The sequence below is a fragment of the Bradyrhizobium cedriense genome (assembly GCF_054602315.1).
In genome coordinates this window covers 1-56,230 of the sequence record NZ_JBTSWB010000012.1, presented here as the reverse complement: position 1 = coordinate 56,230, position 56,230 = coordinate 1, and the positions used below count along the sequence as shown (strand labels likewise).

Genomic DNA, 56,230 nt, shown 5'->3' with positions numbered 1-56,230 from the left:
TGAGGATGGAGAGAACCCCATGACCACCGAAACCAATACTGCCTTCGAGGGCTTCAAGGACGCTTTCAAGAACATCCAGAACCTGGAAGTTCCCGAGGCTGCTCGCGAATTCGTCAAGAAGACCGCCAACACTGCCAAGGACCGCGCTGCCGAGGTGTTCGCCGGCTCCGAGCGGGTGACCGCCGCCGTCGAGAACGCTGTGACCGAGACTGTCACCGAGGCCGGCAAGATCAGCCGCAACATCCAGCAGGCGATCTACGAGGACGCCGAGGCGTTCTTCTCGGGCATCGACAAGCTCGCGTCGGCGAAGTCGATCAGCGAGGCCGTCGAGATCCAGTCGAGCCTGCTCCGCGCCCGCGGCGAAGTGTTCGTCTCGCGTGCCAAGGCGACCGCCGACTATTTCGGCAAGCTCTCCGCCGACGGCGCGAAGTCCGCTCAGGACAATTTCGCCAAGGTCTACAGCAAGACCGCCTGATACGGCGCCTGAGTAGAAACTGAATTTGAGGCCCGCTTCGGCGGGCCTTTTGTTTTTGGCTTTATGTCGCCGTCATTGCGAGCGAAGCGAAGCAATCCGGATTGCTTCCACGGAAAGATTCTGGATTGCTTCGCTTCGCTCGCAATGACGAGTAGTGTGATGCAGCGATGACTCCACCCACCACCTTCTCCTTCGATACCCCCGGCGATGCCGCACGCGCGGCCGAGCTGCGCCGCGTGAAAGCGCTGGCGACGCTGGTGCTGGCCGCGACGCTGCTGCTCTTCATCGTCGCGAAATGGCTTCTCCCGGTGCATCCCGTGTTCGGCTTCGTCGCAGCCTTCGCGGAAGCCGCCACCATCGGTGGTCTCGCCGATTGGTATGCGGTAGTCGCGCTGTTCAAGCGGCCGCTCGGGCTGCCGATCCCGCACACGGCGATCATCCAGAGCAACCAGGCCCGCATCGCCGACAAGCTCGGCGAATTCATCCAGGTGCATTTCCTCGAAGCCGGTCCCGTCGAGGCCAAGCTGAAGGAAATCGATTTCGGCTCCTTCGTCGCGGACTGGCTCCGCGACCGCAAGCGCAGCGACGATCTCGCCCGCTTCGCGCTGCGTCTATTGCCCGAGGCGTTCTCGGCAACTGAGAGCTCCGGCCTGATGACCTTCATCATCCGCCGCATATCCACACAGCTCCAGGCGATCGACCTCGCGCCGCTCGTGGCCGGTACGCTCCGCGGCTTCGTCGCGGAGGGGCGGCACCAGATCCTGTTCGACGATCTCTTGCGCGTGATGCACGAGACGCTGAACCAGAAGGAAACGATGGCGATGATCCGCGAGAAGGTGCGTGCGGAGCTGCCGACCCTGCTCAGGCTCTATCGCGCCGACAAGTTTCTGGTGAACAAGATCGTTGCCTCCGCCACCGCGTTCTTCAACGAGGTGAGCAGCGATCCCAAGCATCCGTTCCGCGGCGAGTTCGATCGCATGGTGCTGAGCTTCGTCGATCGGCTCGGCACCGACCAAGCCTATATCGATCGGATCGCCGGTCTGAAGCGCGATCTGCTCGCGCGTCCAGAGCTTGCCGATCTGGCCCGCACCCTCTGGGCCAACACGCGCTCCTTCATCGAGCGCAGTGCGAGCGGTGAGACGCAGGTGCTCCAGCATCATCTCGCCGGCATGTTCGTCGCGGCCGGCGAGGCGCTGGCGGGGGATGCCGAGCTGCGCGGCGAGATCAACAAGGGCCTGGTGGCGGTGCTGCGCAGCTTCGTCGCCGACCAGAAGAGCGGCGTCTCGACCTTCATCTCCGACCAGGTCAAGGCGTGGAATATGACGCAGCTGATTTCGCTTATCGAGATCAACATCGGCCGGGACCTGCAATACATCCGCTTCAACGGTTCGCTGATCGGCGGTCTCGCCGGTCTCGCGCTCTATTCCGCAGAATTCCTGCTTCGATTGCTGTGATATTTGCGTCACGGCCGTTAGCATTAACGTGCTGGCCTATTGTCGCCCCGCGCCTCTCCGGCTTGAATGTCGGGAACCGGCCGCCTAGCTGATTCATGTTGCGATGCGGAACGTTCAAGAAGCCGGTGCATTGGAATTCATGCCCATTTGTCGGCCCCGCGGCCGGCGGCCTTTCCAGGAATTCTTCCCAAGGGGAAACATTCATGACCGCAACTGCCCAGACGCTGCGCCCGCCGTCCCGCACATTGATGTTTTTGGAGGGGCGCGCGATCCACGAGTTCGGCGCATTCCTCGGTGCACTGCCGCTTCTGAGCCTTACACCGCGCGGCGATGGGCATCCGGTGCTGGTGCTGCCGGGGCTGGTAGCCTCTGATGCGTCCACCCGTGCGCTGCGTACGTTTCTGACCAGCAAGGGCTATGCGGTGAGCGGCTGGCGCCAGGGGCGCAATTATGGCCTGCGCGAGGGCGTGCAGGACGCGATGGTCGATCTGGTCCAGGAGCTCAGCGACAAGCACGCGCGCAAGATCAGCCTGGTCGGCTGGAGCCTCGGCGGTCTCTATGCCCGACAGCTTGCCAAGATGATGCCGGAGCGCGTGCGCCAGGTGATCACGCTCGGCAGTCCCTTTGCCGGCGATCCGCGTTCGACCAACGCCTGGCGCGTCTATGAATGGGCCAGCGGCCGCAAGGCCGACGAGGTCGATCCGCATTTCGGCGGAGAGCTTGCCGCGCCGCCGCCGGTGCCGACCACCGCCATCTTCAGCCGCACCGACGGTGTCTGCGCCTGGGAGGGCTGCATGGAGAGAGCGGGCGCGCAGACCGAGAGCATCGAGGTGGAGAGCAGCCATTGCGGAATGGGCCATCATCCCGCCGTGGTCTATGCGGTGGCTGACCGGCTCGCGCAGAAGGAGGGGCAGTGGTGCCCATTCGATCGCAGCGGCTGGCGCAGCCTGGCGTATCCCGATCCTCATCGGTAGCTCCCACTTCGTCCAGCACGCAGGGAGAAGGGAAGAGGCGAGCCGCTCCCGTCCATTGTCGCAGCCACGCCAAACGCGCTATGCCTCGCGCATGGCGCATCCGCTCTCCCGCATCATCGACCAGCTCAAGCGCGAGCCGTCGCGCACCGGCTCCATCGTCATCACCGTGTTCGGCGACGCCATCGTGCCGCGCGGCGGCTCGGTGTGGCTGGGGACGCTGCTGGAATTCTTCGAAAGTCTGGATATCGATAGCGGCGTGGTCCGCACCGCGATGTCGCGGCTTGCTGCCGACGGCTGGCTGACGCGCGAAAAGGTAGGGCGAAACAGTTTCTATCGTCTGGCCGACAAGGGCAGGCAGACCTTTGAAGCCGCCACGCGCCACATCTACGATCCGCCGCCGTCGGACTGGACCGGTCGTTTCGAGCTGCTCCTGATCGGCAATGGCGAGGATCGCGACGCCTCGCGTGAGGCGCTGCGCAATGCCGGCTTCGGCAGTCCTCTGCCGGGCGTCTGGGTCGCGCCGTCGGGCGTGCCGGTCCCAGACGAGGCTGCGGGCGCCATCCGTCTCGAAGTCTCGGCGGAGGACGACAGCGGGCGTCGTCTGCTCAGCGCGAGCTGGCCGCTCGATCGCACCGCGGATGCGTACGTGAAATTCATGAAGACGTTCGAGCCGCTGCGCGCCGCGATTGCCCGCGGCACGGATTTGTCCGAGGCCGATGCCTTCACCGCGCGGATCCTGCTGATCCACTACTATCGCCGCGTCGTGCTGCGCGATCCGCTGCTGCCCGAGAGCCTGCTGCCGGCGGATTGGCCGGGAAAGGCGGCCCGCGCGCTCTGCGGCGAAATCTATCGTGCGCTCCTCGCTCCATCGGAACAATGGCTCGATGGCCATGGTACCAACGAGAAGGGGGCGTTGCCGGCGGCCCGGAAGCTCCTGGAACGAAGGTTCGATACTTGATCTTTATGTTACAGAAATATCTTGCATGAGGTGATTTCTGTTATATATTGGCTCCCAATAAATCGGGAGGATGCGCATGTATACCCAGGCGCTGAACACGGTCGAGACCGACGATCGCGGTCTCGAGGACGCGGCCAAGGCTGCTCAGTTCCAGGCCCGCATCGACGCCGAAGAGCGCATCGAGCCGAACGACTGGATGCCGGCGGCCTATCGCAAGACGCTCACCCGCCAGATCTCCCAGCACGCCCATTCTGAAATCGTCGGCATGCTGCCCGAGGGCAACTGGATTACCCGCGCACCGACACTGCGCCGAAAGGCCGCGCTGCTTGCCAAGGTGCAGGACGAGTGCGGCCACGGCCTCTATCTCTACGCGGCCGCAGAGACGCTCGGCGCCTCGCGCGAAGAGCTGGTCGACGCGATGCTAGCGGGCAAAGCCAAATATTCCTCCATATTCAACTATCCGACACTGACCTGGGCCGACATCGGCACGATCGGCTGGCTGGTCGACGGCGCCGCGATCATGAACCAGATCCCGCTGTGCCGCTGCTCCTACGGCCCCTATGCCCGCGCGATGATCCGCGTCTGCAAGGAGGAGTCGTTCCACCAGCGCCAGGGCTACGAAATCATGGTGACGCTGTGCCGGGGCTCGGACGAGCAGAAGGCGATGGCGCAGGACGCGCTGAACCGCTGGTGGTGGCCGGTGCTCATGATGTTCGGCCCGCCGGATGTTGCTAGCCAGCACAGCGACAGCTCGACGAGGTGGAAGATCAAACGCTTCTCCAATGACGAGCTGCGCCAGAAATTCGTCGATGCCACCGTGCCGCAGGCGCAATATCTCGGCCTCACCATTCCCGATCCCGGCATGACGCAGGATGCCGACGGACACTGGCGCTACAGCGAGATCGACTGGACCGAGTTTCAGCAGGTGCTCGCCGGCAACGGACCGTGCAACCGCGACCGCATGGCCGCGCGCCGCAAGGCGCATGAGGACGGTGCCTGGGTGCGCCAGGCGGCGGCCGCCTATGCCGCAAAGCGCGCGCGGCATCACTCCGCGCAAGCTGCCGAATAGGGAGATCACGATGGCCACGCCGAACACTCCGCTGTGGGAGGTCTTCATTCGCAGCCGCAACGGGCTCGCGCACAAGCATGTGGGATCGCTGCATGCCAGCGATGCGACCATGGCCCTGCAAGCCGCCCGCGACATCTACACCCGCCGCGGAGAGGGCCTGTCGATCTGGGTCGTGCCATCGAGCGCGATCACCGCGAGCGACCCCGCCGAGAAGGGCATGATGTTCGATCCGGCGGAGTCGAAGATCTACCGGCATCCGACGTTCTACGAGGTGCCGGAAGAAGTGGGGCACATGTGATGGCCGTCGCCAACGTCCAAGTCTCCGAAACACCGCTGGTGCTCTATACGCTGCGCCGCGCCGACGATGCGTTGATCCTCGGTCACAGGTTGTCGGAATGGTGCGGGCACGCCCCGATGCTGGAAGAGGACATGGCGCTCTCCAACGTCGCGCTCGATCTGATCGGCCAGGCGCGGGAATTGTACAGCTACGCCGCGAAGGTCGAAGGCAGGGACAACGACGAGGACAAGCTCGCGTATCTCCGCGACGTCAGGCAATATCGCAATCTGCTGCTGGTCGAGCAGCCGAATGGCGACTTTGCCCAGACGCTGGTGAGGCAGTTCTTCTATTCCGCCTTCGCCGACCTTTACTGGCGTGCCATGATGAGCTCGCGCGATACGACGCTTGCCGCCATTGCCGCCAAGTCGGAGAAGGAGAGCGCATATCACCTGCGCCACGCCTCGGAATGGATCATCAGGCTCGGGGACGGCACGGACGAAAGCCATCGACGGGCGCAAGCCGCGATCGATCATCTCTGGGCCTTCACCGGCGAGATGTTCTCGGTCGACGACGGCGAGCGCGCTCTGATCCAGGCCGGCATCGCCATTGATCCTGCGAGCTTGCGCGGTCGTTGGTTGACGACGCTGTCCGACGTCGCTGGCGAAGCGACACTTGAGCTGCCCCAAAGCGACTGGATGCAGCAGGGTGGTCGGTCCGGCCGGCACAGCGAGCATCTCGGCCACCTCCTGTCCGACCTGCAGTCGATGCAACGCACCTTCCCGGGGTTGACATGGTGAGCGTGCTGGAGCGCGACAGCGAGCTGCGCCGGCGGGCCTGGGACGCTGCGGCAAGCGTGGTCGATCCCGAAATCCCGGTGCTGACCATCGCCGATCTCGGCGTGTTGCGCGAGGTTGCAGTCGACGGCGATCATGTCGAGGTCGCGATCACGCCGACCTATTCGGGCTGTCCGGCCATGAACATGATCGCGCTCGAAATCGAGATCGCGCTGGAGCGCGCCGGCTTTCACCATCCCAGGGTGCGCACCGTGCTGTCACCGGCCTGGACGACGGACTGGATGAGCGAGGAGGGCCGCCGCAAGCTGCGCGTCTACGGCATTGCGCCGCCGCAGGCCTCAAGCTCGCGCCGCACGTTGTTCGGCGAACAGGCCGTCGAGTGTCCGCAATGCGGCTCGGACAAGACCGAGCTGTTGTCCGAATTCGGCTCCACGTCCTGCAAGGCGCTTTGGCGCTGCAAGGCCTGCCGCGAACCTTTCGATTATTTCAAGTGTCATTGACCATGTCCGTAGCCGCACCGCGCTTCCATCGCCTGGCCGTCAACGACCTCCGCCGCGAGGCATCCGACGCCGTCTCGATGACTTTCAGCATCCCCGGCGAACTCGCCGGCGATTACGCCTTCACGCCCGGCCAGTATCTCACGCTCCGCGCTACGCTTGACGGCGAGGAGGTACGCCGCTCCTATTCGATCTGCTCAGGCCCCGACGACGGCGAAATCCGCATCGCCGTGAAGAAGGTCGATGGCGGCGCGTTCTCGAGCTGGGCGGCGGACGAGCTGAAATGCGGCGATGAGCTCGACGTGATGACGCCGACCGGCCGCTTCGGCGTGGTTCCCCCGGCAGATAGCCCGCGCATCCATGTCGGCTTTGCCGCCGGCTCCGGCATTACGCCGATCCTGTCGATCGTAAAGGGCGTGCTTGCCCGCGAGTCGGACAGCCGCTTCTTCCTGTTCTACGGCAACCGCACCACCGACAACATCATGTTCCTCGAAGCGCTCGAGGAGCTCAAGGATCGCTTCATCGATCGCCTCTCGCTCTTCCACGTCATCTCCGGCGAGGAACAGGACATTCCGATCCTGCATGGCCGGCTCGATGGCGACAAGGTGAGGGTGCTGCTGCGCTCGCTGGTGCCGGCGGGGAGCGTCGATCACGTCTTCATCTGCGGCCCTCTTGGCATGAGCGAAGAGATCGAGGCGACCTGCCGCGATCTCGGCATCGCGGACGAACGCATCCACGTCGAGCGCTTCGTCTCCGAGTTCGGCGGTAAGCCGCGGCCCAGGAAAGCCGTTGCGCCCGACGCGCCGCCCAAGGCGATTGCGTCGCTGATCATCGACGGCAAGCGTCGCGACGTGCCGGTCGCCGAGGATGAGGCCATCCTCGATGCTGCACTACGTGCCGGGGTCGACCTGCCCTTCGCCTGCAAGGGCGGGATGTGCTCGACTTGCCGCGCCAAGCTGGTCGAGGGTGAGGCGCCGATGGACATCAACTATTCGCTGGAACCGTGGGAGTTGAAGGCCGGCTTCGTCCTGACCTGTCAGGCCAAGCCATCGTCGGAGCGTGTCGTGGTCGATTATGACCATGTCTGACCGGGCAGATCAGACCCGATGAATGCAAATGCGTCGCATTATTTGACAGCTTGAGCCAACCAGCAGAACATCATGTGCAATTATCTGGCCGGGAGAAGCTCGTGAACGTCAAAGCTGCCCTGTCGCCTGAGGATATTGCCCGCGCCTGCGCTGACGCCATGTGGGCGGAGGACGATGCGTCCAAGGGTCTCGGGATGGAGATCGTCGAGATCGGTCCCGGCTTCGCAACGCTTGCGATGACGGTGCGGCCGGACATGGTGAACGGCCAGCGCATCGCCCATGGCGGCTTCATCTTCACCCTCGCCGACTCCGCCTTCGCGTTCGCCTGCAACTCGCACAATGAACGCGTGGTCGCGGCGCAGGGGCAGATCACCTTCATCAAGCCGGGCAAGCTCGGCGACCGCCTCATTGCGAATGCGCGGGAGATCACCCGCGGCGGCCGCTCCGGCATCTACGATGTGCGTGTGACCGTGGGCGACATCGTCATCGCGGAATTCCGCGGGCATTCGCGCGTCATTCCCGGCACGTGGCTGCCAGCGCAAGATCAATAAGAGACAAACAAAGCAAAAGAACCGATCGATGTGGGGAAACGAGGATGGCTCTGACGAGGCTCAAGGAAGGTGCCAGTAGCTATAGCGCCGAAATGGACGCGCATGAGCGCGCCTCCCGCGACGAGATCATGGCGCTGCAGAAGCAGCGGCTGGCCTGGTCGCTGAAGCACGCTTACGAGAACGTCGCGCACTATCGCACGGCCTTCGACAAGGCCGGCGTGCATCCGTCCGACTTTCGCGAGCTGTCCGATCTCGCAAAGTTTCCGTTCACGGCGAAGACTGACCTGCGCGACAACTATCCCTTCAACATGTTCGCCGTGCCGCGCGAAAAGCTGGTGCGCGTGCATGCCTCGTCGGGCACCACGGGCAAGCCGATCGTCGTTGGTTACACCCAGCGCGATATCGATACATGGTCGGAGGTGATGGCGCGGTCGATCCGCGCCGCCGGCGGGCGCACCGGCATGATCATCCATAACGCCTATGGCTACGGGCTCTTCACCGGCGGGTTGGGAGTGCATTACGGCGCCGAGAAGCTCGGCTGCACCGTGGTGCCGATCTCCGGCGGCATGACCGAACGGCAGGTGCAGCTCATCAACGACTTCCGTCCTGACATCATCACGGTGACGCCGAGCTACATGCTGGCGATCCTCGACGAGTTCAAGCGCCAGAAGCTCGACCCGCGCCAGAGCTCGCTCAAGGTCGGCATCTTCGGAGCCGAGCCCTGGACCAATGCGATGCGCGGCGAGATCGAGGAAACGTTCGACATGGACGCGACCGACATCTACGGTCTCTCCGAGGTGATCGGCCCGGGCGTCGCGCAGGAATGCATCGAGACCAAGGACGGCCTGCACATCTGGGAGGACCATTTCTACCCCGAGGTGGTCGACCCCGAGACCGGCGCGGTGCTGCCGGACGGCGAGAAAGGCGAGCTCGTCTTTACCTCACTCACCAAGGAAGCCTTTCCGGTGATCCGCTATCGCACCCGCGATTTGACGCGGCTTTTGCCCGGCACGGCGCGGCCCGGCATGCGGCGGATGGAGAAGGTGACCGGCCGCTCGGACGACATGATCATCCTGCGCGGCGTCAACCTGTTTCCGACCCAGATCGAGGAGGTGTTGCTCGCGACCGACTGGTGCGGCGGGCACTTCATCCTCGAACTCACCCGCGAAGGCCGCATGGACGAGCTGACCATCATCGCGGAGGCGCGGCCCGAGAGCTGGGACGGCCGGGGTCTGGTCGACCATGCCGACCGGATCTCGACCCACATCAAGAACACGATCGGAATCAGCTCCAGGGTGCAAGTGGTTGCGCCCGCCACGCTGGAACGTTCGCTCGGCAAGGCCAAGCGGCTCTACGACAAGCGGCCCAAGGATTGACTTGACCGCGCCCAGAGGCGACAAGGCCCGCGAGAAATCGCGGGTCTTTTTCATGTCGTCAACCGATGCCAAAACCGTCGAAGCGCGGTGTGTACGCCTTACCTCGAAAGCTGAAAACGCCGCCGCGCTTGCGCCAGTCGTGGAGCGCCAGATGCTCACGCGCGGTCCGAAAGATGTGCTGATCGAGGTGAGAGCCGCGGCCGTCAATCCATCGGACGTCAAGGCTGCGACCGGGCTGATGCCGTATGCCGTGTTTCCCCGGACCCCCGGCCGCGACTACGCGGGCGTGGTGATCGATGGGCCAGCGGGCACGGTCGGACGCGAAGTGTTCGGCTCCTCCGGCGATCTCGGTATCCGTCGTGACGGCACCCATGCCTCCCATCTCATGGTCGAGGCTGATGCCGTCGTGGAGAAACCGAAGACGGTGTCCTGGGAGGAGGCCGCCGGCATCGGCGTGCCCTTCGTGACCGCGATGGAAGGCTTTCGCCGCTCCGGCCTGCCGAAGAGCGGCGAGACCGTGCTGGTGTTCGGCGTCAACGGCAAGGTCGGACAGGCTGCGGTCCAGATCGCGACCTGGCAGGGCGCGCACGTCGTCGGCGTGGTGCGCAGGACTGAAGCCTATGAGGGGCATAGCAGCGCGCCGGTCGAGGTGATCGACGCATCCGCTACCGATGTTGCCACGCGTGTACGCGAATTGACCGGCGGGAAGGGCGCGGACATCGTCTTCAACACGGTCGGCGATCCCTACTTCCAGGCTGCGCACAGATCGCTTGCGCTGCGCGGCCGCCAGATCCTGATCGCCACGATCGACCGCATCGTGCAGTTCAACATCCTCGAATTCTATCGCGGCCAGCACACCTATGTCGGCATCGACACGCTCGGCCTGTCGTCGGCCGCTACAGGCGCGGTGCTGCGCGACCTTGGTCCGGGCTTTGCGAGCGGACATCTGAAGCCGTTTCCGATCAAGGCGAGCGCCGTCTATCCGCTCGAGCGCGCCAAGGAGGCCTATGTGGCCGTCGCTGGTTCGTCCCGCGACCGAGTCGTCCTGAAGCCGTAACACACGGTCATTTGCGAGCCGCCGGGTCCGCGCGCGGACCGATGACGGGCACTGCGAAGCAATCCCGAAATGCATCCACGGACTGGATTGCTTCGCTGCGCTTGCAATCGGAGAACGTCGAGAGATCTGAGAACAATCGATGGAATCTGCACAACTCGTCATCCTCGCCGGTCTCGTCATCGGGCTCGTCTACGGCACTGTCGGCTTGCTCAGCGGTTTCTGCCTGATGAGCAGCATGCGGGGCTTTCTGGTGGAGGGGGACGGGCGGCTGGTGCGCAGCTATGCGCTGGCGATGGCCGTTGCGATCGCTGTGAGCCAGTTCCTTGCCGGTAGCGGTATGGTCGATCTCGGCAGGTCGATCTACCTGCAGCAGGCATTCTCGGTGCCTGTGCTGTTCCTCGGTGGCCTGCTGTTCGGCTACGGCATGGTGCTGTCGAACGGCTGCGGCTCGCGGGCGCTGGTATTGCTCGGCCGCGGCAATCTCCGTTCCTCCGTCGTCGTGATCGTGCTCGCCATTGCCGCGCAGATGACGCTGAAGGGCCTGATTGCGCCGGCACGTATCGCACTGGTTCAGGCGTCGCAAACGACCCTCAGCGCAAATTCGCTGCCGTCCTTGCTGGTGATGCTCGGTCTCACGGAATCGCTTTCGCGCGCGTTTGCCGCCGCCACGACGGTCGTCGCGCTGGTCCTGTTCGCTTTCGTGCACCCGGCGTTTCGTCGTTCGCCGGGGCAGATCGCGGCAGGTGTCATTGTGGGCGTGCTCGTTGCCGCCGGCTGGTTCGTCACCGGCTATCTCGGCGCCGACGACTTCAATCCCGTCCCGGTGACCTCGCTCACTTTCGTCGCGCCGATCGCGGACGCCTTGCAATACGCCATGCTGTCGACCGGGCTGACACTCAACTTCGGCATCGCGACGGTGGCCGGCGTCTTTGCCGGCAGCCTTGCGGCGGCGATCGCGACAGGCCGCTTCAAGCTTGAAGGCTATTCCTCGCCGCGCCACATGCTGCGCTCGGGCAGCGGCGCGGCGCTGATGGGCGTCGGCGGCGTGATGGCGTTCGGCTGCTCGATCGGGCAGGGGCTGACTGGCGTATCGACGCTTGCGTTGGGCTCGTTCGTGGCGCTCGCCGGCATCCTGCTCGGCACCACGGCGGGCTTGCGTGGTGCGCTGCGGGTGCATCCTCTCGAGACGACAAGAGAGGCGGGCTCGCCGGCGGCTTGAAGCTACTCCACCGCCTTCGTCACGATGCGGATCTCCGACGTCAGCGTCCGGTGCACCGGGCACTTGTCGGCGATCTCCATCAGCTTCTTGCGCTGCTCGGCATCGAGGACGCCGTCCATCGTGATGTCGCGCTCGATCTGGTCGAGCATGCCCTCGCGCGTCTCGCATTCTTCGCAGTCTTTTGCGTAGATCTTGGAATGCCTCAGCGTGACGGTCACGCGCTCGAGCGGCAATGACTTGCGATCGGCATAGAGGCGCATGGTCATGGAGGTGCAGGCGCCGAGGCCGGCGAGCAGGAAGTCATACGGGCCAGGGCCGGCATCTGCGCCGCCTGCCGCAACGGGTTCGTCTGCCACCAGATGGTGCGGGCCGACGGTGATGATCTGGTCGAACTTGCTCTTGCGGGTCTCCTGCACCACGACCTTTCGCGGCTCCTCGAGTAGATCCATCGCCTTTGCGGGCTTTGCTGCGTCAACGTAACGGCTCGCCCAGGCCGCGATCACGTCGGCCGCGTAAAGCGCGTCGGTGGGCTTCGTCAGCAGATGATCGGCATGATCGAGCGAGACGAAGCTCTTGGGATGCTTCGCCGCAACGAAAATCTTCGTCGCATTGTCGATGCCGACGGTGTCATCGACCGGCGAATGCATCACCAGCAGTGCCTTGTGCAGGCCGGCGACGTCCTTCATCAGCTCGTGCTCGGCGACGTCGTCGAGGAATTCACGCCTGATCCGGAACGGACGTCCCGCGAGCGAGACTTCGACTTCACCCTGGGTGCGGATCTTGTCGACATGCTCCTTGAACAGGCCGGTGACGTGGGCGGGATCGGACGGCGCCGCGATGGCCACGACCGCCTTGGCTTCGGGGATCTGTCCTGCTGCCGCCAGGATCGCGGCACCGCCGAGGCTGTGGCCGATCAGAATCGACGGCGCCTTGCGGGCTTTGCGCAGATGATCGGCCGCCAGGACGAGATCGGCGACGTTGGAGGAAAACGTCGAATTGGCGAAGTCGCCTTCACTGGAGCCGAGCCCGGTGAAATCGAAGCGCAGCACCGCGATCCCTCTGGCCGCCAGTGCCACTGAAATCCGCTTCGCCGCCAGCGTATCCTTGCCGCATGTGAAGCAGTGCGCGAACAGCGCATAGGCAGCAGGCTCTGCGTCCGGCAGCTCCAGCGCGGCCGAGAGCTGATGGCCGCCTTCTCCGGTGAATTGAAAGCGTTCCGTCGGCATGGCTTTCCCCGTCCTTGCTTGAACCTAATCGCCCGAATAGCGCTGTTCGGCCCAGGGATCGCCGCGGTTATGATAGCCGCGGACTTCCCAGAAGCCCGGCGCGTCCTCGGTCAGGAATTCGATGGCTTGGAGCCATTTGGCGCTCTTCCAGAAATACAGATGCGGCACGACCAGCCGCACCGGGCCCCCATGCTCCTCGCTCAGCGGCTTGCCCGACCAGCTATGGGCGAGCAGAGCGTCCTCGGCGGCAAAGTCTTCCAGCGCGAGATTCGTGGTGTAGCCGTCATAGGAATGCAGCACGACGAAGCGCGCATCTTCGCGCGGCCGGCAGGCCGCGAGCAGCTCACGCGTCGCAAGCCCTTCCCACTCGTTGTCATGGCGCGACCAGGTCGTCACGCAATGGATGTCGGAGGTGAACCGCTCCTGCTTCTGTGCGGTGAATTCGTCGAAGGTCCAGAACACGGGGGTCTCGACTGCACCATAGACGTCGAGCCGCCAGCGCTCCTGCGACACCGGCGGAACGACCCCGAGATCGAGCACAGGCCAATCCTTGGTGAGGTGCTGGCCGGGCGGCAGGCGCTGATCTTGCGGACGCGTTATCTTGCCGGTGAGAAACCGGCCCTCACGCGCCCACTTCTCCTTGGTGCGTGTCAGCTTGCTGTCGGATGGCTCGTTGTCGTCAGCCATGGCCGTCCGGCGTCTCCGTACTCGTGTCGAAAGGCCTACATCGCCTTTCCCAGCAAAAATGGCAACTGCCGGGGACCTCTCACTGTGCCCTGCGACCAGGTCACTGTGCCCGCCGGATCGAGGCGGAAGTCCGGGATCCGCTTCAACCATTCCTCCAGCGCAACCTGCATTTCCATTCGCGCAAGGTTGGAACCGACGCAGCGATGGATACCGAGGCCGAAGGCGGCGTGGCGGTTCTCGCGCCTGTCGATCACGACTTTGTCAGCATCCGGAAACATCCCGGGGTCGCGGTTGGCGGCTGGGAAGGACAGCAGCACCATGTTGCCCGGCTTGACAGGACAGCCCGAAACCGTTGTCTCCTTGACCACCTCGCGCGCCATCGTTACCGGCGAATAGGCGCGCAGCAGCTCCTCCACGGCGGTCGGGATCAGCCCGGGCTCGGCGATCAGCCGCGCGCGGTCGGTCGGATTATTGGCAAGATGCCAGAGGGAGGAGCCGATCGCGCTCCAGGTGGTGTCGATGCCGGCGATCAGCAGCAGGCGCAGTGAGCCCAGCACGTGGGAGTCCTCCAGCGGATTGCCGTCCTTGTTCCTGGCATTCATCAGATAGGAGATCAGGTCATCGGTGGGCTTGTTCTTGCGCGCTTCGATGTGGCCGCTGAAATAGGCGGTCATCTCCTGCACGGCCTGGAGCAGCTTGCTCTCGTCCTTGATGCCGAGCTCGAGGATCATGTGGATCCAGTTGATGAAGCGATCGCTGTCGCTCTCGGGGATTCCGAGCATGTGCGCGATCGCCCGAACCGGGATGTATTTGCTGTAGCGTGCGGCAGCATCGACCTTGCCGTCGGCGATGAACTCGTCGATCAGCTCGTTGCAGATGGCGCGGACCCGCGGCTCGAGCTTCTTCATCGCATCCGGCGTGAAGGGCGGCAGCAGCAATTGCTTGGCCGGCTTGTGCTCGGGCGGATCGGAGGTGATCGGCGGCGCCGCGTTCCTAGCGACCTCGGGGCGCACATCGCGAACGATGATGCGGCGTGAGGAGAAGTGCTCGGTGTCGTTGGCGATCTCGCGCACGGCTTCATAGGTCGTCGGCAGGTAGCAGCCGAGGAACCGTTTCGTGTGCACCACGGGACTTGCGGCGCGCAGCTCGTCCCAGATCGGGAAGGGGTCCTCCGTCCATTGCGGATCGGTGTGGTCGAAATCATGGACCCAGTCGGTCACGGTCGGATGGGCGGCGGGCTGATTGACGTCGGACATGGCAGGGAATCCCTTGGCTCGTGTTCGCTGAAAGCATGGGGAGCGGAAGCGGCCGCGCTACTCCTCGATCACCTCGATTGCCATCTCCGGGCAGTTGGATTTCGCAAGCCAGGCCTTGTCCTCGAGCCCCGGCGGGACGGTGCCGTCGCCGGCTTCGTGCGCGTTGCCATACTCGTCGAGCTCGAAAAGTTCGGGCGCGAGTGCCTTGCAGCGGGCATGGCCCTGACACTTCTCCGGATCGACGTGAACCTTCAGTCGCTCTGACATTGCGGCTTCCTTGGTCGTGTGCGCAGGACCCGAAGGGCGGCGCGTTTCCTCATCTGGGATTGTTCTAAGTTATATCCTATTACATTCGCGGCGGACTTCCCCTGTCAAGCGCAAACTTATAGGCTTCGCCACAACATGCGTTCACAACTCGCTCGCAAGCCCGAGAAGACCTATCACCATGGCGATCTCCGCGACGCGTTGATCAAGGCCGCATTGCGCGAAGCGGAGCGGGACGGCGCCGAGGCGATCAGCATCAAGGCGCTTGCCAAGCAGCTCGGTGTTTCGCAGCCGGCGCCGTACCGGCATTTCGCCGACCGCGAGGCACTGCTCGCGGCGGTCACGGCGGAGGCATTCCGGCAACTCTCAGCGCTTCTGAGCGAGGCGATGGAGAAGCCGTCGAAGCAGTCGAAGCTCTCGCGACTCGCCCAGGCGACGCTCGATTTCGGTCTGCGCCGCAACGGCATCTACCGCTTGATGTTCGCTTCGCGCACCGTGTCCTGCGCCGCCAAGGGCAGCGAGTTGCACGAGGCGACGCGCGAAACCTTTGCGCTCGTGATCGAAGCCCTGGAGGCCCCGGCGGTCGGCTACTTGCGCGAGCGGCAGGCGCTCAAGATCTGGGCCGCGCTGCACGGGGTGGTGATGCTGGCCGAGCAGGGCCTGTTCACCGGCGAGGCGGCGCATGCCACGCGCGAGGAATTGGTCGAGGACTTCGTGAACGAGACGAAGGCTGCGCTTGCGGTCGCGATCAAGGATGCGCGACGTCAGAAGAAGACCCGCGCTTAGGCCTTCGCCTTCAAAAGCTGCATCAGCTTCTCGACGGCGCTGTCCGGCGTGGTTACGACGGGACGGCCGGTGGCCTCTGCGACAAGCGGCGCGGTCGCGGCAATGCTGAACTGCGCCAGCGCAATGACGTCGCAATCGCGCAAATCGCGAGATGCTTCCGTGATCAGCCGGTCGTGCATGGCACGGTCGCCGCGGTCGAGGGCGGCCAGCGCGCCCTCGGCAAGCTTCGGTACGACCTCGACGGCGGTGGGAAACTCGGGCGGCATCGAGGCCAGGGTCGGCGGGAAGGTCGAGAGCAGGCCGATGCGCTTCCCCATGGTCACCGCCCGTTCGATCATGGCCTCGTTCGGCTTCAGCACCGGCATCGACGCGTGCGCCCGCGCGACGGCTTCGATGCAGGGGCCGAACGCGGAACAAGTGAACAAAATTCCATCCGCTCCCGTCGCCGCTGCGTAATCGCCCAGCACGAGGAAGCGCTCGGTCATGGCATCGGTGAGCGCGCCGTCGCGAGCCAAATCCGCAGACAGGCTGTCGTCGAGCAGGTTCATCAGCCGTGCCTCAGGCCACGCCGTCGCGAACGCCGCCTCGATCGGCGCGATGGAGTGCTTGAGGGCGTGGATGAGGGCGATGCGAGGCGGCGTCGTCATGAGGGAGACGTCAGTTCTTCACCTTCGGCTCGATCGGCGTCGTGCCGCGCAGGCCCAGGATATCCTCCAACACCTTCGCGCCGGCGATCACCTGTGCGTCGGCACGCGGTGCGCCGACGACCTGCACGCCGATCGGCAGGCCCGATGCCGTGAAGCCGCACGGCAGCGAGAGCGACGGGCAGCAGGCGAGCGTGATGGCGTAAACGATGCCGAGCCATTCGACGTAATTGTCGAACCTCTTGCCGGCGCATTCTGCGACATAGCGGTGTTCGATCGGAAAGGGCGGCACGATCGTGGTCGGCACCAGCAGGAGATCGTAGCTCTTGAAGAACTCGACTGCCCGCGCGGTCATGCCGACGCGCTGCGCCTCGGCGCGCGCGAGCTGCTCGACCGTGAGCTTGAGACCTTCCTCGATGTTCCAGATCACCTCGGGCTTGAGCAGGTCGCGCTTGGTGTGCAACAGGTTGGCCTTGGTGATCGCGAAGTCGAACGCGCGCAGCACGTGGAAGCATTCATGCGCCTCGCGCCAGTCCGGATGCGCCTCCTCCACGATGGCCCCGGCCTCCGCGAAACGTTCGGCGGCCTTGCGCGTGATCGCCTTTACTTCGGGATCGACCGGCGTAATGCCGAGATCGGGTGAATAGGCGATGCGCTTCGGTTTCTTGCCCGTCTGTGCCGCCGACAGGAACGAGGTTGCAGGTGCGGGCAGCGACAGCGGATCGTCCGCATAGTCGCCGCTCATGGCATCCAGCAGCAGCGCAAGATCCTCGACGTTGCGCGCCATCGGGCCGACCACGCCGAGATTGCGATCGATGCCCGACTTGGGCGTGTGCGCGACGCGGCCGATGCTGGGGCGCATGCCGACGACGCCGCAGAACGCCGCGGGGCTGCGCAGGCTGCCGCCCATGTCCGAGCCCTGGGCGAGCCAGGCCATGCCGGTTGCGAGCGCCACGGCCGCGCCGCCGGAAGAGCCTGCCGCCGATTTCGTCGTATCCCAGGGATTGAGCGTTGCGCCGAACACCTCGTTGAAAGTATTGGCCCCAGCGCCGAATTCCGGCGTGTTCGACTTGGCGTAGACGACCGCGCCGTTGGCCTCGAGGTTCTCGACCATGAGGTCGGACTTCGCGGGGATGTTGTCCTTGAAGATTGGCGAGCCCTGCGTGTTCAACACGCCCGCAACGTCGGTCAGATCCTTGATGGGGACCGGCAAGCCGGCGAGCAGCCCGCGCGCGCCGGCCGGCTTCCGCATCAGCGCCTTGGCGCTATCCCGTGCCCGCTCGAAGCAGAGTGTCGGCAGCGCGTTGACCTTGCCGTCGACCTCACCGATGCGTTTCTCCAGCACATCCAGAAGCTCGAGCGGCGAGACATCGCCCGACCGCAGCTTGTCGACCACGGCGCATGCGGTTTCGCGGATCAGGTCTTGAGACAATTGTTTTACTCCTATGCCCATTCTTGGTTTCGTCATTGCGAGCGCAGCGAAGCAATCCAGACTCCCACCGCGGATGCATTCCTGGATTGCTTCGCCGCGCTCGCAATGACGAGGATCGAATTAACCCCATCCCGCGCTGATGCCGCCGTCCACTGTGTAGATCACGCCGGACGTATAGCCGGAGCGATCCGATGCCAGGAACGCCATGAGATCACCGATCTCGCGTGCGTGCGCAGGCCTGCCGAGCGGCAGGCTCTTCTGGAATTCCTTGTAGCGGCTCTCGTCGCCGAACTGGTGCTTTGCGCGCGTCTTGAGCAGGGTGACGTGGCGATCAGTGCCGACGGGACCGGGATTGATGCCGACCACGCGGATGTTGTCGGCGAGACTCTTGCCGCCGAGCGCGCGCGTAAACGCCATCAACGCGGCATTGCCGGCGCTGCCGCAGATGTAGTTGGCGTCGAATTTTTCGCCGGCCGCGCCGATGTCGTTGACGATGACGCCCCCGCCCTTCGCTTTCATCTGCGCGTAGACGTGCCGCGTCAGGTTGACGTAGCCGAACACTTTCAATTCCCACGCGTGGCGCCAGCTCGCCTCGTCGATTTTGTCGATCGAGCCGCCGGGGATGTCGCCGGCATTGTTGACGAGCACGTCGATGTCGGCGGCTTCTTTCGCCAGCCGTGCCACGTCCTCTTCCTTGCGCAGATCGACGATGCTCGTTGCGGCGTCGATCTGGTGGGCGGAGCGCAGGCGGTCGGCCAGCGCCTTCAGCGCCTCGCCGCTGCGGGCGGCGAGCAGGAGATGCGCGCCTTCCTCGGCAAACGCCTCGGCAGCAGCTGCGCCAATGCCCTTCGACGCGCCGGTGATCAGGACGCGCTTGCCGCGCAGATGCAGATCCATAGGGTACTCGCAGGATGGGAACAGGATAAAATCAGTAGGCGCTCGGCCGCGCCATGGTCAACATTGCAGTGCAGCGTTGCACCGTCCGCGACTTTGGTTCATTGCAGTGCGGTCAAAACGCGGCGGCTGCCGGACCAACGAAGGACGTTCTCGATGAGCAAGAAACAATACCGGATCGCGGTCATTCCCGGCGACGGCATCGGCAAGGAGGTCATGCCGGAGGGTCTGCGCGTTCTGGAGGCGGCGGCGAAGAAGCACGGCGTCTCCGTGCATTTCGACCATTTCGACTTCTCGTCCTGGGACTATTACGAGAAGCACGGCCAGATGATGCCTGACGACTGGAAGGAAAAGATCGGCAAGCACGATGCGATCTATTTCGGTGCGGTCGGCTGGCCGGCCAAGATCCCGGATCACGTCTCGCTGTGGGGCTCGCTGATCAAATTCCGCCGCGAGTTCGACCAGTATGTGAACCTGCGCCCGGTGCGGCTGATGCCCGGGGTGCCGTCGCCGCTGGCGGGCCGCAAGCCTGGCGACATCGATTTCTGGGTGGTGCGCGAGAACACGGAAGGTGAGTATTCCTCGGTCGGCGGGCGCATGTTCCCGGATACCGACCGCGAGTTCGTGACCCAGCAGACGGTGATGACCCGCACCGGCGTCGACCGCATCCTGAAATTCGCCTTCGAGCTCGCCCAGTCGCGGCCGAAGAAGCATCTGACCTCGGCGACCAAGTCCAACGGCATCTCCATCACCATGCCCTATTGGGACGAGCGCGTGGAGGCGATGGCCAAGAGGTTTCCAGGCGTGAAGTGGGACAAGTACCACATCGATATCCTGACCGCGAATTTCGTGCTGCATCCGGATTGGTTCGACGTCGTCGTCGGCTCCAATCTGTTCGGCGACATCCTTTCCGATCTCGGCCCGGCCTGTACCGGCACGATCGGCATCGCTCCATCAGGCAACATCAATCCCGCGGGAGATTTCCCGTCGGTGTTCGAGCCGGTCCACGGCTCGGCGCCCGACATTGCAGGGCAGGGCATCGCCAACCCGATCGGCATGATCTGGTCGGGCGCAATGATGTTCGAGCATCTCGGCGAGAAGGAAGCAGGCAGATCGATCGTCGAGGCGATCGAGCGCACGCTGGCCGAACGTACGCTGCGCACGAAGGATCTCGGCGGCAATGCCGACACCACAGCCTGCGGCAAGGCGGTTGCGGACATGGTGGATTGAGGCGGGGGACCTGCGTAGGGTGGGTTCGCTGAAGGTGTAACCCACCGCTATTCATATCCGCAGAAACAGAAGAGGTGGGTTACGCCGAGCCGATGCGCTTTGCGCATCCGCTCAGCTAACCCACCCTACACGTACGACTTCCTCATCGGATCGAAGATCGGCGGGTAGTCGTTCTCGTCGAGCAGGTCGAGAAACGGATCGAGCCCCCTGGACTTGATGAGCCCGAGCTCCTGATGCGAGATCAGGTTCACGGTCAGGATCTCCACGGGATCGCCCGCGATCTGCAGCGCCGCTGCGATGCGCTGGTCGGGGCCGATGATCGGCGTGAGGAACAGAAAGGTCTGGAAGTCCGTTCCTGCAACCGGCGGCCGCGGCAGCGCGACGCGATGGCCGAAGCCGAATCAGGTCGTGTCGATGAACGGCAGGTTGGCCAGCCAGCGCAGATTGGCGCAAACCTCCTCCGTCGGTTCGCGGACATACCACATCAGTTCGGCACGCGGCTTTGCGTCCCCAAGCACTCCCGGCATCCGTTGCTGGCTCATGCCGTTGGTCAGGAGCACGTAGCCTTCGTCAGATCCCTCCTGGCACGCCGGTACGAAATCGCGGCCAAAGGCGTGGATGTCGATGCGGCGCTCCGCGCTGTCCGTGAAACTGCAATCGGGTTCGTCCAGCTCGCTCTCATAGATGGCGAGCCGTTGCCGGTAGAGGTCGGCAGCGTGTGACGGCTGACTTGTGCCGGATATGAGCTTTGCGAGACGGGAGAGCATGTGAACCTCGGGGGCGGATGAGGACCGGCACATCCGCGTTGTCGCAAGACGACGCGGGCCGGTTCAAATCCGCTCCGCGGGCCGCGGCGACTTTTCGCTGTCGTCCAGCCTCACACGCGCGATTGTCCATGAGGTCAGAACGAAGCGGAGCGATGCTCTTCGTTCCCGATCAACTCACGGTCTTCTCGATCGCCGCCTGATCCAGCCCGAACTTCTTCCCGGCCTCAAGAATCTCCTGCCAGGTGGTCGGATCGACCGGAATGCCTTCGGCGAGGCGCTTCTTCTTGGTCTCGCGCTCGGGTTCGCCGGCGATCCTCACCTTATCGACCCCGGGGCCAGGCGGCGAGGCAGTGTGCCAGGCGACGAAACTTTCGACTTCACGTGTGAGGTTCTCGCCGGTGCCGAGCTTGTTCGGATCGATGACGATCGAGAGCATGCCGTTGAGGACGTTGTGCTTGCCGTCGGACGGGCCCTTGACCGCCTGCCCGCCTGAAAGCGCACCGCCGAGGATTTCGCACACCAGCGCGAGCCCCGAGCCCTTATGCTCGCCGAACGGCAGGATCGCGCCGTGCGGCGGGATCACGGTGTAGCGCGGATTGACGGTGGGTTTGCCTTCATTGTCGATGATGGTGCCGGGCTCCAGGTCGATGCCCTTGTTGTGGGCGACGCGGGTCTTGCCTTGCGCGATCCTGCTGGTGGCGAAATCGAGCACGATCGGGTCCCTGCCTTCGCGCGGGATGCCGACGCAGAACGGGTTGGTGCCGTGGCGGGCATCGCTGCCGCCCCAGGGCGCCACGATCGGCCGCGAGATCACGTTGACGAAATGGATCGAGACCAGCCCATGGTCGATGCACTGCTCGGCCCAGTGACCGATGCGGCCGATGTGGTGCGCATTGGAAAGGCCGACGAGGCACACGCCATTGCGCTTGGCGCGCTCGGCGGCCAGCTCCATCGCTTCATGGCCGATCACCTGACCATAGCCCGTGAGGCCATCGAGGGTGAGAAGCGGACCGGTGTCGAGCACGATCTTGACGTGCTGGTTCACGGCGAGGCCGCCCGTCGTGACGCTCTGGACGTAGCGCGGGATCATGCCGACGCCGTGCGAGTCGTGGCCTTTGAGATTGGCCTCGACCAGATTGGTCGACACGAGCTCGGCTTCTCGGTCCGAGGAGCCGCCGGCCTTGACGATGGCGCGGACGACGTTGGTGAGCGCTTCGGCCTTGATGGTGCGATAGTCAGCCATTTGTTGTTGCTCTTATCCCTTCACGATTCGGCGGCAGTGCTCCCACGCCGCGCCGATCAGATTCTCGCTCGCCTCCGGCGTGCGGAAGGCCGAATGTGCCGACAGCGTCACGTTCGGCAGTTTTGTCAACGGATGATCGCCGGGGAGCGGCTCCGTATTGAAGACGTCGAGGCCGGCATGGCGGATGTGGCCCGACTTCAACGCGTCGATCATGGCGGCCTCGTCGACGATCGCAGCGCGGGCGGTGTTGACGAGGATGACACCACGTTTCATCGCGAAGATCTTGTCGCGCGTGATCATTCCGCGGGTTTCGTCATTGAGCAGCAGATGCAGTGACACGACGTCGCTCTTCGCCAGCACCGTATCGAGATCGGTGAATTCGACGCCAGGATAGCTCTTCGGCGAGCGATTCCAGGCGATCACCTTCATGCCTGAGCCGGTCGCGATGCGCGCGACCTCGGCGGCAATGCCGCCGAACCCGATCAGGCCGAGCGTCTTGCCGGTGAGCTGCATGCCGTCCTCGCGCAGCCAGTTGCCGGCGCGCATCTCGCGGTCCATCATCGCGACGACGCGGGCCGAGGCCCACATCAGCGCGATCGCGCATTCGGCCACTGCCGTGTCGCCGTAGCCCTTGATCAGATGCACGGAAATGCCGAGCTCGGCGAGCTCCTCCGGGTTCATGTAGCTGCGCGCGCCGGTGCCGAGGAACACGACGTGCTTCAGCCCCGTGCATTTCCTCGCTACTTCGGTGGGAAGCGCGGTGTGGTCGACGATCGCGATCTCGGCGCCGTCGAGGATTTCAGGATATTGCTCCGGCCTGATATCGGGATCCCTGTGGATCCGCACCTTTGGATCGCCGGGCTTCTCCAGCCGCTCCATGATCACGGCGAGGGCTTCATTGGCGTCGACGAAAACTCCGCGCATGGCTTCTTCTCCAGTCAGGATGCGACGCCGGCGATCGCCAGCACGGTGTGCATGAGCACGTTGGTGCCCGCGGCGCAGTCCGCTTGCGTCGCGTCCTCCAGCTCGTTGTGGCTGATGCCGTCCTTGCAGGGCACGAAGACCATCGCTGCAGGCATGACGGTGTTGAGATTGCAGGCATCGTGGCCGGCGCCGGAGGTGATGCGGCGGGAGGAATAGCCGAGCGTCTTCGCCGCGTTTTCGACCGCCGCGATCAGCTTCGGATCGAAATGCGTCGGCGGCTTGCGCCAGACCAGATCAATCTTGACCTCGACCTTGCGGCGCGCGGCGATCTCGGCAATGGCCGCACGAAGGTCGCGATCGAGCGCATCCATGATGGCGCCGTCTGCGCTGCGGCAGTCCATGGTGAAGGCGATCTCGCCGGGAATGACGTTGCGCGAGGGATTTGCGATGACGGCCTCGCCGATGGTGCCGACCGCGTTGGGCCCGTGCTTCTTGGCAATCGCTTCCATCGCCAACACGATCTCCGACAGTGTCGCCAGCGCATCGCGTCGCAGCGGCATCGGCGTCGAACCCGCATGGCTTTCGAAGCCGGAAATCTTGCCGTCGTACCACAATACGCCCTGACCGGAATCGACGACGCCGATGGTCTTGCCTTCTGCTTCCAGGATCGGCCCCTGTTCGATGTGCAGCTCGACGAAGCAGCCGAGCTTCTGGAAGCCGACCGGCTTGTCGCCGCGATAGCCGATGCCATCGAGCGCCTGGCCCACTGTCATGCCTTCGGCGTCCTTGCGCGACAGAATGTCGTCGGTGGTGAAGTCGCCGACATAGGCGGCGGACGCCATCATCGCAGGCGCGAAGCGCGAGCCTTCCTCGTTGGTCCAGTTGACGACGCAGATCGGCGCCTCGGTCTCGATGCCGGCATCGTTGAGCGTCCGGATCACTTCCAGTGCACCGAGCGTCCCCAGGATGCCGTCATACTTGCCGCCGGTCGGCTGGGTATCGAGATGCGAGCCGATGCCGACGGGCGGCTTCGACATGTCGCGGCCCTTGCGCAGGCCGAACATGGAGCCGAGCGCGTCGATGTGGACTTCCAATCCGGCGTCTTCGCAAGCCTTGCGGAACCAGTCGCGCACCTGCTTGTCTTCCGCGCTCAGCGTCAGCCGCCTTACGCCGCCCTTGGCCGTCGCGCCGAACTTTGCGGTCTCGTGGATGGAGCCCCAGAGACGGGCTGAATCGATTTGCAGATTGGTGGCGGCTCGGCTCATGTGTGTCTTCCATTTGTCGCTGTCATTCCGGGGCGCCCGAAGGGCGAACCCGGAATCTCGAGATTCCGGGTTCTCGCTGTGCGAGCCCCGGAATGACGGTAGAAAGCCCGGCGCTTTTTCAATGACGCGCCTGCGCGGGCGCGTCAACCGCGAGGCTGCTCTGCGCAATCTGCCGTGCAAGCTCGGCGACGCGCTCCACCGCGACAACGTCGGGTGAGGCGAGCCAGCTCGCGGTGAAGGTCAGCGGCGCGATTGCAAGATCGGTGTCGAGCAGTTGCAGCCGCCCGTCGGCAAGCTCGCTCTCGACGATGGCGTCGGGGATGACGGCAATACCGAGTCCCTCGACCGCCATGTGGATGACGGTCGCGAGCGAAGCGGAGGCATGCAGGCGGATAGGCGGCAGCTCCGGCCGGTCGAACACCTCGCGCACGACCTCGTAAGGCTTGGTCTTGCGCGGGAAGGTGATGATCGGAAACCGGGCGAGGTCCGCCGGCGTCACCGGGCCCTTGCCGAGTCCCAGCGAGGGGCTTGCGAGGAAGCCGATCGGATAATCGGCGAGCACGCGGTTGTGCACGCCGGAGGCGGATAGCGGTCCGACCACGAAAGCAAGCTCGATCTCCTGCGCGAGCAGGCGTGCGGTGAGGTTCGGCGTAATGTCGACTTCGATCTCCAGCGAGAGGTTCGGATAGACCTCGTTCACGCTCTTCACGAGCCGCGGCAGCCATGTGTGCACGATGGTTTCGGCGACACCGAGGCGCATCACGCCGCGCATCGCTGAGCGGTCGCCGATCTCCGCCAACATCGCGGCCCGCAGACCGATCAGCTTCTCGGCATAGACCATCATCTGCCGGCCGCTCGGTGTAGGAGAGGCGATGCGATGATCGCGATTCAGGAGCTTGACTCCCATCTCGCGCTCGAGCTGCGCGATACGCTGGGAGATCGCGGGCTGGGTCGTGTTGAGCCGTTGGGCGGCGCCACGGAAGCTGCCGAGCTTCACAACCCACAGGAACGTCTCGATCGATCTGAAGTCCAGCATTGAGAGGATTCTCCCAATCGATAAATCAGATTTATCGATATTGATTAGAAACGACGATTAGACTTTATAGCACGCTTGGTGTTGGCTTGTCTTTGTCGAGTTTATAGGCAGGTCGATCACATGACTGTTTTGGTGGCAGCGCAGCAAACTGAAACAACCGACTCCCTTCCGAGCCGCAAGGCCCGGCTCGCCTATCGCGAGGGGTTGGTCGCCTCCACCGCCGGCGTCGCTCCGGGCTTTGTCCAGGGCAATCTGGCGATTCTGCCTGCCGAATATGCCAGCGCCTTCCACCGCTTCTGCCAACTCAACCCGAAGCCGTGCCCGATCATCGGCATGTCCGATGTCGGCAGTCCGCACATCCCCTCGCTCGGCGCCGATCTCGACATCCGCACCGACGTGCCGCGCTATCGCGTCTGGCGCGATGGCGAAGTCGTGGACGAGCCGACCGACGTGACGAAGTACTGGCGCGACGATCTCGTCACCTTCGTGCTCGGCTGTTCCTTCTCGTTCGAAGAGGCCCTGCTCGAAGAGGGCATGCCGATCCGCCACATCGAGAAGAACGTGCGCGTGCCGATGTATCGCACCAACATTCCTTGCGGCGAGGCCGGGCCGTTCGCCGGTCCCATGGTCGTGTCGATGCGCCCGTTCAAGCCGGCGGACGCAATTCGGGCGGTGCAGATCACCTCGCGCTATCCCGCCGTGCACGGCGCGCCCGTGCATCTCGGCCATCCGCATCTGATCGGCATCAAGGACATCGCCAAGCCCGACTATGGCGATCCGGTGCCGGTCGCCGACGACGAGATTCCGGTGTTTTGGGCCTGCGGGGTGACGCCGCAATCGGTGATCAATGCCGCAAAACTCCCGTTCGCCATCACGCATTCGCCCGGCCTCATGCTGGTGACGGATCTGAAGAACAGAAACATGGCCGTGATCTAGTGGGCAGCGTCTGCTGCTTCTTCAGGCTTTACCGCATCCATCAATCGCTTCATTCGATCAGCCGAAATTCAGTAACAGGGAACTTTGCCATGACGATCACTCGCCGCGACGTGTTGTTGGGAGCCACCGCCACTGCCGCTCTCGTGCCGCTGGCAGCGCGCGCACAGACCTCGGAAGTCGTGATCGGCGTGATCTATCCGTTCTCGGGCGGCAGCGCGCAGCAGGGCGTCGACGCGCAGAAGGCCTATGAGACTGCGCTCGAGGTCATAAACAAGAACACCGATTTCGACCTGCCGCTGGCGAAAGGCGAAGGCCTGCCGGGTCTCGGCGGCGCGAAGATCCGTCTCGTGTTCGCCGATCACCAGGCTGACCCGCAGAAGGGCCGCGCCGAGGCGGAGCGCCTGATCACGCAGGAGAAGGTCTGCGCCATCATCGGCACCTATCAGAGCGCCGTCGCCGTCACCGTCAGCCAGATCTGCGAACGCTATCAGGTCCCGTTCGTGTCCGCCGACAATTCATCGCCCAGCCTGCATCGCCGCGGCCTGAAATATTACTTCCGCGCCGCTCCGCATGATGAGATGTACTCGGCCGCGATGTTCAACTTCTTCGATGCCATGAAGAAAAAGGGCACCAAGATCGAGACGCTGTCTCTGTTCCATGAGGACACCATTTTCGGTACCGACTCCGGCAACGCCCAGACCAAGATCGCCGGCGAGCGCGGCTACAAGATCGTCACCGACATCAAGTACCGCGCCAACTCGCCCTCGCTCTCGGCCGAGGTGCAGCAGCTCAAGACCGCCAATGCCGACGTGCTGATGCCGTCGAGCTACACCACCGACGGCATCCTCCTGGTCAAGACCATGGCCGAGCTCGGCTACAAGCCGAACGCGATCGTGGCGCAGGACGCCGGCTTCTCCGAGAAGGCACTCTATGATGCCGTCGGCGACAAGCTCGAAGGCGTGATCTCGCGCGGCACCTTCTCGCTCGACCTCGCGCAGAAGCGCCCGATGGTCGGCAAGATCAACGACATGTTCAAGACGAAGTCGGGCAAGGATTTCAACGATCTCACCTCGCGCCAGTTCATGGGCCTGATCATCCTCGCCGACGCCATCAACCGCGCCAAGTCGACCGACGGCGAGAAGATCCGGGACGCGCTGGCGGCGACCGACATCCCGGGCGATCAAACCATCATGCCCTGGAAGCGCGTCAAGTTCGACGAGATGGGCCAGAACAACGACGCCGACCCGGTGCTGCTGCAATATGTCGGCGGCAAGTTCGTCACCATCTTCCCGCCGCAGGCCGCGATCGCCGAGGCGATCTGGCCGATGAAGTAAGGCGCTGCGGAAGCAGGGGAGCACATCGCGATCGTCGCGCGAGCCTCGTCATTGCGAGGGGCGAAGCGACGAAGCAATCCAGACTGTCTCCGTGGTGGGATGCTGGATTGCTTCGCTTTGCTCGCAATGACGAAGCAAACGGTGACTTTTCGAACGGGGGACGAGAGTTGACAGCCCAAGCCATTATCCAGAGTCTCGCGAGCGGCCTTCTCATGGGCCTGCTCTACGGACTGATCGCGGTCGGCCTCGCGCTGATCTTCGGCCTGATGGACGTCACGAACTTCGCCCATGGCGAGTTCCTGATGCTCGCGATGTACCTGTCCTTCTTTCTGTTCGCGTTCTTCGCCATCGACCCCTTGCTGTCGGCGCCATTGGTCGCCGCGGCGCTCTTCGTTTTCGGAGCGGTGATCTACCTGCTCATTGTCCGCTTCGCGATGCGGGCCAAGGCCAATGCCGGCATGGTGCAAATCTTCACCACGTTCGGTCTCGCCATCGTAATGCGTGGCCTCGCGCAGTTCTTCTTCACCCCGGATTACCGCAGCATTCCGCAGTCCTGGCTCGGCGGCAAAACCATCTCCTTTGCCGGCATCTTCCTGCCGGAGCCGCAGCTGGTCGGCGCCCTGGTCTCGGTGCTCGCCTTCGCTGGCCTCTACTTCTTCATCCACCGCACCGATTTCGGCCGCGCGATCGAAGCCACCCGCGAAGATCCCGGTGCGGTGGCCCTCGTCGGCATCGACAAGAATCGCGTGTTCGCGTTCGGCTGGGGCCTCGGCGCCGCGCTGGTCGGTCTCGCCGGCGCCATCATGGCGGTGTTCTTCTACATCTACCCGGACGTCGGCGCGTCCTTCGCGCTGATCGCCTATGTCACGGTGGCGCTGGGCGGTTTCGGCAGCGTGTTCGGCGCTTTCGCCGGTGGCATCATCGTCGGCCTCGTCGAGGCGATCACGGCGCTGGTGCTGCCGCCCTCGCTGAAATCCGTCGGCATCTACGCCGTCTATCTGCTCGTCGTCTTCATCCGGCCGCGCGGCCTGTTCGGATCGATGTGATGGACAAGAATTTTGCCGCGCGGCGTCGCCGCGACCTCATCATCGCCGCGGTGCTCGCGGGGCTCGCGGCGCTGGCGCCGCTGTTCGTCAAGGACGTCTACGTCCAGAACATCCTGATCCTGACCCTGATGTACGCGGCGCTGTCGCAGAGCTGGAACATCCTGTCCGGCTATTGCGGACAGATATCGCTCGGACACGCGCTCTATTTCGGCATAGGCGCCTACACCACGGAGCTGCTGTTCACCAAGTTCGGCGTGCTGCCCTGGTTCGGCATGCTGGCCGGCGGCGCGATCGCCGCGATCATCGCCATGGGACTCGGCTATCCCTTCTTCCGCCTGCGCGGCCATTACTTCGTGATCGCGACCATCGTCATCGCCGAGATCGGACTGCTCCTGTTCCAGAACTGGGAGTGGGCGGGAGCGGCGATGGGCATCACCATTCCGATCCGGGGCGACAGCTGGTTGAAATTCCAGTTTCTGCGCACCAAGCTGCCGTACTTCTATTTCGCACTGGGGCTGTGCTGCCTCGCCTGGTTCGTCACCTGGTGGCTGGAAGATTCCAAATGGGGCTTCTGGTGGCGCGCAGTGAAGGACAATCCGGAAGCGGCCGAGAGTCTTGGCGTCGTCGTGTTCAATTCCAAGATGGGCGCCGCTGCCGTCTCCGCTTTCCTGGTCGCCATCGGCGGTGCCTTCTATGCGCAGTTCCTGGCCTATATCGATCCTGAAAGCGTCATGGGCTTCCAGTTCTCGCTGCTGATGGCGCTGCCGGCCGTGCTCGGCGGCATCGGCACTCTCTGGGGGCCGGTGTTAGGGGCCGCCATCCTGATTCCGATGACGGAGCTGACGCGCTCCTATATCGGCGGCTCCGGGCGCGGCGTCGATCTCATCGTCTACGGCACGCTGATCGTGCTCATCTCGCTGGCTTTGCCGCAAGGCCTGGTGAGCCTGTTCTCCCGTTCGAAAGCAAAGGGAGCCACGCGATGACCGCGCTCCTTGAAACCCGCGGCGTCTGGCAGCGCTTTGGCGGCCTCATCGCCAACAGCGACGTCTCGATCTCGGTCGGCCGCGGCGAGATCGTCGGCCTGATCGGCCCGAACGGCGCCGGCAAGTCGACGCTGTTCAATCTGATCGCGGGCGTGCTGCCGCCGACGCAAGGCTCGATCTGGTTTGACGGCGAGGACGTCACCCGCATGCCGGCGGCCGAGCGTTGTCAGCGCGGGATCGGCCGGACCTTCCAGGTGGTCAAGAGCTTCGAGACCATGACGGTGATCGATAACGTGATCGTTGGAGCGCTCGTGCGCAACACCGTGATGCGCGAGGCGCGCCGCAAGGCGCATGAGGTGCTGGAGTTCACCGGCCTTGCCGCGCGCGCCGACGTGCTCGCGAGCGATCTTGTGCCCGCCGAGAAGCGTCGGCTCGAGGTTGCCCGTGCGCTTGCGACAGAACCGAAGCTGCTGCTGCTCGACGAAGTCCTCACCGGCCTGACCCCGACCGAGGCGCAGACCGGCGTGGCGCTGGTGCGCAAGGTGCGCGATGCCGGCATCACCGTCTTGATGGTCGAGCATGTCATGGAGATCGTGATGCCGTTGGTCGACCGTGCCATCGTGCTCGACCTCGGCAAGGTTCTGGTAGAGGGCAAGCCTTTCGACGTCGTCCGCGATCCCAAGGTGATCAAGGCATATCTGGGAGATCGTCATGCTGTCGGTGCGTGAAGTCACGACCGCCTATCAGGGCCTTGTCGCGATCTCCGCGGTCTCGATCGAGGTTCAGAAGGGCGAGATCGTCTGCGTCGCCGGGGCCAACGGCGCGGGCAAGTCGACGCTGCTGAAATCCATCGCGGGCGCCGAACGTCCGCGCTCGGGCACTGTGACGTTCGACGGCAAGCGCCTCGACGGCATGGCACAGCATCACATCACCGCCACCGGCATTGCCTATGTGCCGGAGAACCGCCGCCTGTTTCCGCGCCTGTCGGTGCGCGACAATCTTCGTCTCGGCAGTTATCTCTACCGTGGCGAAGCCAACCGCGAAGAGCCGCTCGATCTCGTCTTCACGCTGTTTCCGCGTCTGTCCGAACGCCTGGAGCAACGTGCCGAAACGCTCTCCGGCGGTGAGCAGCAGATGCTCGCGATAGGCCGCGCGCTAATGACACGCCCGCGGCTTCTGATGCTGGACGAGCCCTCGCAGGGTATCATGCCGAAGCTCGTGGACGAGATCTTCCAGGCCGTGAAGCGCATCCGCGATGCCGGCATGACCGTGCTGATCGTCGAGCAGCGCATGGCCGAATGCCTCGAGATCGCCGACCGCGCCTACATCCTGCAAACCGGCCGCGTGCTGATGCAGGGCGCAGCAAGCGAGATCAAGGGCAACCCCGACGTGCGGAAGGCGTATCTGGGGCTGTAGCCATAACCGTCATTGCGAGGAGCGAAGCGACGAAGCAATCCAGAACCCCTCCGCGGAAAGACTCTGGATTGCTTCGCTGCGCTCGCAATGACGAAGATAGACCCGGGCTCAATGCCCGTGCACATGCTCGGGCAGCGTCACCCCGAACACCTTCACCAGATCCGTCACCTGCTCCGGCGAGAGATACCGCGGGTTCATCCCGCGCAGCAGCAGGTACAGCTTCGCCGTCTCCTCCAGCTCCTCCGTTGCGAACACCGCGGCCTCCAGCGTGTCGCCGGCGACGACCGGGCCGTGATTGGCCAGCAGCACGGATGAATATTTCCCCGCCAGTCCCTTGATCGCATCCGCGACCGCGGGATCGCCGGGCGTGTAATAGGGCACGAGGGCGGTGGCGCCGCATTTCATCAGGTAATAGGCCGTCATCGGCGGCAGCGCGGCGCGCGGGTCGATCTCGGGCAGCATCGATAGCGCGACCGAATGGGTGGAGTGTAGATGCACGATTGCGCGTGCGCTGCCACGCGTGTCGTAGAGCGCGGTGTGCAGCGGAACTTCCTTGGTCGGTGCATCGCCTGACACCAGCCGGCCCTGATCGTCCAGCCGCGACAGCTTTGCGGGATCGAGGAAGCCGAGCGAGGCATTGGTCGGCGTCACCAGCCAGCCGCCGCCGTCCAGCCGGACGCTGATATTGCCGGAGGAGCCCGGCGTCAGCCCGCGCTCGAACAGGGACCGTCCGAAGCGGCAGATGTCCTCACGCAGCAATGTCTCGTTGCTCATGGCCGTCATGTCTGCTTGTCTCACGCTTTGGCAGCGCGGCCAAGCCGTGTTATTCGAGGTGACGAGCTGCCGCAAAGGCGGGCCATCCGGGAAACGTTCGCAAGGGTCAGTTGCATGTCCTCCACGTCACAAAATCAGCGCATCGCCGTCGTCGGCCTCGGCTCGATGGGATATGGCATGGCGACGTCGCTGAAGCGCGCCGGCCATGCCGTCACGGGCTGCGATGTCTCGGCGGACGCGGTGACCCGTTTCGTGAAGGAAGGCGGTGCGGGGGCCAAGACGCCGGCCGAGGCGGCCAAGGACGCCGACATCGTCGTCAGCGTCGTCGTCAATGCCGCGCAGACGGAGGCGATCCTGTTCGGCAGGGATGGTGCCGCCGAGACCATGCCGAAGGGCAGCGTCTTCGTATCCTCGGCCACCATGGACCCAGACGTGGCGCGCCGCCTGGCCAAGCAGCTGGAGGAGACCGGGAGGCATTATCTGGACGCACCGATCTCCGGCGGCGCACAGCGCGCCGCGCAAGGCGAGCTGACGATCCTCGCATCCGGCAGCGCCGCCGCCTTCGCCAAAGCGCGCCCCGCGCTCGATGCCATGGCCGCCAAGCTCTACGAACTCGGCGATGCCGCAGGGCAGGGCGCTGCGTTCAAGATGATCAACCAGCTGCTCGCCGGTGTGCACATCGCCGCCGCCAGCGAAGCCATGGCTTTCGCCGCCAGGCAGGGCCTCGACATCCGCAAGGTCTATGAGGTGATCACGGCCTCCGCCGGCAATTCCTGGATGTTCGAGAACCGCATGCCGCACGTGCTCGACGGCGATTACACGCCGCGCAGCGCCGTCGAGATCTTCGTCAAGGACCTCGGCATCATCCAGGACATGGCGCGCAGTGCCCGGTTCCCGGTGCCGGTCTCCGCCGCCGCGCTCCAGATGTTCCTGATGACGTCAGCCGCGGGCATGGGCCGCGACGACGATGCTTCGGTGGCGCGAATGTATGCGCAGGTCACCGGCGTCAAGCTGCCCGGCGACAAGTCAAACTGAGAGGACTCCAATGCCCCGCTTCGCCGCCAACCTCTCGATGATGTTCACCGAGGTGCCGTTCCTCGATCGCTTCGATGCCGCCGCGCAAGCGGGCTTCACCGCCGTCGAGTTTCTCTTTCCCTATGAGCACCCGGCAGAAGCGATCGGCGAGCGGCTCAAGCGCAACGGCCTGACCCAGGCGCTGTTCAACCTGCCTCCGGGCGACTGGAATGCTGGTGAAAAGGGCTTTGCGGCGCTGCCGGCACGATTCGACGATCTCAAGGCGAGCCTGGAGACGGCGCTGCCCTACGCCAAGGCCACCGGCGTCAAGCGCCTGCATTTGATGGCGGGCATCGCCAACCGCGGCGAACGAGTCGCGATCGAGGCGTTCTACAAATCGGTGGCCTGGGCCGCGGAATTTTTCGCACCCCACGGCATCGACATCGTGATCGAGCCGATCAATGCGCGCAACGTGCCCGGCTACTTCCTCAACGATTTCGGCTTTGCGCGCAACCTGGTCCAGGAGCTGCGGCTTGCGAACCTGAAGCTTCAGTTCGACATCTATCACTGCCAGATCATCCATGGCGACGTCACCATGCGGCTGCGCGAGATGATGCCGATCATCGGCCACATTCAGATCGCCAGCATCCCCTCGCGCAACGAGCCCGACGGCGAGGAGCTGAACTATCCGTTCCTGTTCGAAGAGCTCGATCGGCTCGGCTATGACGGCTTCGTCGGTTGCGAATACAACCCGCGCGGCAAGACCACCGACGGTCTCGCCTGGTTCAAGCCTTACGCTGGGGTGAAGTCGTGACACTTGCGTTGGGCTGCATCGCCGACGACTACACCGGCGCCTCCGATCTCGCCAACACGCTGACGCGCGCGGGCCTGCGCACCGTGCAGACCATCGGCGTGCCCGCCGACGATCTCGCGCTGCCCGAGGTCGATGCCGTCGTGGTGTCGCTGAAGAGCCGCTCGATCGAAGCCGGCCTTGCGGTGTCGCGCTCGCGTGCGGCGGAGAAATGGTTGCGCGGTCGCGGCGCGGGCCACGTGTTGTTCAAGATCTGCTCGACCTTCGATTCCACTGCTTCCGGCAATATCGGCCCGGTGATGGACGCGTTGCGGGCCGATTGCGGCCAAGCTGTCGTGCTGGTGACGCCGGCCTTCCCGGAAACGGGTCGCACCGTCTACCAGGGCAACCTCTTCGTCGGTGCCGTGCCGCTCAACGAGAGCCCGCTGAAGGACCATCCGCTCAACCCGATGCACGATTCGAACCTGGTGCGCGTGCTGGCGCGCCAGAGCAGGACACAGATCGGCCTCGTCGATCTCGCCACAGTCACGCGCGGCGCGGAGGCCGTGCGGACGCGATTGGCCGAGCTCGCGGGCAAGGGCATCGGCGCCGCGATCATCGACGCTGTGTTCGACCGTGACCTCGAGACCATCGGTCTCGTTGCCGCCGAACATCGGCTGTCAGTCGGCGCCTCCGGCATCGGCCTCGGGCTCGCGCGCGCGCTGGCGTCGACCGGAAAGGTCAAGGCAACGGCAACCAGTGATGCAGGCGCGCCGGTCGGCGGGCCGGCGGCATGCCTTGCCGGGAGCTGCTCGCAGGCGACGCTTCAGCAGATCGCCAACGCCGAACGCATCATGCCGGTTCTTCATCTCGATCCGGACCGTATCATTACGGGGGACGGCGAAGCACAGCGCGCGATGGACTGGGCGAGGCCGCGGCTTGCGGAAGGTCCGGTGCTGATCGCATCGAGCTCGACACCGGATCAGGTCGCCGCGCTGCAGGCGCGCCACGGTCGCGACGCCGCCGGTCACGCCATCGAGCAGGCCATGGCCGATATTGCAGAAGGCCTCGTAAAATCAGGCGTGCGGCGACTGATCGTTGCCGGCGGCGAGACGTCCGGAGCCGTTGTCGATCGGTTGAAGATTCCCGGATTTCTCGTGGGAGTGGAAATTGCCGCGGGCGTTCCGGTGCTGCGCGCGGTCGGCGCCGAAAACGACATGCTTCTCGCTCTGAAGTCCGGAAATTTCGGCGGATCAGAGTTTTTCTCCGACGCACTTGGGCTCATGCGCTGAGTGCAGAGCACTCTTGGCTCCTCATTCATTTTTGACGGCTTGGGGCTCAGAGCCGCACATGGGCTCCGGGCTTGTAGTCGAGCGGGCCACCTTCCAATTTCCGATAGGCCGGTAAGAATGCGGAGCATTGCTCCGCAATTCCTCCGTAGGAGTGCGGAGTATGGCTAATGGTTTCATCATAGGTCGCGCGCATAAAGAAAGGGCCGAACGTCGTGCGCAGCTCGGGGAGCTGCGCGCTTGATGAGCAATTGGTGCACCGGCAAGCTTGGGGTATCTGATGTCCTGGATCAATAATCTGCGCATTTCCATCAAGGTTTCGGCGGTGTTTGTCGCGATCTGCCTGGTCGTCGCCGGCAGCACCGGGGCGATCTACAATTCCCTGAGCGTGATGAACTCGACGGCAAAAATGACCGTTCATACCTACGAGGTTCTTGAGCAGCTTTCCGGCCTCGTCAGCGCCATGGTCAATCAGGAAACCGGGGTCCGCGGCTATCTCGTGTCGGGCGATGCCGGCTTTCTCGGCCCCTACGAGGCCGGGCAGAAGCAATTTCAGGCGGCGGCAGCCAAGGTCGGTAGCCTGACCTCGGATAATGCGGCGCAGCAGAAGCGCCTCGATCAGGTCAAAACGTTCGCCAATGACTGGGCGACCAACATCGCACAGCGCGAAATCGCACTGATGAAGGATCCGGCAACTCAGGCAAAGGCCCGCGAACTCGAAACGTCCGGCGCGGGCAAGAAAGCCATGGATGGCTTGCGCGCCGTGGTGCAGGAAATGGACAAGGAAGAGCGGTCGCTGTTGTCGGTGCGGGCCGTGGCTGCCGAGGCTGCGTCAAGCAATGCAACTATGTCCATGCTGATCGGCGGCCTCGTCACCCTGCTGCTATCGCTTGTCGGCGCCTTCGGCGTTGCGTTTGCGGTCACCCGCCCAATCCAGCGCATCACGGCCGAGATGGAGATTCTTGCGAAGGGCGACACATCGGTTGTCGTATCGGGTACCGAACGCAAGGACGAGATCGGCGCGATGGCCCAGGCGGTTCAAGTGTTCAAGACCAATGCGATCGAGGTCGAGCGGCTGAAGACGGAACAGACTGAAACCGAGCGTCGCAATGTCGAGCAGCGCAAGCGTGACATGATCAGGCTTGCCGACGACTTCGAGAGCGCGGTCGGCGAGATCATCGGAACGGTGTCGTCTGCTTCGACCCAGCTGGAGGCATCGGCCACCACGCTCACGGGAACAGCCGAGCGCTCACAGAGACTGGCGACCACCGTCGCCGGAGCTTCGGAGGAAGCCTCGACCAACGTGCAGTCGGTAGCTTCGGCGACCGAGGAGATGGCCTCGTCAGTGGGCGAAATCAGCCGTCAGGTCCAGGAATCGGCCCGTATGGCGGGCGATGCCGTCGGTCAGGCCCGCGCCACCACCGAGCGCGTCAGCGAACTGTCCAAGGCGGCGGCCCGCATCGGCGACGTCGTCGAGCTGATCAACACCATCGCCGGCCAGACCAACCTGCTGGCGCTGAATGCCACGATCGAAGCCGCACGTGCCGGCGAAGCCGGTCGCGGCTTCGCCGTGGTGGCCTCCGAGGTGAAGGCGCTCGCCGAGCAGACCGCGAAGGCGACCGGCGAGATCGGCCAGCAGATCTCCGGCATCCAGGCGGCGACCAACGAATCGGTCGGCGCGATCAAGGAGATCTCCTCGACCATCGAGCGCCTGTCTGAAATCTCCTCGGCCATTGCCGCTGCCGTGGAAGAGCAGGGCGCGGCGACCCAGGAGATCGCCCGCAACGTGCAGCAGGCGGCGCAGGGCACGCAGCAGGTGTCGTCGAACATCACCGACGTGCAGCGCGGCGCGACCGAGACTGGTACCGCCTCCTCTCAGGTGCTGTCGGCGGCGCAGATGCTGTCCAACGACTCGAACCGGCTGAAGACCGAGGTCGGCAAGTTCCTGACTAACGTCCGCGCGGCCTGAGATCCTCGGTATCAATCGACCTGACGACGAGCGGCGCCGCAAGCGCCGCTCGTTTGCTTCGCGGGTGTCATGACGTCGGCTGCGCATGGCCTGACGTGTCGCCGCCCGTAGTCTTACGGCCACTGGGCTTCATCGATAGTTAAATTCGACTTGAGAGGGTCGAGCTTGGAAGGCGCCCGCGTTGGCGATTTGCGTCGATAGACGCGTCCAGAATTTTGCCAGGGGACTGCTATGCGCAAGAATCTTCCCGTTACCGAAATTGAGTATCCGGTAAGCGACGAGACGCTGATCGTCTCCCGCACCGACCTCAAGGGCAAGCTCGCTTACTTCAACGAAGACTTCCTCGCCGCCGCCGGTTTCACGTCGGCCGAGCTGATGGGCCAGCCCCACAACATCGTCCGTCACCCCGACATGCCACCGGAGGCGTTCGACAATCTCTGGGACACGCTGAAGGCCGGCAAACCCTGGCTCGGCGCGGTGAAGAACCGTCGCAAGAATGGCGATTTCTATTGGGTGCTCGCGACTGCTTCCCCGATCCGGGAGAACGGCCAGGTCAAAGGCTATACCTCCATCCGCACCAGGTTGCCGGCCGACCAGCGCAAGCTCGCCGAAGAGGTCTACGCTGCGATCCGTGAGAAGAAGCCGCATGGCTATCGCATCGATGCCGGCATCATCCGCCGCCGCTCACTGCTCGATCGCTTCAGCGTCTTCACCGGCACGCTGAAGGCGCGCCTCGTCACGATGATGACGCTGCAGGCGCTGTTCATACTGGGGCTCGGCATCGGCGGCGCACTCTCCACCGGCGGCTCGACCAGCCTGGTTCTGTCGCTGCTGGCGGTGGTCGGCGCCGCAATTGCCGGATTCGCCGGTCTTGCGACCATGCGTGCGATCCGGGGCCCGATGCAGCATCTCAACGACACCCTGGTCAACCTCGTGCAGGACAAGCTCGACAACCGCATCGCCATCGAGCGCGACGACGAGATCGGCGAGGCGCTGCGCAACCTCCAGACCGTGCAGACCATCATCCGCTTCAGCCGCGACGAGGTGCAGGCGGTGCAGCGCCGTGCCGAGACGCAGCGCAAGGCCGACATGACCAAGCTCGCCGACGGCTTCGAGGCCGCGATCGGCGAGATTGTCGAGACCGTCTCATCGGCCGCGACCGAGCTCGAGGCCTCGGCTTCGACGCTGTCCACGACCGCGGGCCGGGCGCAGGAACTGGCCTCGGTCGTCGCATCGGGCTCCGAAGCAGCCTCCAGCAACGTCCACTCGGTGGCATCGGCGGCCGAGGAGATGTCGTCCTCGGTCCGCGAGATCGGCCGCCAGGTGCAGGATTCCACCCGGATCGCCGGCGAAGCCGTCAGCCAGGCCCATGCCACCACAGAACGTGTGAGCGAATTGACACGGGCCGCAGCGCGGATCGGCGACGTCGTCGAGCTCATCAACGCCATTGCCGGCCAGACCAACCTGTTGGCGCTCAATGCCACGATCGAAGCGGCGCGTGCGGGCGAGGCCGGCCGCGGCTTCGCGGTCGTGGCTTCCGAGGTCAAGGCGCTCGCCGAGCAGACTGCCAAGGCCACCGGAGAAATCGGCCAGCAGGTCGGCGGCATTCAGGCGGCGACGCAGGATTCGGTCAGCGCGATCGGCGAGATCAGCGGCACCATCGCGCGTCTGTCGGAGATCGCTTCGGCGATTGCGGCGGCCGTGGAGCAGCAGGGCGCGGCGACCCAGGAGATCGCGCGCAACGTGCAGCAGGCGGCCCAGGGCACGCAGCAGGTGTCGGCCAATGTCGGCGACGTCCAGCGCGGCGCCACCGAGACCGGCTCGGCGTCGTCGCAGGTGCTGTCGGCGGCGCAAATGCTGTCGCGCGATTCCAACCGCCTCAAGCTCGAGGTCGGAAAGTTCCTGGATTCGGTCCGCGCCGCGTGAGGCGCAGGGCCGCATGGCTGCGGTGTCGTTTTCGCAGCGCGGTAGCAGGGAAGTGAATGCGGAAAGGCCGCCGGAGGTTAGCGTTTCCGGCGGTGCTCAGGTAAAGGAGGAAAGGGGATCGCCGTGGGGGCGGATTCCTTATCCTCGCTCGACCTGGAATTGCCTGGCGCATGATTGCTCTGGTCCGTATTGCCCTGAGCCGGCCATATACCTTCGTCGTGCTCGCGCTCCTGCTGCTGATCATCGGACCGCTCGCGGCGCTGCGAACCCCGACTGACATCTTCCCGGACATCCGTATTCCCGTCATCGGCGTGGTTTGGCAGTACACCGGCCTGCCACCGGACCAGATGTCCGGCCGCATCACCACCCCGTTCCAGCGCGCATTGACGACCACGGTCAACGACATCGAGCATATCGTCGCCAATTCCTACAACGGCTTTGGCATCATCAAGATCTTCTTCCAGCCCAACGTCGACATCCGCACCGCGAACGCGCAGGTCACCGCGATCTCGCAGACGCTGCTCAAGCAGATGCCGCCGGGTGCGACGCCCCCCTTGATCCTGAACTACTCCGCGTCCACCGTGCCGATCATCCAGGTGGCACTGTCCGGCGACGGGCTGACCGAGCAGAACCTCGCCGATATCGGCATCAACCAGCTCCGCACGCCGCTTGTCACCGTGCCCGGCGCGGCGATCCCGTATCCCTTCGGCGGCAAGCAGCGCCAGGTCCAGATCGATCTCAATCCGACCGCTCTCCAGGCCCGCGGCCTTTCGGGCCAGGACGTTGCCAACGCGCTCGCCGCGCAGAACCTGATCACGCCGGTCGGCACCCAGAAGATCGGCCAGTTCGAATACAACATCCAGCTCAACAACTCGCCGCTCAGGATCGACGAGCTCGGCAATCTTCCGATCAAGACCGTCAACGGCGCGATGGTCTATGTGCGCGATGTCGCGACCGTCAGGGACGGCAATCCGCCGCAGACCAACATCGTCCATGTCGACGGCAACCGCTCGGTGCTGATGATGGTGCTGAAGGCGGGCGCGACCTCGACGCTCGACATCATCGCCGGCATCAAGCAGAAGGTGATCGAGGTCAAGGACCAGTTGCCGGATGCGCTGAAGATCGGCTTCATCGGCGATCAGTCGGTGTTCGTCCGCGGTGCGATCCAGGGGGTCGCCTTCGAGGGCGTGATCGCGGCGCTGCTCACCAGCGTCATGATCCTCCTGTTCCTCGGCAGCTGGCGCTCGACCATCATCATCGCTGTCTCCATCCCGCTCTCCGTGTTGGGAGCCATCATCATGCTGTCGGCGATCGGCGAGACGCTGAACATCATGACGCTCGGCGGCCTTGCGCTCGCGGTCGGCATCCTCGTCGATGACGCCACGGTCACGATCGAGAACATCAACTACCATCTTGAGCAGGGCAAGCCGGTCGAGCAGTCGATTCTCGACGGCGCCAACCAGATCGTGACGCCGGCCTTCGTCTCGCTGCTCTGCATCTGCATCGTATTCGTGCCGATGTTCTTCCTCACGGGCGTCGCGCGCTTCCTGTTCGTGCCGATGGCGGAAGCCGTGATGTTCGCGATGATCTGGTCGTTCATCCTGTCGCGCACGCTGGTGCCGACCATGGCGAACTACCTGCTCGAGGCGCACGTCCACCACGAGGGCGGGCCGCCGAAGTCACGCAATCCCTTCGTCTGGTTCCAGCGGGGCTTCGAGGCGCGGTTCGAGCGCATCCGCGGTGGATATCGCGGCCTGCTTGACCTCGCGCTGGCGCACCGCGCGGTATTCGTGATCGGCTTCCTCTGCGTCGTCGGCGCGTCCTTCGCGCTGGTGCCGTTCCTCGGCCGCAATTTCTTTCCCGCTGTCGATGCCGGCAACATCCTGATGCATGTCCGCACCCAGGTGGGCACCCGCGTCGAGGAGACCGCGAACCAGCTCGCCGACGTCCAGAAGGCGGTGCGCAAGCTGATTCCGGGTGAGATCGAAACCATGACCGACAACATCGGCATGCCGATCTCCGGCATCAACATGACCTACAACAACACCGGCGTGATCGGCCCGCAGGACGGCGACATTCAGATCAAGCTGAAGGAAGGCCACAAGCCGACGGAAGAGCACGTAAAGGTGCTGCGCGAGCAGCTGCCGCGCCTGTTTCCCGGCGTGAGCTTCGCGTTCCTGCCGGCCGACATCGTCAGCCAGATCCTGAATTTCGGCGCGCCGGCGCCGATCGACCTGCAGATCCGCGGTGCCAATGTCGGCGCGAACTTCGCCTATGCCAACAGCCTGCTGGCGAAGGTCCGCAAGATTCCCGGCGTTGCCGATGCGCGCATCCAGCAGTCGCCGAACAATCCGACCTTCAACATCGACGTCGACCGCACCCGCGCGCAATATGTCGGCCTGACGGAGCGCGACGTCACCAACAGCCTCGTGGTCAATCTCGCCGGCTCCTCGCAGGTGGCGCCGACCTACTACCTCAATCCCGACAACGGCGTGTCCTACTCGATCGTGATGCAGACGCCGCAATACCATATGGACTCGCTCAGCGCGTTGCAGACGCTGCCGATCACCGCGGCCGGCAATTCACAGTCGCCGATCCTCGGTGGCATCGCCGACATCAAGCGTTCGACATCCAGTGCCGTGGTGTCGCAATACGACATCCAGTCGATGGTTCAGATCTTTGCCGCGACCTCGGGCCGCGATCTCGGTGCGGTGGCCGCCGACATCCGAACGGTGATCGCCGACACGGCGAAGGAGGTGCCGAAGGGCTCGTCCGTGGTGCTGCTCGGTCAGGTGCAGACCATGAACAGCGCCTTCAGCGGCCTGCTGTTTGGCCTGCTCGGGGCCGTCGTGCTGATCTACCTCCTGATCGTCGTGAACTTCCAGTCCTGGTCCGATCCGTTCGTGATCATCACCGCACTGCCGGCCGCGCTCGCCGGCATCGTCTGGATGTTGTTCATGACCGAAACGACGCTGTCGGTACCGGCGCTCACCGGCGCCATCATGTGCATGGGCGTTGCCACCGCAAACAGCGTGCTCGTGATCTCCTTCGCCCGCGAGCGCTACGAGGAACTCGGCGATCCCATCGCCGCCGCGCTCGAAGCCGGGTTCGTCCGGTTCCGTCCCGTCCTGATGACTGCGCTCGCCATGATCATCGGCATGGCGCCGATGGCGCTGGGGCTCGGCGAGGGTGGCGAGCAGAACGCGCCGCTTGGCCGGGCCGTGATCGGCGGCCTGATCTTTGCAACATTCGCCACGCTGATGTTCGTTCCCGTGGTGTTCAGCATGGTCCACAAGAAACAAGGCGCCAAGGCCGCCGCCTCATTGGAGACTCCGCATGGCGCCCACTGAACCGCGTTCCCCGGTGTCGCACCGGAAACTGGGCGTTTTTGGCGTTGCGGCACTGATTGCGGCAGGCCTCGTCGTGGGCACCGGCATCAGGGCCCGCGAGGAGCAGGGCTCCAGGTTGAAGGAATGGACCGATGATCAGGCCGTTCCGAGCGTCGGTGTAACTCTGCCCAACGCCAAGGCTCTCGACGCCACCCTCGACCTGCCGGGCCGACTGGAAGCCTATTACCGCGCCCCGATCTTTGCACGCGTGTCGGGTTACCTGAAGAGCTGGAGCGCCGACATCGGCGCGCGCGTCAAGGCCGGCCAGGTCATTGCCGAGATCGAGGCGCCCGACCTCGACCAGCAGCTCTTGCAGGCCCGCGCCGATCTCGCCAGCCAGCAGGCCAGCGCCCGGCTGTCGGAAGCAACGCTGAACCGGCGCAAGACGCTGGTCGCCTCCAACTTCGTCTCGGCGCAGGAGATCGACGAGCGCACCGCCGATCTCTCCAACAAGAAGGCGGCCGTCAATTCGGGGCAGGCCAATGTCGAGCGGCTGGAAGCGCTCGCCGGCTACAAGAAGATCACCGCGCCGTTCGACGGCGTGGTCACTGCGCGCGACACCGACGTCGGCGCGCTGATCAATGCCGGTGGCGGCTCGGGCCCGGCGATGTTCGTGATCTCCGACATCACCAGGCTGCGCGTGTACGTCAACGTTCCCCAGAACTACGTGCCGGCGATCAAGATCGGGGCCAAGGCCCTCATTGTGCTGCCGGAATATCCGAACCGGACTTTCCAGGCGACGGTAGAGGCCTCCTCACAGGCGGTCGACGTTGCCTCCGGCACGACCCGCATGCAGCTCGGGCTCGACAATTCGAATGGCGAGCTGATGCCCGGCGGCTATGCCAGCGTGAAGCTGAGCCTCCAGCGTGATGCCGCGCCGCTCAGCATTCCGGCGAGCGCACTGATCTTCAACGGCAGCGGTTTGCGCGTCGCGACCGTCGGTGCGGACGACAAGGTGCTGTTCAAGCCTGTGACGATCGCGCGCGATCTCGGCCGCGAAATCGAGCTGGCCTCGGGGATCGCAGCGGATGACCGCGTCATCACGGCGCCGCCGGATGGCCTGTCGGATGGCGATGCGGTCCGCGTCGTCGGTGCCGGCGCCAAAGGCAAGCCGGCGACGGCATCCGAGAAGCAGGCGCCAAAGGGCTAGTTCTTCTTTACCTCGCCCCCTAGTGCGGGCAGAAGTCTTCGCGCAAAGCGCGTTGGGTAAGTGAGACTCTCCGCGAGAGAAACTCTCACCGTCCTTGTGGAAACTCCCGCTCACGCCGACCCTCTCCTCCAAGCGGGAGACGGAGGCGACTAGGCCACACGCCACTCCGGCACGCCATCCGCGGCCATCGCGATCTCGCCGAGCGAACCCACCGGGGTGCGGTCCATGTCGAGCAGGCGCGCCAGCGTTGCCGCATCGCTCGCCGGGATCCGCGCCAGCGTACGGCGATCGTCTTCCGTCCGCAGCATCACTACGCCGTGCTCGACGTCGCCGCTGCGGCCATAGAGCACCGTAAAGCTCTCCACCTTGCCCTTGCCTCCAGCCTCGGCGACGAACGCCAGCACCGCGCGCTTGTTGCGGTCGGCCTCGCCTTGCACGCTGGTCTCCTGCGCCAGCGCTTCGCGCGGCGGCGCCTTTGAGACCACCAGCGCATGATGCTTGGTGACGAAGCCGCCCTGGCCGTAGAGCAGGCCGAGTTTTGCGCCATCGCGCACACGCCGCACCATCGCGCAAGCCGCGTGCGTCATGTAGGTGTTGAGAGGCGCGCCGAAGAAGGTGAGCCCGCCGGTCACGGTCGGCTGCACGTCGGCGGAAAGGCCCAGCGTCCGCCGCGCCATCTTGGGCACGCAGGGGAAGCAGCTATAGAGCTCGATTGCGTCGAACTGTTTGCCGTCGCCGCCGGCGAGGTCCATCACGGCTTTCAGCACCGCGTTCTGCGGATGGCTCTCGTAGAACTGGTCGCGCAGGAGATAATCGCGCGGCTCTTCGGCCGAGGCTCCGCCGAGCGGGTAGACCAGTCGGTCCTCGGAAATCCCGGCCGCTCGCGCTTTGGCAAGGCTGGTGAGCAGCAGCGCCCCTCCCATATTGACGCTCGGGTTGGCAACCATGAGCTTGTTGTACGGCCACGCGATCAGGCGGTTGTCGGCGGTCGGCGTCGTGATCTCTTCAGGCGCATAGCGCCGCTTCAGCCAGGCATTCGGATTTTGCGCGGCGGCTTCCGAATAGCGCGACCACAGCACACCGGACTCGGCCATCGCCTCGCGCGGTGTCTGGCCCCAATGCGCGGAGGAGGCCGCTTCATAGAACGGATAGACCGTGACGGGACGAAACACGCCGAGCTTCACCGCCAGCGGCTTCTGGAACGCCGCGCCGCGCTTGGGCTCCTCGACGTCATGGGCGAATGGCGTCCACGGCAGCTTCGCGCCGGCGCGCTCCGCCTTGGTCGCGGTCGACTGCGCCTCTGCGCCGCACACGGCCGCCACGGTGCACTCGCCGCGTGCGATGCGCTTTGCGGCCTCGTGGATGTAGCGGATCGGGCTCTCGCCGCCGACCGGGCCGTAATAGCAGTGCGCGGGCGTGATCCCGAGCCGTTGCGCCAGAAGCTTCTCCGGATCGCGATAACGCCAGCTCAGGAAGTTGACGACGTCCAGCGACTGCACCTCGCCGAGCAGCTTTGCGCCGGCGTCCGTTTCCGCGCGTCGCAACGCCTGCTCCAGCAGATCGAGCGGTTCGAGGCCTTCCGTGATCTCCTTGGGGCGATCGACGATCTCGCCGATGCCGACGATGACGGGGATGTGGTCAGGGGAAACTGTCGTCATTGTCCTTGCTTCTTCGCTCTCTCAAAAGGTCTCCGACCTCATCCTGAGGAGCCTGCGAAGCAGGCGTCTCGAAGGATGGGCCGCGGGCTCTCATGGTTCGAGACGGCGCTTGCGCGCCTCCTCACCACGAGGGTCTACACCTGCTCCGCCACCAGCGCATTCATGTGCTCGACGGCTTCGGCAAAATCTTCCTTGAACTCCTGAACCACGGCGCCCGCCGATTTCACGCTGTCGATCAGCCCGACGCCCTGGCCGACGAAGTAACTCACGAGATCGCGCGCTTTGGCGTTGCCGGCTGCCGCCGCGCGGTCGATCGAATTGAAGGCGTCGCGGCTGATGATGCTTTGCAGCGGCATCGGCAGCGCGCCGGGGCTCTCCGGCGCGCGGTCCCAGGCATCGGTCCAGACCGAGCGGAGTTGCCGGGCCGGCTTGCCGGTGCGGCCCTTCGAGCGAACGGCGTCGCGGGAGGAGGCCGCGATCATCTTCTCGCGAAAGATCTCCGTGGTCTCCGCTTCGACGGTGGCGAGCCACACCGAGCCGGTCCAGGCGCCCGCCGCGCCCATCGCCATGCAGGCGGCCATCTGCCGTCCCGTCATGATGCCGCCGGCCGCCAGCACCGGCACGTCGCGGATGTTCTTGATCGCCTTGATCACCTCCGGCACCAGCACCATGGTCGAGACCTCGCCGCAATGACCGCCGGCCTCGGTGCCCTGCACCACGAGGATGTCGACGCCGGCCGCGACCTGGCGCAGCGCGTGCTCCTTTGCGCCGACCAGGGCCGCAACGGGGACGCGATGTTTCTTGCCCATCTCGATCATCGCCTTTGGCGGCACGCCGAGCGCATTGGCGATCAGGCGGATCGGGTGGTTGAATGAAACCTCGAGCAGTTCGAGCGCGGTCTTGGCGTCGAACGGCTGCGGCTGGTCAGCCGCAACCTCCGTGGTGGTGAGTTCTATATCGTACTTCTTCAGCAAGTCGCGCGTGTAATTGCGGTGCTCTTGCGGCACGCGCGCTTCCAGGCTTTTCCAGCTGACGTCCATCTCGCCGGCCGTGGAGATGTTTTCCGGGATGAGCACGTCGATGCCGTAGGGCCTTCCGTCCACGTGATCGTCGATCCACTTCAACTCGCGTTCGAGCGTATCCGGCGTGTGCACGGTCGCGCCCAGCACGCCGAAGCCGCCGGCGCGGCTGACGGCGGCGACGACATCGCGGCAATGGCTGAAGGCGAGCAGTGGGAACTCGATTCCCAGCATGTCGCAGATCGGCGATTTCATGGCCCTCTCCCGGCGGCAGCGTCGCGCGCTTGTTGTTTTCGCTGGCGAAGCAAAGTGACGCGAGCCGATCGATGACATGCCGGATTCGACGAGGCATCTTGTGTGTAGGCGTCGCGCTCCTCGCACAGGCCGCGGCGTCCCAGGTGACGCCGTCATTCCGGGGCTCGCATCAGCGAGAACCCGGAATCCATTTTTCAGAGCATTCCTGGCAGCGTGATGGATTCCGGGCTCGCCCTGCGGGCGCCCCGGAATGACGGGGAGGGAGCTTGTCATGACGAAACGGTGAGATGCCCCGCCCGGCAATGCATTTCATAGGGCTTGCCATCGGCCAATCGCGGTCTAATTAATGCAGGCGCATCTTTCTGCCGGAGCCTTTCGCATGACCGACACCCCCGCCTACGTGCCGCCCAAAGTCTGGACCTGGAACAAGGAGAATGGCGGGCAGTTCGCCAGCATCAACCGCCCGATCGCCGGCCCCACCCACGACAAGGAGCTGCCGGTCGGCAGGCATCCGCTCCAGCTTTATTCGCTGGCGACGCCGAACGGGGTGAAGGTCACGGTCATGCTGGAGGAGCTCCTGGCGCTCGGCCACAAGGGTGCCGAATACGATGCCTGGCTGATCAAGATCGGCAACGGCGATCAGTTCGGTAGCGGCTTCGTGGAGATCAACCCGAACTCGAAGATCCCGGCGCTGATGGACCGCTCAGGCCCCGAGCCGATCCGGGTGTTCGAGTCCGGCTCAATCCTGTTTTACCTGGCCGAGAAGTTCGGCGCCTTCCTGCCGAAGGACATCAAGGCCCGCACCGAGGCGATGTCCTGGCTGTTCTGGCAGATGGGCAGCGCCCCCTATCTCGGCGGGGGCTTTGGCCATTTCTATGCCTATGCACCGTTCAAGATCGAGTACGCCATCGATCGTTTCGCAATGGAAGTCAAACGCCAGCTCGATGTGCTCGACCGCCGCCTCGCCGACAACGAGTATCTGGCTGGCAGCGAATATACCATCGCCGACATGGCGGTGTGGCCCTGGTATGGCGCGCTCGCCAAGGGTCTGGTCTATGGCGCCGGGGAATTCCTCTCGGTGCAGGACTACAAGAACGTGCAGCGCTGGACCGACGAGATCGCCAAGCGTCCGGCCGTGAAGCGCGGCCGCATGGTCAACCGCATCTCCGGCGATCCCGCCAGCCAGCTCCACGAACGCCATGACGCCAGCGATTTCGAAACAAAGACGCAGGACAAGCTCGCGCCGGCGACGTAAGGCGGCGCGCTCTTTCTTCACGTCGCTCCGCTTGCGGCAGGGCTCTCATATGCGATAGCCCTGCCGCAAGCGGGACGAGGGAGCGCACCTTCGCCGTGGCGTGGGCCTCACTTCCCCTTCACACCCTCCGCCGCGGGAAATACCACGCGGTCGTCGGTGCGGCAGTAGCGGTCGGCGAACATGCGGCCGATCGGGTGATACCGGTCCATGTGTACCCGCATCGCCTTGTCGTCCCAAAGTTCGTCGCGGATGTGAAAGTGGATGCCCTCGCCCATGATCAGGCGGCGGTCATTGTTGACGTCGATCATCTTCCACAGCTTGCACTCCATCGCCCACGGCGCGTCGGCGATCCGAGGCACGGCGATCTTGGCCGAGGGGGCGAGCTTCAGCCCGAGATAGTCGGGCTCGCCGATCTCGGGCGGAAAATCGCCGCTGCTCTCGTGCATCGCTTTCGCCAGCGGCTCGTCGGCGAGGTTGACCACGAACTCGCCGGTGCGCTGGATGTTGAGGAAAGTGTCCTTGTCCTGACCGTTCGGCTTGCGGTTCGCCGCGAACATGCACAGCGGCGGATCCTCGCAGAAGGCGTTGAAGAAGCTGAACGGTGCGGCGTTGACCACGCCGGTCGGCCCGAGCGAGGTCACCCACGCGATCGGCCGCGGCAATATGAACGAGGTCAGCACCTTGTAACGCTCGCGTGGAGTCAAATCGCTGGCGGCGTAGTCCATGATGGCTCCTGGCAAGTCGTCATTGCCGGGCTTGACCCGGCAATCCATCAATCCTGAAGAATGTTTCCTTCGATGGATGCGCGGGTCAAGCCCGCGCATGACGACTCGAGATCACGCCATGCTCAGCTCGTGGCGCCCGACCACCATCCAGTGCACCTCGTCCGGACCGTCCGCAAAGCGCAGGTGGCGGACGTCCTGGTACATCTCGGCGAGCGGGGTCCAGTGCGAGATGCCGGTGGCGCCGTGCATCTGGATCGCCTGGTCGATGATCTTGCAGGCGCGCTCCGGCACCATGGCCTTGACCATGGAAACCCAGACGCGGGCCTCCTTGTTGCCGAGCACGTCCATCGCCTTCGCGGCCTTCAGCACCATCAGCCGCATCGCCTCGATCTCGCAGCGCGCCTGCGCGATGATCTGCATGTTGCCGCCGAGATGGGCGATCTTCTTGCCGAAGGCTTCGCGGGTGAGGCCACGCTGCACCATGAGATCGAGCGCCTTCTCGGCCTTGCCGATGGTGCGCATGCAGTGATGGATGCGGCCCGGCCCAAGGCGGAGCTGCGAGATCTCGAAGCCGCGGCCTTCGCCGAGCAGGATGTTCTCCTTGGGGACACGGACGTTGTTGAAGCGCATGTGCATGTGGCCGCGCGGGGCGTGGTCCTGACCGAACACGTACATGGGCCCGAGCACCTCGACGCCGGGCGTGTCGCGCGGCACCAGGATCTGCGACTGCTGCTTGCTCGGCGCTGCATCCGGATTGGTCTTCACCATGACGATGAGGATCTTGCAGCGGGGGTCGCCGACACCTGAGATGTAGTATTTCTCGCCGTTGATGACCCATTCGTCGCCGACGAGCTTGGCCGTGGTCGAGATGTTCTTGGCGTCGGAGGACGCGACGTTCGGCTCGGTCATGACATAGGCCGAGCGGATCTCGCCGTTGAGCAGCGGCTTCAGCCACTTTTCCTTCTGCTCCTTGGTGCCGACGCGCTCCAGCACTTCCATGTTGCCGGTGTCGGGCGCCGAGCAGTTCATGGTCTCGGACGCCAGCGGGCTCTTGCCCAGCTCGGCCGCGATATAGGCGTAGTCGAGATTCTTCAGGCCCTGGCCGGTCTCGTCATCGGGCAGGAAGAAGTTCCAGAGGCCTTCCTGCTTGGCCTTGTTCTTGGCCTTCTCCAGGACCTCGAGCTGCTTCGGCGTGAAGCTCCAGCGATCCTCCTTGCCTTCGCCGGCCTTGGCGAACTCGATCGACATCGGCTCGACCGTGTCGCGGATGAACTTCTTGACGTGATCATAGAGCGGACGGACCTGGTCCGACATGCGCAGGTCGTTGAGTTCGTCACCGGGACTGAGGGTGTAGTTGGTCGTGCGGGGAATGTAGGCGTGTTTTGTCATTGTTCCTCCCGTGTCGCTGAGAACGTGCTGGACGCGAGAATAGTCGCAGCGTTGCGAAAGTGCGAGCGCGCATTTTCACGCGCAGGCATGCCATGCGGTGGAATTCGCGAGAGCGTTTGAAATGTTGTTTGAACGGCGTAGGGGGTTCGGCGCGTCCGCGCTGCAATCCCAACTGTCATGCCCCGGTCAGGCCGGGGCATGACAGCGATGGCTTGGCTAGCTCGGCATCCGGTGCATCGCGCAGATCTTGTTGCCGTCGAGGTCGCGCAGGTAGGCCAGATAGAGCTTGCCGCCCGGGCCCTGGCGAACGCCGGGCGGGTCCTCGATCGACTTGCCACCGGCAGCTAGTCCGGCTTCGTGCCATTTGTCGACCTGCTCCGGCGAGCTGCAGGCAAAGCCAATCGTGCCCCCGTTCGCGCAGGTCGCCGGCTCGCCGTTGATCGGCTTCGACACCGAGAACACGCCGGTCTTGGTGATGTAGAAGATCCGGTGACCGTCGACCTTGGCTGGCCGCACATCGATCGTGTCGAGCAGCTTGTCGTAGAACGCCTTGGCCTTATCGAGGTCGTTGGTGCCGATCATGACGTGTGAGAACATTTGCCCATTCCCTCAGAGTTTGTGGCCCGGATGGAGCGTAGCGAAATCCGGGTCTGTTTTGCTTTGGCCGTCCCGGGTCGCGCCTCGCTCCATCCGGGGGACTCGGAAGATCAGAACGCTGTATAGCCGCCGTCGATCACGAACGTATCGGCGGTGTGATACGACGACGCCCTGCTCATCAGATATACCGCGATGCCGCCGAAATCGGATGCTTCGCCGAAGCGCCGCATCGGAATGCGCGGCATGACGTTGGCGACGAACTTGTCGTTGGCCATCAGCCCCGCGGTCATGTCACTCTTGATCCAGCCTGGCAGGATTGCGTTGGCGGTGACGCCGTGACGCGCCAGCTCGACACCGAGCGCGCGGACCAGCGCGTTGATGGCGGCCTTGGTTGCGGCGTAATGTTCGTTGCGCGCCGTGCCGAAGATCGAGGCCAGGCTCGAGGTCGCGACGAGGCGGCCGAACGGATCGCCGGCATTGGCGCGATCCGTCATGTGCTTCGCGGCGGCCTGGAAGGCGTGGAACACGCCGTCCAAATTGGTCGCGAACATCGTGCGCCATTCCTCCTCGGTGCGCTCGATGAAGGAGCGCCGGCCGCCGCCGCCGATGCCGGCATTGGCGAAGCAGCCGTCGACCCGACCGAAGCTGTCGAGCGTCGCCTTCATCGCGGCATTGACCGAGGCCGGATCGGTGACGTCGCAGACGCGGGTGTCGACCTTGCCGGAGAGGCCCGCCATGCTCGCGGCGGCGGCCTTGTTCTTGTCGGCATTGCGGCCCCAGATCGAGACGTTGCAGCCCTGGACCGCGAGCGCCTGCGCGATGCCGAGCCCGATGCCGCCATTGCCGCCGGTGATCACGGCCACGCGGCCGGTGAGGTCGAAAAGGTTCATGGCGCGTTTCCCGTATCTGGCAAGACTTCCTGGCGTCAGGCGCATCAGCCGCTGCGCACAAGATTGCTTGCTATGCTCCGATCACCATGGACAAGGTCGCGACAAAAATCAAATATGCCCCCGGCAAAAAGTAATTCCGGTCTGCGAAACTGTCGCAGGCCGCAACCGACGAGGAAACCATGCAGTTCAAACACGTCACGCTCGATTTCGATGGCGCGGTCGCGATCCTCAGGCTCGACCATCAGGAGGTGATGAACGCGGTCTCGGTGGACATGTTGGGCGGTCTCGCCGAGGCGCTCGATGCGATCGAGGAGAAGAAGGACGAGGTGCGCTGCGTGGTTCTGACCGGCGCGGGCCGTGCGTTCTGCACCGGTGCAAATCTCCAGGGCCGCAACGACCAGTCGAAGAAGACCAAGGCAGGCCTGACGCTGGAAACCGGCTTCCACCCGTTCCTGCGCCGCATCCGCAATCTGCACTGTCCGATCGTCACCGCGGTCAACGGTCCCGCCGCCGGCGCCGGCATGAGCTTCGCGCTGCTCGGCGACATGATCCTGTGCGCGCGCTCGTCCTATTTCCTGCAGGCATTCCGCCGCATCGGGCTCGTGCCGGATTGCGGCTCGACCTGGTTGTTGCCGCGCCTCATCGGCCGGGCGCGCTCGATCGAATTGTCGCTGATGGGGGAGCGGCTGCCGGCGGAGAAGGCGCTGGAATGGGGGCTCGTCAACCGCGTCTACGACGACGGCGTGCTGATGGAGGAGGCGATGAAGCTCGCGCGCGAACTCGCCAGCGGCCCGACGGTCGCACTGTCCCTGATCCGCAAGCTCTATTGGGACAGTCCGGAAAATTCCTTCGAGGATCAGCTCAATCTCGAGTTCCAGTGCCAACTCCGTGCCGGCGACACCCAGGATTTTCGCGAGGGCGTCGGCGCCTTCCTGGAAAAGCGTCCCGCGCAGTTCAAAGGCAAATGATCGAGGCGGAGCTTTCGCGCAGCGTCAAGCGCTGGTGCCCGGACGCGACCGGCGTCACCGGAGCGGCAAAGCTGTCCGGCGGCGCCAGCCAGGAAACCTGGCGCTTCGACATTATGCATCCCGATGGGTCGATCGGCGCGATCCTGCGCCGCTCGCCGAAGGGCTATGGCGCGGCGCCGACGCGCGCGGCGGGTCTTGCCGCGGAAGCGCAGCTGATGCAGCTCGCCTATGAGGCGGGCGTACCGTCGCCGCGCGTGATGCATGTGCTCGTGCCGGAGGACGATCTCGGCACCGGCTTCATCATGCAGCGGGTCGAGGGCGAGACCATCGCACGCAAGATCCTGCGCGATGACGAATACGCCACGGCACGGCCGATTCTGGCACGGCAGATCGGCGGCATTCTCGCGGGGCTGCACAGGTTGCCGCAGAACAGCCTGCCCGAACTGCGACATATGACGGCGGCCAAGGAGATCGGCGAGTTCGAGCGCGACTATCGCAGCCTGAACTGGCCCAAGCCCGTGTTCGAGCTGGCGCTGCGCTGGCTGCGCGACCACGATCCGGGTCCCGCGGCCGAGACGACGCTGGTGCATGGCGATTTCCGTAACGGCAATCTCATCATCGGTGCCGACGGCGTCCGCGCCGTGCTCGACTGGGAGCTCGCTCATCTCGGCGATCCCATGGAGGATCTCGGCTGGGTCTGCGTCAATTCGTGGCGTTTCGGCGAGATCGACAAGCCCGTCGGCGGCTTTGGTTCTCGTGAGGACCTGTTCGCGGGCTACGAGGCGGCGGGTCGCAAGGTTGATCCGGCGCGCGTGAAATTCTGGGAAGTGATGGGCACGCTGCGCTGGGGCATCATGTGCGGCGGCATGATGCAGCGCTTCCGCGAGGGGCCGGACCATTCCATGGAGCGCGCCATGATCGGCCGCCGCGCCTCCGAGACCGAAATCGATCTGTTGCGGCTGCTCGCGCCGCGCGGGAGTTGAGCCATGCAGGACGAACCGACACCGATCGAGCTGACGAACGCGGTCGCCGACTTCCTCCGCAACGACATCACGCCGCTGATCTCCGGTCACCAGGCCTTCAAGCTGCGCGTCGCGGTCAACATCCTCGACCTCGTGACGCGGCAACTGACGCGGGAGGAACGGAGCGATGCTGCGGAGGTGGAGCGCCTGCGCGCGCTGCTCGGCATGGACGGCTCGGTGACGGAGCTCAATCGCGCGCTCGCCGAGCGCATCGGGAAAGGCGAGCTTGATCTGGCAACGCCGGGGCTAGCCGAACACCTCTGGGCGACCACGATGGACAAGCTCGCCGTCGATCAGCCGAACTACGCGTCCTACAAGCGGGAGTTGTCGCGAGGCGGACAGGTGTAGCAAGATTCTCTGCTGTCATTCCGGGGCGTCGCGGAGCGACGAGCCCGGAATCCATCGAGCGGCAGATCGCGTTGATTAATGGATTCCGGGCTCGCGCCCAAGAGGGCGCGCCCCGGAATGACGGTGGTGGAGAGATGCGTTATTTCCCCACCCATTTCGGCGGCCGCTTCTCCGAAAACGCCTTCGGGCCTTCGATGTAGTCCTGCGAGGCGACCATCGCCTTCACCGCCGGATATTCCCGCTGCTCCTCGATGGCCTGCTCCAGCGACACGCCAAGTCCCTTCTGGATCGCCTGTTTCGAGGCCCGGATCGACATCGGCGAATTCTTGGCGATCATCTCCGCCCAGCGCAGCGCGGCCGTCAGGGCTTCGCCCTGCGGCACCACCTCGTTGACGAAGCCGAGCTCCTGGCCTTCCTTGGCGCTGACATGGCGCGCGGTGAGGATCATGCCCATGGCGCGCTTCAGCCCGATCTGGCGCGGCAGGCGGTGCAGGCCGCCGGCGAGCGCGGCGAGGCCGACGCGCGGCTCGGGCAGTGCGAAGGTTGCGTTCTCCGATGCGATGATCAGGTCGCAGGCGAGCGCGATCTCGAAGCCGCCGCCCATCGCCACGCCGTTCACCGCAGCGATGATCGGCTTGTCGCAGTCGAACCGTGAGGTGAGGCCGGCAAAGCCGCCCTTGTCCCAGCCGCGCTTGCCGCCCGCCGCCTGCCACTTCAGGTCGTTGCCGGCGCAGAACGCCTTGTCGCCGGCGCCGGTGACGATCGCGATCCACTGCTCGGCGTCCCCAGAGAAATCGTCGAACACCTTCTGAAGTTCGAAATGCGCATCGGTATGCAGCGCGTTGTAGACCTCGGGCCGCGACAGCGTGACGATCGTGATCGGTCCCTTGCGTTCCACCTTGGAAAACTTCAGCTCCATCGCGCGCTCCCGCATTTTCTCGTGAAGGAATATTGGAGACATACTACCGCGCGATGGCGGCAGGGCACCATCGAATTGCGCAATGCGCCTTGCGCGCGCCACACGCCTCGGCTTGCTTGACTTGCGCGCGCTCTTCTCACCTTAATCACGCGAAGCAAAGACGCGACTAGCGCCTTAACGCAAAACGACAAAATCAATCCGGGAGAGAACCTTTGGATTTCTCATTGCCAGCCGACCTCGTCGCCTATCTCGGAGAGCTCGATCGTTTCATCGAACGCGAGATCAAGCCGCTGGAAGAGGCCGACGACAACATCCGCTTCTTCGACCACCGTCGCGAATGGGCGCGTACCGATTTCGAGAATGGCGGCCTGCCGCGTCACGAATGGGAAGCGCTGCTGCGCAAGGCCAAGGATCTCGCCGACGCCGCCGGACATCTGCGCTTTCCGGTGCCGAAGCAATATGGCGGCAGGGACGGCTCCAACCTCTGGATGGCAGTGATCCGCGAGCACTTCGCCGCCAAGGGGCTTGGACTGCACAATGACCTCCAGAACGAGCACTCGATCGTCGGCAATTTCCCCGTGGTCACGATGCTCGACCGCTACGGCCGCGACGACCAGAAGGCGATGATCGACGGTTCGATCAGGGGCAAGTATCGCATCACCTTTGGCCTGACCGAGCCGCATCACGGCTCGGATGCGACCCACATGGAGACGCGCGCGGTGCCGGCGACCCGCGACAACGTCAAGGGCTGGATCATCAACGGCGAGAAGATGTGGACGACGGGCATGCACGTCGCCACGCATTGCGCGCTGTTCGCGCGCACCGGCGGCAATGACGGCGATGCCCGCGGCATCACTTGCTTCCTGGTTCCCGCGAAGAGCCCTGGCGTCAAGGTTGAAGAATACATGTGGACCTTCAACATGCCGACCGACCATCCGCGCGTCAGCTTCACCGACGTTTTCGTACCGGAGGATGCGCTGTTCGGCGAAGTCGGTCGCGGCCTCTCGCTGGCGCAGTGCTTCGTCCATCAGAATCGCATTCGTCAGGCCGCAAGCTCGCTGGGCGCTGCCGTCTACTGCATCAACGAAAGTGTCAAATACGCGCGCGAGCGAAAGCCATTCGGCAGGGCGCTCGCCGAGAACCAGGCGATCCAGTTCCCGCTGGTCGAGCTAGCGACGCAAGCCGAAATGTTGCGCCTGTTGATCCGCAAGACCGCCTGGGAGATGGACCAACTCACCGAGGAGCAGGTCGAACGCACGCTCTCCGACCGCGTCTCGATGTGCAACTACTGGGCAAACCGCCTCTGCTGCGAGTCCGCCGACCGTGCCATGCAGGTGCACGGCGGCATGGGCTATTCACGCCACAAGCCGTTCGAGCACATCTACCGCCACCACCGGAGATACCGCATCACCGAAGGCAGCGAGGAGATCCAGATGCGGAAGGTAGCGGGGTTCCTGTTCGGCTATATGGGGCCAGGCAAGCACTGAGGGGATTGTCGCGAGCGAAGCGATCCAAAGTCTTTCCAGAGAGACAGTCTGGATTGCTTCGTCGCAAGGGCTCCTCGCAATGACGGAGGAGAGAGGCGCGCATCTGCCTCCACCGTCATATGTGGACGGCCCCTATTGGCAAGCACTTTTTGAAATATCGAACGACTTGGTCGGCTTCAGTCATATGTCCGGCCTGTTGGTGCGGGTTTACGACCGCTGGCCCTGATGAAATCCGATTG

53 protein-coding genes and 1 pseudogene are annotated in these 56,230 nt (G+C 64.5%); 33 read left to right on the top strand and 21 right to left on the bottom strand.

The window, feature by feature from the left end:
- Positions 1 to 19 precede the first annotated feature (19 nt).
- The 13 genes from ACYCVF_RS35140 to ACYCVF_RS35080 all read left to right on the top strand — a co-directional run bounded on the left by ACYCVF_RS35140 (position 20) and on the right by ACYCVF_RS35080 (position 11,789).
- On the top strand, positions 20 to 475 hold the full coding sequence (locus ACYCVF_RS35140) for a phasin (protein ID WP_459604673.1): 456 nt from the start codon (positions 20 to 22) through the stop codon (positions 473 to 475).
- A gap of 167 nt (positions 476 to 642) precedes the next feature.
- Positions 643 to 1,929, top strand: coding sequence for a DUF445 domain-containing protein (locus ACYCVF_RS35135; protein WP_459604672.1), 1,287 nt, complete (start codon positions 643 to 645; stop codon positions 1,927 to 1,929).
- Positions 1,930 to 2,132: 203 nt separating this feature from the next.
- A complete protein-coding gene (locus ACYCVF_RS35130) occupies positions 2,133 to 2,903 on the top strand; it encodes an alpha/beta hydrolase family protein (protein ID WP_459604671.1) in 771 nt (256 codons plus the stop codon).
- 91 nt (positions 2,904 to 2,994) lie between these two features.
- Positions 2,995 to 3,861 (top strand): phenylacetic acid degradation operon negative regulatory protein PaaX, encoded by an 867-nt coding sequence (gene paaX / locus ACYCVF_RS35125; RefSeq protein WP_459604670.1) that lies wholly within the window; start codon positions 2,995 to 2,997, stop codon positions 3,859 to 3,861.
- 76 nt (positions 3,862 to 3,937) lie between these two features.
- Positions 3,938 to 4,930: a 1,2-phenylacetyl-CoA epoxidase subunit PaaA gene (gene paaA / locus ACYCVF_RS35120; RefSeq protein WP_459604669.1), complete on the top strand. Its 993-nt coding sequence runs from the start codon at positions 3,938 to 3,940 to the stop codon at positions 4,928 to 4,930.
- A gap of 10 nt (positions 4,931 to 4,940) precedes the next feature.
- Positions 4,941 to 5,228, top strand: coding sequence for a 1,2-phenylacetyl-CoA epoxidase subunit PaaB (paaB, locus tag ACYCVF_RS35115; RefSeq protein ID WP_459604668.1), 288 nt, complete (start codon positions 4,941 to 4,943; stop codon positions 5,226 to 5,228).
- Positions 5,228 to 6,004, top strand: a complete 777-nt coding sequence (paaC, locus tag ACYCVF_RS35110) for a 1,2-phenylacetyl-CoA epoxidase subunit PaaC (RefSeq protein WP_459604667.1) — start codon at positions 5,228 to 5,230, stop codon at positions 6,002 to 6,004. The genes paaB and paaC overlap by 1 nt, the downstream gene beginning before the upstream one ends.
- Positions 5,998 to 6,501 carry a 1,2-phenylacetyl-CoA epoxidase subunit PaaD gene (paaD, locus tag ACYCVF_RS35105; protein ID WP_459604666.1) on the top strand — a complete coding sequence of 168 codons (504 nt, stop codon included), beginning with the start codon at positions 5,998 to 6,000 and terminating at the stop codon, positions 6,499 to 6,501. The genes paaC and paaD overlap by 7 nt, the downstream gene beginning before the upstream one ends.
- Before the next feature lie 2 nt (positions 6,502 to 6,503).
- A complete protein-coding gene (gene paaE / locus ACYCVF_RS35100; protein WP_459604665.1) occupies positions 6,504 to 7,586 on the top strand; it encodes a 1,2-phenylacetyl-CoA epoxidase subunit PaaE in 1,083 nt (360 codons plus the stop codon).
- Between the two features lie 101 nt (positions 7,587 to 7,687).
- Entirely contained in the window at positions 7,688 to 8,137 is a 450-nt protein-coding gene (gene paaI / locus ACYCVF_RS35095; protein WP_459604664.1) for a hydroxyphenylacetyl-CoA thioesterase PaaI, read from the top strand.
- Between the two features lie 44 nt (positions 8,138 to 8,181).
- Positions 8,182 to 9,513, top strand: a complete 1,332-nt coding sequence (paaK, locus tag ACYCVF_RS35090; protein WP_459604663.1) for a phenylacetate--CoA ligase PaaK — start codon at positions 8,182 to 8,184, stop codon at positions 9,511 to 9,513.
- Between the two features lie 52 nt (positions 9,514 to 9,565).
- Positions 9,566 to 10,570, top strand: coding sequence for a quinone oxidoreductase family protein (locus ACYCVF_RS35085; RefSeq protein ID WP_459604709.1), 1,005 nt, complete (start codon positions 9,566 to 9,568; stop codon positions 10,568 to 10,570).
- 139 nt (positions 10,571 to 10,709) lie between these two features.
- Entirely contained in the window at positions 10,710 to 11,789 is a 1,080-nt protein-coding gene (locus ACYCVF_RS35080) for a YeeE/YedE family protein (protein WP_459604662.1), read from the top strand.
- 2 nt (positions 11,790 to 11,791) lie between these two features.
- On the opposite strand, the gene ACYCVF_RS35075 is transcribed toward ACYCVF_RS35080, so the two are convergent.
- From ACYCVF_RS35075 to ACYCVF_RS35060, 4 genes are read right to left on the bottom strand one after another with little or no spacing between them, the layout of a single operon-like run.
- Positions 11,792 to 13,015 carry a bifunctional alpha/beta hydrolase/OsmC family protein gene (locus tag ACYCVF_RS35075; RefSeq protein WP_459604661.1) on the bottom strand — a complete coding sequence of 408 codons (1,224 nt, stop codon included), beginning with the start codon at positions 13,013 to 13,015 and terminating at the stop codon, positions 11,792 to 11,794.
- 24 nt (positions 13,016 to 13,039) lie between these two features.
- The gene (locus ACYCVF_RS35070; protein ID WP_459604660.1) at positions 13,040 to 13,702 is read right to left on the bottom strand and encodes a sulfite oxidase-like oxidoreductase; all 663 of its coding nucleotides are present in this window, start codon (positions 13,700 to 13,702) and stop codon (positions 13,040 to 13,042) included.
- A 35-nt stretch (positions 13,703 to 13,737) separates the two neighbouring features.
- Positions 13,738 to 14,958 (bottom strand): cytochrome P450, encoded by a 1,221-nt coding sequence (locus tag ACYCVF_RS35065; protein ID WP_459604659.1) that lies wholly within the window; start codon positions 14,956 to 14,958, stop codon positions 13,738 to 13,740.
- A gap of 57 nt (positions 14,959 to 15,015) precedes the next feature.
- Positions 15,016 to 15,225: a ferredoxin gene (locus tag ACYCVF_RS35060; RefSeq protein ID WP_459604658.1), complete on the bottom strand. Its 210-nt coding sequence runs from the start codon at positions 15,223 to 15,225 to the stop codon at positions 15,016 to 15,018.
- Between the two features lie 135 nt (positions 15,226 to 15,360).
- Here ACYCVF_RS35060 and ACYCVF_RS35055 point away from each other — a divergent pair, with 135 nt between their 5' ends.
- Entirely contained in the window at positions 15,361 to 16,008 is a 648-nt protein-coding gene (locus tag ACYCVF_RS35055; protein ID WP_459604657.1) for a TetR/AcrR family transcriptional regulator, read from the top strand.
- On the opposite strand, the gene ACYCVF_RS35050 is transcribed toward ACYCVF_RS35055, so the two are convergent.
- From ACYCVF_RS35050 to ACYCVF_RS35040, 3 genes are all read right to left on the bottom strand, one after another.
- On the bottom strand, positions 16,005 to 16,655 hold the full coding sequence (locus ACYCVF_RS35050; RefSeq protein WP_459604656.1) for an aspartate/glutamate racemase family protein: 651 nt from the start codon (positions 16,653 to 16,655) through the stop codon (positions 16,005 to 16,007). The two genes, ACYCVF_RS35055 and ACYCVF_RS35050, sit on opposite strands and share 4 nt — an antisense overlap.
- 10 nt (positions 16,656 to 16,665) lie before the next feature.
- Positions 16,666 to 18,084 (bottom strand): amidase, encoded by a 1,419-nt coding sequence (locus tag ACYCVF_RS35045; RefSeq protein WP_459604655.1) that lies wholly within the window; start codon positions 18,082 to 18,084, stop codon positions 16,666 to 16,668.
- A gap of 120 nt (positions 18,085 to 18,204) precedes the next feature.
- Positions 18,205 to 18,981 (bottom strand): SDR family oxidoreductase, encoded by a 777-nt coding sequence (locus tag ACYCVF_RS35040; RefSeq protein ID WP_459604654.1) that lies wholly within the window; start codon positions 18,979 to 18,981, stop codon positions 18,205 to 18,207.
- 153 nt (positions 18,982 to 19,134) lie between these two features.
- Here ACYCVF_RS35040 and ACYCVF_RS35035 point away from each other — a divergent pair, with 153 nt between their 5' ends.
- Positions 19,135 to 20,208: a tartrate dehydrogenase gene (locus ACYCVF_RS35035; RefSeq protein WP_459604653.1), complete on the top strand. Its 1,074-nt coding sequence runs from the start codon at positions 19,135 to 19,137 to the stop codon at positions 20,206 to 20,208.
- A gap of 125 nt (positions 20,209 to 20,333) precedes the next feature.
- Here the strand turns inward: ACYCVF_RS35035 and ACYCVF_RS35030 are convergent.
- The 6 genes and pseudogenes from ACYCVF_RS35030 to ACYCVF_RS35005 all read right to left on the bottom strand — a co-directional run.
- Positions 20,334 to 20,597: pseudogene (locus ACYCVF_RS35030) on the bottom strand (suppressor of fused domain protein); the annotation flags it as partial.
- 12 nt (positions 20,598 to 20,609) lie between these two features.
- Positions 20,610 to 20,975, bottom strand: coding sequence for a hypothetical protein (locus ACYCVF_RS35025; protein ID WP_459604652.1), 366 nt, complete (start codon positions 20,973 to 20,975; stop codon positions 20,610 to 20,612).
- Positions 20,976 to 21,144: 169 nt separating this feature from the next.
- On the bottom strand, positions 21,145 to 22,218 hold the full coding sequence (locus tag ACYCVF_RS35020) for a malate/lactate/ureidoglycolate dehydrogenase (protein ID WP_459604651.1): 1,074 nt from the start codon (positions 22,216 to 22,218) through the stop codon (positions 21,145 to 21,147).
- A 12-nt stretch (positions 22,219 to 22,230) separates the two neighbouring features.
- The gene (locus ACYCVF_RS35015; RefSeq protein ID WP_459604650.1) at positions 22,231 to 23,142 is read right to left on the bottom strand and encodes an NAD(P)-dependent oxidoreductase; all 912 of its coding nucleotides are present in this window, start codon (positions 23,140 to 23,142) and stop codon (positions 22,231 to 22,233) included.
- 14 nt (positions 23,143 to 23,156) lie between these two features.
- Positions 23,157 to 24,407, bottom strand: coding sequence for an allantoate amidohydrolase (locus tag ACYCVF_RS35010; RefSeq protein ID WP_459604649.1), 1,251 nt, complete (start codon positions 24,405 to 24,407; stop codon positions 23,157 to 23,159).
- A gap of 118 nt (positions 24,408 to 24,525) precedes the next feature.
- Positions 24,526 to 25,443, bottom strand: coding sequence for a LysR family transcriptional regulator (locus ACYCVF_RS35005; RefSeq protein WP_459604648.1), 918 nt, complete (start codon positions 25,441 to 25,443; stop codon positions 24,526 to 24,528).
- Positions 25,444 to 25,563: 120 nt separating this feature from the next.
- Here ACYCVF_RS35005 and ACYCVF_RS35000 point away from each other — a divergent pair, with 120 nt between their 5' ends.
- From ACYCVF_RS35000 to ACYCVF_RS34975, 6 genes are all read left to right on the top strand, one after another.
- Positions 25,564 to 26,379 (top strand): putative hydro-lyase, encoded by an 816-nt coding sequence (locus tag ACYCVF_RS35000; protein ID WP_459604647.1) that lies wholly within the window; start codon positions 25,564 to 25,566, stop codon positions 26,377 to 26,379.
- A gap of 89 nt (positions 26,380 to 26,468) precedes the next feature.
- Positions 26,469 to 27,713 carry an ABC transporter substrate-binding protein gene (locus tag ACYCVF_RS34995; protein WP_459604646.1) on the top strand — a complete coding sequence of 415 codons (1,245 nt, stop codon included), beginning with the start codon at positions 26,469 to 26,471 and terminating at the stop codon, positions 27,711 to 27,713.
- 167 nt (positions 27,714 to 27,880) lie between these two features.
- Complete coding sequence (locus ACYCVF_RS34990; protein ID WP_459604645.1) at positions 27,881 to 28,759, top strand: branched-chain amino acid ABC transporter permease; 879 nt, start codon at positions 27,881 to 27,883, stop codon at positions 28,757 to 28,759.
- On the top strand, positions 28,759 to 29,742 hold the full coding sequence (locus ACYCVF_RS34985; protein WP_459604644.1) for a branched-chain amino acid ABC transporter permease: 984 nt from the start codon (positions 28,759 to 28,761) through the stop codon (positions 29,740 to 29,742). The genes ACYCVF_RS34990 and ACYCVF_RS34985 overlap by 1 nt, the downstream gene beginning before the upstream one ends.
- Positions 29,739 to 30,470 (top strand): ABC transporter ATP-binding protein, encoded by a 732-nt coding sequence (locus ACYCVF_RS34980; RefSeq protein WP_459604643.1) that lies wholly within the window; start codon positions 29,739 to 29,741, stop codon positions 30,468 to 30,470. The genes ACYCVF_RS34985 and ACYCVF_RS34980 overlap by 4 nt, the downstream gene beginning before the upstream one ends.
- Positions 30,454 to 31,158: an ABC transporter ATP-binding protein gene (locus tag ACYCVF_RS34975; protein ID WP_459604642.1), complete on the top strand. Its 705-nt coding sequence runs from the start codon at positions 30,454 to 30,456 to the stop codon at positions 31,156 to 31,158. Before ACYCVF_RS34980 ends, ACYCVF_RS34975 begins: the two co-directional genes overlap by 17 nt.
- A gap of 108 nt (positions 31,159 to 31,266) precedes the next feature.
- On the opposite strand, the gene otnC is transcribed toward ACYCVF_RS34975, so the two are convergent.
- Positions 31,267 to 31,941 (bottom strand): 3-oxo-tetronate 4-phosphate decarboxylase, encoded by a 675-nt coding sequence (gene otnC, locus ACYCVF_RS34970; RefSeq protein WP_459604641.1) that lies wholly within the window; start codon positions 31,939 to 31,941, stop codon positions 31,267 to 31,269.
- Between the two features lie 75 nt (positions 31,942 to 32,016).
- Between otnC and ltnD the strand changes: the two genes are divergently transcribed.
- From ltnD to ACYCVF_RS34935, 7 genes are all read left to right on the top strand, one after another.
- Positions 32,017 to 32,967, top strand: coding sequence for an L-threonate dehydrogenase (gene ltnD / locus ACYCVF_RS34965; RefSeq protein WP_459604708.1), 951 nt, complete (start codon positions 32,017 to 32,019; stop codon positions 32,965 to 32,967).
- 10 nt (positions 32,968 to 32,977) lie between these two features.
- Entirely contained in the window at positions 32,978 to 33,760 is a 783-nt protein-coding gene (otnI, locus tag ACYCVF_RS34960; RefSeq protein WP_459604640.1) for a 2-oxo-tetronate isomerase, read from the top strand.
- On the top strand, positions 33,757 to 35,028 hold the full coding sequence (otnK, locus tag ACYCVF_RS34955; protein WP_459604639.1) for a 3-oxo-tetronate kinase: 1,272 nt from the start codon (positions 33,757 to 33,759) through the stop codon (positions 35,026 to 35,028). Before otnI ends, otnK begins: the two co-directional genes overlap by 4 nt.
- Before the next feature lie 277 nt (positions 35,029 to 35,305).
- A complete protein-coding gene (locus ACYCVF_RS34950; protein WP_459604638.1) occupies positions 35,306 to 36,994 on the top strand; it encodes a methyl-accepting chemotaxis protein in 1,689 nt (562 codons plus the stop codon).
- Positions 36,995 to 37,225: 231 nt separating this feature from the next.
- Positions 37,226 to 38,920, top strand: a complete 1,695-nt coding sequence (locus ACYCVF_RS34945) for a methyl-accepting chemotaxis protein (RefSeq protein WP_459604637.1) — start codon at positions 37,226 to 37,228, stop codon at positions 38,918 to 38,920.
- Positions 38,921 to 39,090: 170 nt separating this feature from the next.
- Positions 39,091 to 42,270 carry an efflux RND transporter permease subunit gene (locus ACYCVF_RS34940; protein WP_459604636.1) on the top strand — a complete coding sequence of 1,060 codons (3,180 nt, stop codon included), beginning with the start codon at positions 39,091 to 39,093 and terminating at the stop codon, positions 42,268 to 42,270.
- Complete coding sequence (locus ACYCVF_RS34935) at positions 42,257 to 43,459, top strand: efflux RND transporter periplasmic adaptor subunit (RefSeq protein WP_459604635.1); 1,203 nt, start codon at positions 42,257 to 42,259, stop codon at positions 43,457 to 43,459. The genes ACYCVF_RS34940 and ACYCVF_RS34935 overlap by 14 nt, the downstream gene beginning before the upstream one ends.
- A 149-nt stretch (positions 43,460 to 43,608) precedes the next feature.
- Here ACYCVF_RS34935 and ACYCVF_RS34930 read toward each other — a convergent pair whose 3' ends face one another.
- Both ACYCVF_RS34930 and ACYCVF_RS34925 read right to left on the bottom strand, forming a co-directional pair.
- Positions 43,609 to 45,117: an acetyl-CoA acetyltransferase gene (locus tag ACYCVF_RS34930; RefSeq protein WP_459604634.1), complete on the bottom strand. Its 1,509-nt coding sequence runs from the start codon at positions 45,115 to 45,117 to the stop codon at positions 43,609 to 43,611.
- Between the two features lie 134 nt (positions 45,118 to 45,251).
- Positions 45,252 to 46,391 (bottom strand): nitronate monooxygenase, encoded by a 1,140-nt coding sequence (locus ACYCVF_RS34925; protein WP_459604633.1) that lies wholly within the window; start codon positions 46,389 to 46,391, stop codon positions 45,252 to 45,254.
- 379 nt (positions 46,392 to 46,770) lie between these two features.
- Between ACYCVF_RS34925 and yghU the strand changes: the two genes are divergently transcribed.
- A complete protein-coding gene (gene yghU / locus ACYCVF_RS34920; protein WP_459604632.1) occupies positions 46,771 to 47,646 on the top strand; it encodes a glutathione-dependent disulfide-bond oxidoreductase in 876 nt (291 codons plus the stop codon).
- 107 nt (positions 47,647 to 47,753) lie between these two features.
- Here yghU and ACYCVF_RS34915 read toward each other — a convergent pair whose 3' ends face one another.
- The 4 genes from ACYCVF_RS34915 to ACYCVF_RS34900 all read right to left on the bottom strand — a co-directional run bounded on the left by ACYCVF_RS34915 (position 47,754) and on the right by ACYCVF_RS34900 (position 51,247).
- Positions 47,754 to 48,371, bottom strand: a complete 618-nt coding sequence (locus tag ACYCVF_RS34915) for a flavin reductase family protein (RefSeq protein ID WP_459604631.1) — start codon at positions 48,369 to 48,371, stop codon at positions 47,754 to 47,756.
- Positions 48,372 to 48,482: 111 nt separating this feature from the next.
- Positions 48,483 to 49,760: an acyl-CoA dehydrogenase family protein gene (locus ACYCVF_RS34910; RefSeq protein WP_061020230.1), complete on the bottom strand. Its 1,278-nt coding sequence runs from the start codon at positions 49,758 to 49,760 to the stop codon at positions 48,483 to 48,485.
- 216 nt (positions 49,761 to 49,976) lie between these two features.
- Complete coding sequence (locus ACYCVF_RS34905) at positions 49,977 to 50,357, bottom strand: VOC family protein (RefSeq protein ID WP_459604630.1); 381 nt, start codon at positions 50,355 to 50,357, stop codon at positions 49,977 to 49,979.
- 110 nt (positions 50,358 to 50,467) lie between these two features.
- A complete protein-coding gene (locus tag ACYCVF_RS34900; protein ID WP_459604629.1) occupies positions 50,468 to 51,247 on the bottom strand; it encodes an SDR family NAD(P)-dependent oxidoreductase in 780 nt (259 codons plus the stop codon).
- A gap of 179 nt (positions 51,248 to 51,426) precedes the next feature.
- On the opposite strand from ACYCVF_RS34900, the gene ACYCVF_RS34895 reads away from it, so the two are divergent.
- From ACYCVF_RS34895 to ACYCVF_RS34885, 3 genes are read left to right on the top strand one after another with little or no spacing between them, the layout of a single operon-like run.
- Positions 51,427 to 52,215 (top strand): enoyl-CoA hydratase/isomerase, encoded by a 789-nt coding sequence (locus tag ACYCVF_RS34895; protein ID WP_459604628.1) that lies wholly within the window; start codon positions 51,427 to 51,429, stop codon positions 52,213 to 52,215.
- Positions 52,212 to 53,198, top strand: coding sequence for a phosphotransferase family protein (locus tag ACYCVF_RS34890; RefSeq protein ID WP_459604627.1), 987 nt, complete (start codon positions 52,212 to 52,214; stop codon positions 53,196 to 53,198). Before ACYCVF_RS34895 ends, ACYCVF_RS34890 begins: the two co-directional genes overlap by 4 nt.
- 3 nt (positions 53,199 to 53,201) lie before the next feature.
- A complete protein-coding gene (locus ACYCVF_RS34885) occupies positions 53,202 to 53,585 on the top strand; it encodes a DUF6285 domain-containing protein (protein ID WP_459604626.1) in 384 nt (127 codons plus the stop codon).
- 139 nt (positions 53,586 to 53,724) lie between these two features.
- Here ACYCVF_RS34885 and ACYCVF_RS34880 read toward each other — a convergent pair whose 3' ends face one another.
- The gene (locus ACYCVF_RS34880) at positions 53,725 to 54,504 is read right to left on the bottom strand and encodes an enoyl-CoA hydratase-related protein (protein ID WP_459604625.1); all 780 of its coding nucleotides are present in this window, start codon (positions 54,502 to 54,504) and stop codon (positions 53,725 to 53,727) included.
- A 212-nt stretch (positions 54,505 to 54,716) separates the two neighbouring features.
- Here ACYCVF_RS34880 and ACYCVF_RS34875 point away from each other — a divergent pair, with 212 nt between their 5' ends.
- On the top strand, positions 54,717 to 55,991 hold the full coding sequence (locus ACYCVF_RS34875) for an acyl-CoA dehydrogenase family protein (RefSeq protein WP_459604624.1): 1,275 nt from the start codon (positions 54,717 to 54,719) through the stop codon (positions 55,989 to 55,991).
- Positions 55,992 to 56,230 lie beyond the last annotated feature (239 nt).

Coding starts and splice junctions, on each gene's coding strand:
- ACYCVF_RS35055 (WP_459604657.1), top strand. CDS start 15,361: ATGCGTTCACAACTCGCTCGCAAGCCCGAGAAGACCTATCACCATGGC.
- ACYCVF_RS34945 (WP_459604637.1), top strand. CDS start 37,226: ATGCGCAAGAATCTTCCCGTTACCGAAATTGAGTATCCGGTAAGCGAC.
- ACYCVF_RS35040 (WP_459604654.1), bottom strand. CDS start 18,981: ATGGATCTGCATCTGCGCGGCAAGCGCGTCCTGATCACCGGCGCGTCG.
- ACYCVF_RS35130 (WP_459604671.1), top strand. CDS start 2,133: ATGACCGCAACTGCCCAGACGCTGCGCCCGCCGTCCCGCACATTGATG.
- ACYCVF_RS34995 (WP_459604646.1), top strand. CDS start 26,469: ATGACGATCACTCGCCGCGACGTGTTGTTGGGAGCCACCGCCACTGCC.
- ACYCVF_RS34895 (WP_459604628.1), top strand. CDS start 51,427: ATGCAGTTCAAACACGTCACGCTCGATTTCGATGGCGCGGTCGCGATC.
- paaE (WP_459604665.1), top strand. CDS start 6,504: ATGTCCGTAGCCGCACCGCGCTTCCATCGCCTGGCCGTCAACGACCTC.
- paaC (WP_459604667.1), top strand. CDS start 5,228: ATGGCCGTCGCCAACGTCCAAGTCTCCGAAACACCGCTGGTGCTCTAT.
- ACYCVF_RS34930 (WP_459604634.1), bottom strand. CDS start 45,117: ATGACGACAGTTTCCCCTGACCACATCCCCGTCATCGTCGGCATCGGC.
- ACYCVF_RS35080 (WP_459604662.1), top strand. CDS start 10,710: ATGGAATCTGCACAACTCGTCATCCTCGCCGGTCTCGTCATCGGGCTC.
- ACYCVF_RS34940 (WP_459604636.1), top strand. CDS start 39,091: ATGATTGCTCTGGTCCGTATTGCCCTGAGCCGGCCATATACCTTCGTC.
- ACYCVF_RS35005 (WP_459604648.1), bottom strand. CDS start 25,443: ATGCTGGACTTCAGATCGATCGAGACGTTCCTGTGGGTTGTGAAGCTC.
- ACYCVF_RS34975 (WP_459604642.1), top strand. CDS start 30,454: ATGCTGTCGGTGCGTGAAGTCACGACCGCCTATCAGGGCCTTGTCGCG.
- ACYCVF_RS34885 (WP_459604626.1), top strand. CDS start 53,202: ATGCAGGACGAACCGACACCGATCGAGCTGACGAACGCGGTCGCCGAC.
- ACYCVF_RS35015 (WP_459604650.1), bottom strand. CDS start 23,142: ATGCGCGGAGTTTTCGTCGACGCCAATGAAGCCCTCGCCGTGATCATG.
- yghU (WP_459604632.1), top strand. CDS start 46,771: ATGACCGACACCCCCGCCTACGTGCCGCCCAAAGTCTGGACCTGGAAC.
- ACYCVF_RS35065 (WP_459604659.1), bottom strand. CDS start 14,958: ATGTCCGACGTCAATCAGCCCGCCGCCCATCCGACCGTGACCGACTGG.
- ACYCVF_RS35140 (WP_459604673.1), top strand. CDS start 20: ATGACCACCGAAACCAATACTGCCTTCGAGGGCTTCAAGGACGCTTTC.
- ACYCVF_RS34905 (WP_459604630.1), bottom strand. CDS start 50,357: ATGTTCTCACACGTCATGATCGGCACCAACGACCTCGATAAGGCCAAG.
- ACYCVF_RS35070 (WP_459604660.1), bottom strand. CDS start 13,702: ATGGCTGACGACAACGAGCCATCCGACAGCAAGCTGACACGCACCAAG.
- ACYCVF_RS34985 (WP_459604644.1), top strand. CDS start 28,759: ATGGACAAGAATTTTGCCGCGCGGCGTCGCCGCGACCTCATCATCGCC.
- ACYCVF_RS35050 (WP_459604656.1), bottom strand. CDS start 16,655: ATGACGACGCCGCCTCGCATCGCCCTCATCCACGCCCTCAAGCACTCC.
- ACYCVF_RS34925 (WP_459604633.1), bottom strand. CDS start 46,391: ATGAAATCGCCGATCTGCGACATGCTGGGAATCGAGTTCCCACTGCTC.
- ACYCVF_RS35135 (WP_459604672.1), top strand. CDS start 643: ATGACTCCACCCACCACCTTCTCCTTCGATACCCCCGGCGATGCCGCA.
- ACYCVF_RS35010 (WP_459604649.1), bottom strand. CDS start 24,407: ATGAGCCGAGCCGCCACCAATCTGCAAATCGATTCAGCCCGTCTCTGG.
- ACYCVF_RS35025 (WP_459604652.1), bottom strand. CDS start 20,975: ATGCTCTCCCGTCTCGCAAAGCTCATATCCGGCACAAGTCAGCCGTCA.
- ACYCVF_RS34915 (WP_459604631.1), bottom strand. CDS start 48,371: ATGGACTACGCCGCCAGCGATTTGACTCCACGCGAGCGTTACAAGGTG.
- otnC (WP_459604641.1), bottom strand. CDS start 31,941: ATGACGGCCATGAGCAACGAGACATTGCTGCGTGAGGACATCTGCCGC.
- ACYCVF_RS35020 (WP_459604651.1), bottom strand. CDS start 22,218: ATGGCTGACTATCGCACCATCAAGGCCGAAGCGCTCACCAACGTCGTC.
- ACYCVF_RS34910 (WP_061020230.1), bottom strand. CDS start 49,760: ATGACAAAACACGCCTACATTCCCCGCACGACCAACTACACCCTCAGT.
- ACYCVF_RS34890 (WP_459604627.1), top strand. CDS start 52,212: ATGATCGAGGCGGAGCTTTCGCGCAGCGTCAAGCGCTGGTGCCCGGAC.
- otnI (WP_459604640.1), top strand. CDS start 32,978: ATGCCCCGCTTCGCCGCCAACCTCTCGATGATGTTCACCGAGGTGCCG.
- ACYCVF_RS35075 (WP_459604661.1), bottom strand. CDS start 13,015: ATGCCGACGGAACGCTTTCAATTCACCGGAGAAGGCGGCCATCAGCTC.
- ACYCVF_RS35085 (WP_459604709.1), top strand. CDS start 9,566: ATGTCGTCAACCGATGCCAAAACCGTCGAAGCGCGGTGTGTACGCCTT.
- ACYCVF_RS34950 (WP_459604638.1), top strand. CDS start 35,306: ATGTCCTGGATCAATAATCTGCGCATTTCCATCAAGGTTTCGGCGGTG.
- ACYCVF_RS35035 (WP_459604653.1), top strand. CDS start 19,135: ATGAGCAAGAAACAATACCGGATCGCGGTCATTCCCGGCGACGGCATC.
- ACYCVF_RS35000 (WP_459604647.1), top strand. CDS start 25,564: ATGACTGTTTTGGTGGCAGCGCAGCAAACTGAAACAACCGACTCCCTT.
- paaX (WP_459604670.1), top strand. CDS start 2,995: ATGGCGCATCCGCTCTCCCGCATCATCGACCAGCTCAAGCGCGAGCCG.
- ACYCVF_RS34980 (WP_459604643.1), top strand. CDS start 29,739: ATGACCGCGCTCCTTGAAACCCGCGGCGTCTGGCAGCGCTTTGGCGGC.
- ACYCVF_RS34900 (WP_459604629.1), bottom strand. CDS start 51,247: ATGAACCTTTTCGACCTCACCGGCCGCGTGGCCGTGATCACCGGCGGC.
- ACYCVF_RS34880 (WP_459604625.1), bottom strand. CDS start 54,504: ATGGAGCTGAAGTTTTCCAAGGTGGAACGCAAGGGACCGATCACGATC.
- paaA (WP_459604669.1), top strand. CDS start 3,938: ATGTATACCCAGGCGCTGAACACGGTCGAGACCGACGATCGCGGTCTC.
- ACYCVF_RS34935 (WP_459604635.1), top strand. CDS start 42,257: ATGGCGCCCACTGAACCGCGTTCCCCGGTGTCGCACCGGAAACTGGGC.
- ACYCVF_RS35060 (WP_459604658.1), bottom strand. CDS start 15,225: ATGTCAGAGCGACTGAAGGTTCACGTCGATCCGGAGAAGTGTCAGGGC.
- paaB (WP_459604668.1), top strand. CDS start 4,941: ATGGCCACGCCGAACACTCCGCTGTGGGAGGTCTTCATTCGCAGCCGC.
- paaD (WP_459604666.1), top strand. CDS start 5,998: ATGGTGAGCGTGCTGGAGCGCGACAGCGAGCTGCGCCGGCGGGCCTGG.
- paaK (WP_459604663.1), top strand. CDS start 8,182: ATGGCTCTGACGAGGCTCAAGGAAGGTGCCAGTAGCTATAGCGCCGAA.